The sequence below is a fragment of the Paenibacillus phyllosphaerae genome, assembly GCF_014192105.1.
Classification (GTDB): Bacteria; Bacillota; Bacilli; order Paenibacillales; family Paenibacillaceae; genus Paenibacillus_Z; species Paenibacillus_Z phyllosphaerae.
In genome coordinates, this window is sequence record NZ_JACHXK010000008.1 from 1 (window position 1) to 57,671 (window position 57,671).

The window sequence follows — 57,671 nt, forward strand, 5'->3', positions numbered from 1 at the left end:
TATTAATGGTTACTTCCATTATACAACATTAACGCGGTGTCGTGTTAAATTCATTGAGCATAAGAAAGGCTGTCGAGACTTTCTCGACAGCCTGAAGGGCTGCCGGCTGGCAGCCCTTTCTTGTTGGTAGTCGATAGGTTACGTGCTATACCGCAAGGATAGCGCTGATTAGTGCGTATACGTATAATGCGGCGAATCGTATTGCGGACCGGACTTCTCGTACGTGAACCAGATCTCCATCGATTGGCCTGCGCTCAAGTTGCTGATCGTATGCTCCCACGTTCCATTGTTGTTGACCATGCGCACATTCTGCTGATTCGTGCCGTTGACCAGGTAGTGAATGTCCACATAGAGGGCTGCGGTCGTCGGCTGGAAGGTAATTTTCTCCGATGTCGCGGTCGGTTTCGTCACCGTTGCGGTGAAGTCTGCCGTCACATACTGGTTGCCGGCAGGATTCGTCGTGACGCTATGCGCCGAGCTTGCGGCGGACACGTTGCCTGCTGCGTCTTTGGCTCTGACCGTGTAAGAATAGGCGGTGCCTGCGGTAAGACTATTGTTCGTGAAGCTGGTCGTTGTCGATGAACCGACCAAGGCGCCGTTGCGGTAAATATCATAGCCCGTCACGCCGACATTATCGGTCGACGCGCTCCACGTGAGCGTGACGCTCGTGCTCGTCTTCGTCGAAGCGAGCCCTGCCGGAACGGTCGGCGCCTGCGTATCCGTCGTCCCGCCGCCGCCGCCGCCGCCGTTGCCGGTGTTGAAGCTGTTCGCCGGTACGCTGACGACCGTGCCGTCGGAGAAGTTGACCGTGATCGGCGAGTTCGACATATTGTAGGCAATGTACGTCTTCACGCCGTTCTTGTTGAATACCGCATAGAGCGGCGTATTGGCCGTGATGGTCGGATCGGCATTGCCCATGGCATCCAGGTTATAGATCCAATGGTAGGCGTTCGCCTTGGAATTGCCGGCTTCGGCGCCGAGCGCAGCGCCGCGGGCGGTCCAGAAGTTTTTGGCCTCGCCCGGGTTCGAGATTGCGCGGTACATGTAGATCAGATCTTCCCAGGCGTCGAAATTCGTGCTGCCGTTCTCGCTGACTAGAGCGTTGTAATTCTTGTTCGCATACGTCGGATAGTGGGTCAGATACAAGGAAGCCGCGGTAATCGGCAGCCAGTTGATGCCGTGCACCTCTTCCGGATTACCCGTCCACCAGGTGCCGTCCCCGACCGTCTTGCCGCCCCAGACCATGCTGGCGGTCGAGCGGGTGAAGCTTGCCGGACGGTTCGTGTTTGCCACGTCGAACCAGTATTCGTTGATCGCGTTCATCTCGGTCGTATAGAGCGCGATGCCCGTATCGCGGATGGCGGTGTCGCCGGTTGCCTGGCCCCACAGCACCATGCCTGCCCACGCATTCATGCCTTCGGAGGACGATTCGTTATTGTTGCCGTCGCCGAAGCGGGCATGGCCGGACGCCCACGAATGGCCGGCATACGGGTCGAAGTTCCGCAGGAACGGGAACATCGTATCGCTGCGGTTCGCATTGGCGATGTCGCGGATGAGCAGGTTGACCATCGGTGCCCACGCTTGCGCCCAAGTCTTGTCGACGCGCGCCACTTCAGCAGCGGCTTTGATGAAATAACCGTAATGGAAATGATGATCGTTCAGTTCTTCGCTCGTGCCGTAGCTGGCCGGATAGCCGATTACCGTGCCCCAGTTGCTGTTGTAGTAGAACATGCTCTGGCTCTTCAGGTTACCGCTTGCGTCACTGGCCTTGAACCAGTTCTGGAGAATCGTCTTGATATCGTTACGGAACTTGTTCGCCGCCGTCGTATCGCCGACCTGATCGGCGATCGGAGCCAGTGTCGCGAGCTTGCCCAGCTGCTTGCCGACCCAGTAAGTGTCGGTGGTGCCGATGTAGACTTCCGCTTCCGCCTCGTTGACATATTGCTGCAGCTGCGTTTTGCTGTAGGAGCCTTTATCAGGCAGGGAAGGGAGGACGCCGGTGAACTTCATCGTCGTCTGGAACGATGTGCCTTCCGCCGTCTTCATCGTGCCGCGCACCGAATTGTACGTGTACGAAAGCAGCGAATGGGTCGAATTCTTCCACTGATGCGGATAGAGCGCGAAGATCGTGCCGGTCTGCGTGCCTTGCTTGGCTTGCGTCGCGTAGGTATACGTCGATGTGACGGTGCTGGACGCCGCATTGAATGAATAGCTGACTTGCGTATTCGTCACGTGGGAATACGCATATTGGGCGAATTTGTTCAGCGTTGCCTGGGTATTATCCGGCAGGACGGCGATCGAGAAATACGAGCTGCCGTTATTCGTCAGCGTCTTCGTGCCGATGCCGCTCCAAGTGCTGCCCGTCGCGCCGAACAAGCCGTAATGCGCGCCTTCCATCGTGATGCCGATAACCGGCGTGGATGCGCTGCCGGACCAGACCGTAGGCGGCGTGTAGAAGGACAGCTTCGGGCTGCCGCCGCTATAGGTGAAATAGACATAAGGCGAGCCATGCCCGTAAGTGACGTTCATAGCATTCGCGCCGCTCTGGTACTGCGCCTTGACGAACCAGTCGCTGAAGCCGTCGACTTTCGCGTCCGGGAAGGAGGCAACGGCGGTATGGCCGACCGTGAAATCGTGAATATCGTTGATCCACCCGCAGACGCAGGAAGAATTCGCCGTGATCCGGTTGCCTGGATAATAGATGCGAATGCCGTCGGATTGATTCTTCACGGCTAGCGGATGCGGGTATTGCGCTTCGGAATAGGTGTCCCACGCCAGATTGCTCCACCAGTCGTTGGTCGGCATCGGGCCGGTTACGCTGCCTGTTTTGTAAATGTTGCTTTGCGGATTCGTTGCCCCCGGCGGAAGTACGGTCGAATAAGAGCCTGAACCGAGCTGCACCTCGCCGGTGAATGCCCCGGCTTGAAGCGGCAGTAGGGAGACGGCGAGCAACATGGCGAGCAGCAAGGTACCTAGTTTTCGTTTACGCATTGAACATGAAAGCCTCCTCAATATAATATCGTTGGTAACGCTTACAACATTGTGGAACAGTCCCTCCTCCCTTCGCTTCTGAATGGCCTCCAACAGCCGTCGCATCGTGGCTTAACGGTGCCGTGGTCTTATCTTACCAATCGCCTAAGTTAGGTTGAATAGCCAATAATTTGTGATTGATGCCAATTTATTGTGCTCGTCTGCGGAAAGGATGTCATCCGACAGGCATCGACAAGCGTAATCGTCTGCGGGCAAAAAAGATTATGGAATGTGTTGACAATTCGATCCAGCCCGTGCTAAATTCTGTCTAAGCAAATTCCAAGTTATCTAATTGGAATTATAGGTTAAGGTCAACCATTCGTTTGGAGACCCCGATCGTGAAGGAGCGAGAACCGCTCTTCGCGGATCGGGGTTTTGTATTTCGGGGTTGATCGGATTCGACCGGGACACCGGAGATCCTCTGCAGCCGCACAAGAGCTAGAACGCCTAACGGGCGAGATGCGATCCGTGCCGCCAGAGGATTTTTTGCTACAGAAAAAAGGAGGTTGGATGAGGATGGAGAGACAAAGACAGCGGAACAGGTCACGAAGCAGATTAGGATTCATCTTGGCGGCGGCATTGGTCACGGCGGTGGCGCTGACGGGATGCGGCAGTAATCAACCCGCCCAGGCGCAGAAAGTGAACAGCGGGAAGGCGGACGATAGCACTGCTGCTGGCGACAACGCGCCAGGGGATACGGAACCCGAGATATTGGAGCTGCGCTATCAGGGCGGCGTGGGCAGCGTAACGCTTCCGGAGCTGGCCGAGGACCTGGGATATCTCGCGCCAATCAAGTTGAAGTGGATCGGCAATACGATCAGCGGGCCGCAAGATATCCAATCTGCGGCTACCGGCGACGTAGACTTCGGCGGTGCGTTCAACGGCGCGGTCGTGAAGTTGATCGCCTCGAAGGCGCCGGTCACGCCCGTCGTCGGGTACTATGGCGTGGATGAGAAACGTTGGGGCGGTTTCTTCGTCCTCGAAGACAGCCCGATCAAGACGGCCAAGGATTTCATCGGCAAGACGGTCGGGATGAACACGCTCGGCGCCCATAGCGAGATCGTGCTCAAGACGTGGCTGAAGAAAGAAGGACTGACGGACGACGAGATCGATTCCGTGCAGCTGGTCGTCATTCCGCCGATCAACGCAGAACAGGCGCTGCGGCAAGGCCAGATCGATATTGCGACGATGGGCGATATGGCCCGGGACAAGGCGCTCGAGCGCGGCGGCATTCGTCTCATCTTCAATGACTTCGACCTGCTCGGCCAATTTACGGCTGGCACCTACTTGATGCGCAACGATTTTATCGAGAAGAATCCGAACACGACGCGCAAGTTCGTCGAAGCGGTTGCCCGGGCGATCGAGTGGGCGCGAGAGACGCCGACCGAGGAGGTTATCGCCAGACTCGAGTCGATCGTGGAGAAGCGGGGCCGGGACGAAGATCCGTCGCCTCTGAAATATTTCTCGTCCTACGGCGTAGCGGAGAAGGGCGGCTACATATCGGAGTCGGAGTTTACGATCTGGATCGAATGGCTCGAGAACGCCGGAACGATCAAGAAGGGGCAGATTAAGGCGCCGGATTTCTATACGAATGAGTTCAATCCGTACAAGGACGATCAGCAATAATCCGGTCAAACGATTATAGGAGGTGTGACCATGGCGAAGATTAGTTTCCAGCATGTGAGCAAGACCTTCAAGGTGAGGAGCACGAGCGGCAAGAAGGACGGCGGCGAATTCACCGCGCTGCGCGACATTCATCTGGACGTGCAGCAAGGGGAATTCCTGACCATAGTTGGGCCGAGCGGTTGCGGCAAGTCGACGCTGCTCGATCTGCTCGCAGGCCTGACCAAGCCAAGCACCGGCCAGATTCTCATCGATGGCCGACCGATCGCCGGTCCGGCCCTGGATAGAGGAATCGTATTCCAACAGTACGCGCTGTTCCCGTGGAAGACGGCCCGGGGCAATATCGAATTCGGCCTGGAAGCCAAAGGAATTCGCGGGAAAGAGAAAACGCAGCGGGCGAGAGAGTTCCTGGCTCTCGTCGGCCTGAGCGGATTCGAGGATCGCTACCCGCACGAGCTCTCCGGCGGGATGAAGCAGCGCGTCGCGATCGCTCGCAGCCTTGCGTACGATCCGGACATTCTGCTGATGGATGAACCGTTCGCCGCGCTCGACGCGCAGACCCGGGAGACGCTGCAGAGCGAGCTGCTGCGCATCTGGGAGCAGACCAAGAAGACGATCGTGTTCATCACGCACGGCATCGACGAGGCGGTCTATCTCGGTCAACGCGTGGCGGTCATGACTTCCCGCCCGGGCCGGATCAAGGCGGTCATCGACATCCCGCTGCTCGGCCGGGCACAGGAAGAAGACTTGCGTTCCGACCCGGAATTCGGCCGTATCCGCCATGAGATCTGGACGCTGCTGCGCGACGAAGTGCAGCGCGCGCAAGCGTATGAGATCCAGGATTCCAGCGCATCTTCCGATGCGAATTCCGATACGAAAGAGGTGATGTAGGATGGCAACGGCAGAGAAAAGCGTCGTCTTGCCTGCTGTGACCGCGAAGAATGCTTCGGCAGGTTTGCCTATACAATTGGCCGGCAAGCTGTTCAAGCGTTCGATCGCGATCTTGCTGCTGGCTGCGGTGTGGGAGGTCGTACCCCGTACCGGAGCGGTCGAGGTCGCATTCTTGCCGCCGCTCTCGGAGGTGCTGCAGGCATGGTGGAATCTGCTGGTAAGCGGCGAACTGTGGAACCATTTTGAAGCGAGCATCATCCGTTCGCTATCCGGCTTCGGTATCGCGCTTGTCATTGCGATTCCGCTGGGGCTGCTTATCGGATGGTACCGCGGGTTATCGGAGCTACTGACGCCGGTGCTGGAGCTGTTCCGGAACACGGCCGCGCTCGCGTTATTGCCGGTCTTCACGCTCATTCTGGGCATTGGAGAGACGTCCAAAATCACGTTGATCGTCTTCGCGTGCTCGTGGCCGATTCTGCTCAACACGATCAGCGGGGTGAAGAACGTCGATCCGCTGCTGATCAAATCCGCGAAGTCGATGGGGCTTAATTCCTTTAAGCTGTTCACGAAAGTCATCCTGCCGGCATCGGTGCCGACGATCTTCACCGGCGTGCGTCTGGCGGGAGCGGGATCGATTCTCGTCCTGATCGCCGCCGAGATGGTCGGAGCCAAGGCGGGCCTCGGATATCTCATCAACTATGCGCAGTTTAACTTCCAGACGCCGGAGATGTATGCGGGTATTCTGACGATCTCGCTGATCGGACTGTTGTTCAATCATGGACTTGTCGCGTTGGAACGCAAATTTACGGCTTGGAAGCCGAATCATAACGAATCGTAAGGCATGACACGCAACCTCTAAATTCGGAAGGATTGGTGATGGATAATGACTACGCAACAGAATCGGCAGCTCAAACTCGGCGCCTTCTTCATGATCCCCGGGCATCATGTCGCCGCATGGCGTTATCCGGAGGCGGAAGCCTCCTCCGTGCTTAATTTTAACTTCTACAAGAAGCTGGCGCAGACGGCCGAACGGGGCAAGTTCGACATGGTCTTCCTCGCCGACGGTTATGCGGTATCGAACCGTTTCCCGGCTGCGCTGGAGCAGACCGTATCCGTCCGTCCCGAGCCGCTGACGCTGCTCTCGGCGCTGTCTTCCGTCACCGAGCATATCGGGCTGGCCGCGACGGTATCGACAACCTATAACGAGCCGTTCCACGTTGCGCGCAAGTTCGCTTCGCTGGATCACCTGAGCGGAGGCCGCGCGGCTTGGAATGTCGTCACTTCCGCGCAAGACGAAGAGGCGCTCAACTTCAATCAGCAGTCGCATCTGCTGCATGAGCTTCGTTACGACCGCGCGGAAGAGTTCCTCAATGTCGTTACGGGGCTGTGGAACAGCTGGGAAGACGATGCCTTCCTCTATGACAAAGACAACGCGAAGTTCGCTGACGGCAGCAAAGCCCACACGCTTAATCACGAAGGCAAATGGTTCTCGGTGCGCGGCCCGCTCAACGTGGCCCGTCCGGTTCAAGGCCATCCGGTCATCGTGCAGGCCGGGGCTTCCGAACCGGGCAAAGAGCTGGCGGCGCGGACGGCCGAGGTGATCTTCACCGCGTGGCAGACGTTGGAGGAAGCGCAGGCATTCTATGCCGACGTGAAAGGCAGGCTGGCCAAATACGGCCGTTCGCCGGATTCGCTCAAAATCATGCCGGGCGTGTTCCCGATTATCGGCCGAACGGAAGAGGAAGCCGACGAGAAGAAGGCCAAGCTCGAAGAGTTGATCCCGGTCGAAGCCGGCGTCAGCTTGCTGTCCAACTTGATCAGCTTCGATCTGGCGGGCTTCGATGTTGACGGACCGTTGCCCGACCTGCCGGAGCTTGCTCTGATCAACGGCGGCAAGAGCCGCTTTACGCTGCTCAAGGACCTGGCCGAACGGGAGGGACTGACGATCCGCAAGCTGTACCAGCGCATCGCCGGCGCGCGCGGACACCGCGAGATCAAGGGAACGCCGGTGCAGATCGCCGATCAGCTGGAGGAGTGGTTCGTAAGCGGGGCGGCCGACGGCTTCAACATCATGCCGCCGTACTTGCCGGGCGGGCTGGACGATTTCGTCGAGCTGGTCGTTCCGGAGCTGCAGCGCCGCGGCTTGTTCCGCACGGAGTATGAGCCGGGTACGCTGCGTGACCGCCTCGGTTTGGCGCGTCCGGTTCATCCGGCGCAGCAAGTTCGGGCGGCGGCGACGACGCACGCTTAACATGTTTTCGAGGTACGTTTCTTCGTCACTATTGGTGACGGGAGGAACGTGCCTTTTTTCGTTTTTTCGCCACATTCTTGCGTGCGAATCTCCGATTTTTAAACACGAAACACGGAAAAATGGCTGGCGTCCGCTTCCGAAGATCGGTAAATTCTCATTAGCACCAGAAATTGGTATTCGTACTGCAGCACGAGACGTATCGTTCCCACCGGAATGAACCGACTTCTGATCCCATTTGTCTGGTGCTTCATGTAAGCGCTTCACACAATAGGCGTTCAATTAAGGAGGTGAGTAGAAGGAGCTGCGGTTATTGCGCTCCGCAGCATGCACGTCATCTAAACCTTGAGGAGGGATTTATTAATGTCTACGAAGTTCCAACATCCTTTATTGCGAATCGCCGTGCTCTTATGCGCTTTGACGCTCCTGGTTCCCGCCAATTTCGGCAAGCTGCAGCAAGTGGACGCTGCGACCGCCCGCCAAGCCGAGAATCTCGGCCGTGGTCTTGTTGCGGTCAAAGTGAGCGGCGGCGTGTTCGTCAGCTGGCGGCTGCTCGGTACCGAGGCTTCCTCGGTCGGCTTCAACCTCTATCGCAACGGGACGAAGATCAATTCGTCGGTCATTACGTCGAGTACGAACTATCTCGATACGGCAGGAACGACTTCGTCTTCGTACTACGTGCGGGCGGTTGTGAGCGGCGTAGAACAGACGGCTTCGTCCGCCGTAACGGTCTGGTCGAACAACTATACGGATATTCCGCTTCAGAAGCCGGCCGGCGGCACGACGCCGGATGGCGTCAGCTACACGTATAATGCGAATGACGCCAGCGTCGGCGATCTCGACGGGGACGGGGAGTATGAGATCGTGCTGAAGTGGGACCCGTCCAACTCGAAGGATAATTCCCAATCCGGCTATACCGGCAACACCTATCTCGATGCTTACGAACTGTCGGGTACGCTGCTGTGGCGGATTAATCTGGGCAAAAATATTCGTGCTGGCGCGCACTATTCGCCGTTCCTCGTGTACGACTTCGACGGCGACGGCAAGGCCGAGGTCGTCTGCAAAACGGCGGACGGCACGATCGACGGCACCGGCGCCGTTATCGGCAGTTCAACGGCCGATTACCGGAACTCGAGCGGCTATATCTTAAGCGGTCCGGAGTACTTGACGGTCTTCTCGGGCCAGACCGGCGCCGTTCTGAAGACGATTGATTACGTTCCCGCCCGCGGTACCGTCTCCAGCTGGGGAGACAGCTATGGCAACCGGGTCGACCGCTTCCTCGCAGGCGTGGCTTATCTGGACGGCGTCCGCCCGAGCATCATTATGGCCCGCGGTTATTACACGAGAACGGTCGTCGTAGCCTTCGACTGGCGCAACGGTTCCTTGACGCGCAAGTGGACGTTCGACAGCAATTCATCGACGAACGGCAGCGCGACGGAAGGGCAAGGGAATCACAGCCTTAGCGTGGCCGACGTCGATAACGACGGCAAGGACGAAATCATCTACGGCGCCATGACCATCAACGAGAATGGCTCGCTGCTCTACAACACGGGGCTCGGCCACGGCGACGCGCTGCATGTCGGGGACTTGAACCCGAGCAGTTCCGGCTTGGAAGTCTTCAAGGTAATGGAGGATACGGGAGCTGCTTACGGCGCCGCTGTATGGGCAGCGGAGAGCGGCGCCATCCAGTGGGGCTATCAGACGGGCGCGGACACCGGCCGCGGCATGGCGGCGGATATCGATCCGAACTACGCAGGTGCGGAAGTATGGGCCTCGAACGGCGTCGGACTTCGCAGCATCACCGGCACGCTGATCAGTTCGTCGGCGCCTTCCTCGATTAATTTCGGCATATGGTGGGATGGCGACCTGAGCCGCGAGCTGCTCGACCATACCTGGTCCAGCAGTACATCCACCGGCGTTGGCAAAATCGACAAATGGAACCCTTCGAGCGCTTCCCTTACGCGTCTGTTGACGGCCACGGGCACGAACTCGAACAATTCCACCAAGGGCAATCCGAACCTCCAGGCAGACCTGATCGGCGACTGGCGCGAAGAGGTCATCTGGCGTCTCGCGGACAGCTCGGCGCTCCGTCTCTATACGACAACGGACGTGACCGCGACCAAGCTGTATACGCTGATGCATGATCCGGTCTACCGTCTCGGCGTCGCTTGGCAGAATGCGGGATATAACCAACCGCCGCATACGAGCTATTATCTCGGCAATGGTATGAGTACGCCGGCGCAGCCGAGCATCTATACGCCATAACGAAAGAGAAGAAGGGCCTTCCTTGCAGACTGCTGCAAAGAAGGCCCTTTCCGGTTTTACCCGTCGGCCGCCTATTACTGGCCCAAAACCAAATAAGCGGTCAGCGGCAGAAAGATCCCGGCAAGCAAGTACACGGCCATGGCGGCTTTCTTATTGCCCTTGGATCCGATATTCCTGCCATAGGAGAAGGTGTAATAGGTGAGATAGGCGGCGATTAGGAACAAGGTGATGCTCACAACCAGCTGAACGCATGGAACAATCCGTCGGACAGCAAGCCGATTCCTGTCGTTGATTTGTCGTAAAAATGATGCCAATGAAGCAGCTGATGGAAAATCGCCTCATCGATGAAAGCTACGGCCCCAAGTCCGAATAGCACGCCAGACCATAGATTGCGGCCGTAATGCTGCTGATGGCCTGCGACTTGCTTCCCCTGTTGACTGTCGAATTTGACTCGATCTTGCACGGTCTGATCACCTCGTAAGGATTGGATAACTTTAACAGGAAGCTTACTTACGTTGTCCCGTATGCTGCCTGTTCATTCCTCTTCAAAGGCGCTGTCATCCACTTGCTCTTGGCGTAGTTCATCCTCAAGCAATCCGACTTTCTTTCCATAATTATATAATCGATTTCCGGTCGAGTTAGATGCTAAACTTAAGACCTCAGACCTAATTCTTAACCGTTTCACAATGTAGGGAATTCCCCGCTCTTCATCAATCGCGTAAGGAGAATGAACCTGAATGTCCTTGAAAACCAAAGTCGCGATGATTATTACCATAACGGTATCCGCAGTGCTGATTCTGCACGGCATTCTCTCATACCTCGCAGCCCGAGATTCGAAGATGGAAGAAATGCAGACGCGTCTTAAGCTCGTCTCCAGGCAGATCGCCGTCTCGCTTGAACATGCCCGATACGCTAATTTACATATGGAGGATATGCTCGGGGAGAAAATCCGCTTGGCTGCGATCGTCGCCAAGAAGAGCTTGCCTCCTAAAGCTGCTCAAGTGACGAACGAACAGTTGGCCAAGCTTAGCGAGCAGACCGGCGTTTCGTACATGACCTTGTTCGTCCGGACGAAGGATGACATTGTCGGCGTCCGTTCTTCCGATCCGAAGGAATTGAACTTGAGCACCAAGGACTGGGGCTACTGGTACACCGCTTTCGAGCAGCTGTTCGATCAGCGGATGGTTACGATCCCGGAAGGGCAGAAGCTGCCCAACTTCTGGGCCGGACCGCTCGACGTCTCCAGCTCCGACCCTAGCTTCGTGGACAAGTGGGGCTACTATTACGACGGCACGACCGACTATATTATCAACCCTTATATTCGTGATAACAGTTTACTGGGGTTAAGCAACAACCTGGGACCGGAGCCAAGCATCGCGAAGTTTCTGGAGACTTACGAGTCGCTGCTCGAAATTACCGGATTCAATCCGGACAATATGGGCAAACCCGTGAACTATACGGAACAGAGTGGGCAGACCTTCGTGAAGCTTGCGGATCAGCCGGTTGCGTTCGGTTCTTACCTCTATCAGGACGATGCCGATGCGGAGGCTGTCCAAGCTGCGCTTAAGTTTAACTCGCAAGTGATCAAGTCCGTTACCGTGAACGGCAAGAAGGTCGTTAAGAGCTTCTTCCCGATTCAGGTCGATCGCCCTTATGTCGTCAGTATTGTAGCCGATTACAATGCGGTAGATGAGGTTATGTACGATCAGTTGGTGACCGATCTGTCGCACCTTCTTTTTACCATCATTCTGTTATTCATCCTCTCCTACCTGATCGCTGCCGTCATCATCCGTCCGATTCAGCAAATTCATCATGGCGTGAAGCGTATTGCCGAAGGGCAGATCGGGTACCAGCTAACCGTGAGCCGTAAGGACGAAATCGGTGTCTTGTCCGAACGCATCAATGTGATGTCACTCCGTCTTCGGCGGTACACCGATGAATTGAAGGATAAGAATAGAGAAATTCAATACCAGGCTTACCATGACGCGTTAACCGGCTTGTATAACCGGCATGCCTTCAACGAACATATGCAACAAGTGCTTACCGGACCTGACGTCTTCAAGCAGGCTGCCGTCTTGTTCATCGATATCGATCGTTTCAAGAGCATCAATGACTTGTTCGGCCATCGTGCAGGAGATATGTTCATTGGGCAAACTGCGGCATGGATGCTGGACTTGCTGCCTCACGAAGGAAACTTATACCGCTTCGGCGGGGATGAATTTCTTATCTTGCTAAGCAATACCAGCATGGAGAGCGCGATTGCGCTGGCTGAGCGATTGCTTCATCCGCAGACGGAGCATCCTGCGCATGAAGCCGAAGTACTTGCTGTTCAGTTTAGCATCGGGATTAGCTGCTATCCGAAGGATGGGCTGACGGCAGACGAGCTGATATCCGCGGCCGACAATGCGATGTTCAAGGTGAAGGAGCTCGGGGGAGCCTCCTATTGCGTCTTCTCTTCCGAGATGAACGAAGAGGTGCAGCGCCGTCTGCTTATCGAGAGCGGTCTCCGGAGAGCGCTTGAACGGACGGAGCTCTACTTGGTCTATCAGCCTTATGTGGATCTCCAGACGTCGAACATCGTAGGACACGAAGCGTTGCTGCGCTGGAATCATCCGGATCTTGGTTTCGTCTCCCCGGTAGAATTCATACCCGTAGCGGAGGAAACGGGACTTATCGTCGAGATCGGTCTGTGGACGATTCGGGAGGCATGCCGTCAGACGAAACTGTGGCAGGAAGAAGGTCATCAAGATTTGACCATCTCCGTCAATATGTCCGGCAGGCAGTTCCAGCAGCAGAATCTGGTCGAGACGGTGAGGAACGCGATTGCGTCTTCCGGCCTTGATCCTGCGTTCCTGACATTGGAGATTACCGAGAATATTGCCATCCACAATGAACGCAATGTCATGACGAAGCTGCAGGAACTGAAGGATATCGGCATACGGATCGCGCTGGATGACTTCGGCACCGGCTATTCATCCTTAAGCTATCTTGGCAAATATCCGCTTGATATTCTGAAGATCGACAAGTCATTCGTCCAACACAGTTATACAGATAGCGGCGAGAAAGAAATCGTCAAGACGATAATCGCCATGGCGCACAGCCTGAAGCTTAAGGTCATCGCCGAAGGCGTGGAGACGACGGAGCAGCTGCAATATTTGGAGCAGGAACGTTGTGATGTTGTCCAGGGCTATCTGATCAGCCGGCCATTAACTGCCGAAGACTGCGGCGCATTCCTGCGAAGCAAACGGCATGATGCGAGATAAAGGAGGTGAAGAAGATGTTCTACCGGATTGTCCAGTCCCGTCTGCCCGCAAGTCAATTAGGATCGCGGTTCATCAACCATACGATTACCGCCGGAACGATCATGTTCCTGTTATTCACGCTCATCGTCATCGGCATGCTGACTTGGCTTAATTATCAATATCGATCGCTTCAGGCTATTGAGCTGATGGAAGACAATCTGTCGGGTTTGCAGCTCGCGTTAACGGAGCAGGAAACGGCGGAAAGGGGATTTTTGCTCACGGGCGATGAGGCTTTCCTGGATCATTACCGCGATGGCGCGGAACAGTACGCGAAGTATGATAACAACTTGGTCCGGGATGCCCAATCGCTGGATCAATACACCATGCTGCTCGATAAGCTTATTCAGACCGGCTTCGATTGGCATAATCTGCATGCCGAGGCTTTGATCGCGAGCGAGTTGCGCGGAGAAGCCATAACGGATCAAGCCTTGATCGGGGCCGAGATCAGCATGAACCAATTCCGGGATTACGCCACTGAGATGACGTCCGAGTTGAAGGCGCTGGAGGAAAGCGAACGCGAATCCCTCGTGACGAATGCCCAGCTGATGCTGGTCGTCGTCCTTGTATTGATCGGCGTGACAAGTCTGCTCAAGATTTGCTGGACCATTCGTAACGTTCGCGTGATGACGCGTCCCATCAGCATGATCGAAGAGCAGCTGTCCAGGTATACGAAGGGGGATTTCTCCGCGCCGCTTCCGCAAGCGGATCAGGTCCATCAGGAGCTATCGAATCTGGTGCAGAACTTCGATCGGATGCGCAGCGATCTGCAGCATGAGCTTGCGACGAATGAGGGGCTGCTCAGCCTGATCGGCAAACTTCAGAGTTCGCTCACCCCCTCGGACGTATTCGATCAGGCTGTGTCCGGAATCGCGAAGTTAATCGACTGTCAATCGGCCAGCGTCGTGACGCGGGACCGAGACGGAACGATGCGCGTGCATAAGCGATACGTGAAGGGCGTCTTGACCGAGCATGAATTGGAGCTGAAACGCGAGGATGCGGCATGCTGCGCCGTCTTCTTCACGAGACAGCCGTTGTTCTGGAATAGTTGGATTTCCGATCCGCCTACGGGCAAGGTCGATATTGCCCTTCAGCAGGAATTCGACATTCGTTCCTCGATTCATGTGCCGATTTTCGGCGACAATAACGAGATTGTGATCGTGCTTAATTTCTCTTCGCCGCAGGAGAATTTCTTCGACACGGACAAGATCCGCTTGGTCATGAAGATCGTGCCGCTATTCACCGTCGCGATTCATAATGCGATGCAATTCGAGAAGACGTCGAATCTGGCCAGGATCGACGGGCTTACAGGCGTCTCTAACCGCGGCCACTTCAATATCGAGCTTGAGCGCTGTATGGAGGCTTACGAGAATTCGAACAAAGGATTTACGCTCATTCTGCTCGATATCGACAAGTTCAAGGCGTTCAATGACAATTACGGACATGTCGAAGGGGATCGCCTCTTGTGTCATATTGCCAATATTCTGAAGGAGAATGTCCGTGCAACAGACATTGTGGCCCGTTATGGAGGCGAGGAGTTCGTGATCTTGCTGCCGGATGCCGGACTCGAGAACGGCGTGAGGCGGGCAGAACGCATTCGTCGGAAAATCATGGAGGAGAAGCTGGCGAATTATGAGATTACATCGAGTCTCGGCGTCGCTTCCGTCAGGGCGGGAGATGACTCGATCTCCGTCATAGAGCGGGCTGACCAGGCGCTCTATCTGGCCAAGCAATCGGGCCGCAACAAGGTGAAAGCTAGCGATTAATAGATAGGTTTATAGAGACAGGTTGTCCATTCGGGCAGCCTTTTTTGTGGTTTTGCGGATTTTGTCGAAATAAATACGAACGAATTTTCGTGCTTTCGGAAAAATATTACAGTAAAATAAAGGATATAACAAACTTATAACAAATTAATAAGATAGTGAGGCATTCCCGCCTAATCTATCAATGTTAGGAGAGGTAGCGGTTATAGAATAACGTCAAATGTTGTCCATACTTGTCCCAATTAACGTCATTCATTGATTGTTAACGTTTTCATAAATGGACTTCTTGACTGAGCATGACTTGAACTGTTCCACATATAGGATACCCATTCATTGTGCCCAATTTTTGTCTGATGAGGTGATCAGGTTGGAATTAAGCCGTGTCTATAAGCAAATCAATATTTACTGCGACAGTCAAAGCAATGATCTATATATGGTTCCCAATGGCGAATTAAGCGGACTCGGCATCGTCGAGATCGAGCATGTCGAGAATCTATCGGCCCCATTCGAGGAGCAACAGCTGCTACATACGGTGAAACGGGCTATCGATCTCTGCTATTCCAAGACACCTGCGCTGCCCAGAACGACACCGTCCGCGCTTGGTCTGTTTCTGGGCTTGAAGAATTACGGTACAGCGACGAAGGATAAGAAGCTGATCGTTCTGACATGGGAGAATCATGTTGGCTACATTTTGTATCCAACCATGAAGCACCGCAGCGGCGGTTACGATCATATGACGAAGGAGGCCAGGTTTCTTGGCGAAGAGCTTAGCGACGAGCGTTTGGCGGAAGCGATCGAGTATGCGATTGAGCGTTCCTGTGTGTAGCAGGCTGTAAATCGATCGCTCCTTGCTGGATTCCAATGTCACGTATGGGAATGCAAACCGATGGCTAGCCCCTTGTCGATAGATGGCTGGATGAGCGATTACAGTTTTGTTTACGAGCCGCATGCGTGCGGCTTTTTGTCATGTTATGGAATCACGGAGCGGTTACGCCATCATCTGCGACCATTTTTTGTGAGAAAGGGGAATAGTCCTTTCTGCAGCGCAAAGACTAAGAGGGCCAAGAACTTAGGGAGGAGCAACTTGCATGCTCGGAACGATATTTCTATGGTCGGGACTGGTTATCCCTTGGCTATCGCTGTTCTTTCTCGATGGACACGTCATTCGCCGATACCTGCCTGCAGCGTTTGCCATTACGGTGTTCAATACCGTCATCAGCCAAGTGGCGTATCATTATTAATGGTGGTTGATTATGAAACCGTTGTTCCCTTGGTCGACCTTCATCGACATTCCGCTTGTGTATGGTACGTTCCTGGTAGGCACGATCTGGATCTTGCATTTTACTTATGGTCGATTGCTGCTATATACCTTGGTCAATCTTGCCATAGATGGCATTTTCGCTTTTGGCATGAGCAAATTTATCGAACGCCTTCAGCTAATCGATATCCGTATGAGCACTTGGCAGCTATATTTGCTGATGGTCGGCTCGGCAGGCCTGCTCAATCTGTTCCAGATGTGGTATGCGAATGATGAAGCGGAGCTGGTCATCGGATCTCGACGCCATGCAAGCGCGTAATGGATAGACGATGGTAGAACAAACGCGAGGCCGATGATTACGAAAGTTGCAGGATAGGTAAATTGTTCATATAGTTAGAACAAGCCTAACAAAATCATAAGGAGATTCCGTTCATTATGACCGATCATCCATCTTTAATAGAACCCGGCTGGCAGTTCGACAACAGCTACGCCAAGTTACCTCAAATGTTATACAGCAGCCTGAGCCCAACCGCTGTCCATGCGCCGCAGCTGGTGGCCTTCAACGCGCCGCTTGCCGTTTCCCTCGGCCTGCAGCCATCGGTATTGGATGGTGAAGACGGAGCGGCGGTATTTGCCGGCAATGTCGTTCCGGAAGGGGCGGAGCCGCTCGCTCAAGCTTATGCCGGCCATCAGTTCGGTCACTTCACGATGCTCGGAGACGGAAGAGCGATCCTGCTCGGCGAGCAGATTACGCCAGAAGGCAAGAGATATGATATTCAGCTAAAAGGCGCTGGCCGCACGCCGTTCTCAAGGGGCGGCGATGGGCGTGCCGCGTTAGGACCGATGTTGCGCGAATATATCATCAGCGAAGCGATGCATGCGTTGGGCATACCGACAACGAGAAGTCTCGCCGTCGTATCGACCGGAGAGCCGGTCTATCGCGAGTCCGAACTGCCCGGAGCGGTGCTGACTCGGGTAGCTGCGAGCCATATTCGCGTCGGTACGTTCCAATTCGTCTCCGCAAGCCAAAGATACCCCGAGCTGCAGGCGTTGGCGGACTATACGCTGGAACGCCATTATCCGGAAGCGTTAGCGGCAGACAACCGATACCTTGCCCTGCTTCAAGAGGTCATTAAGCGCCAAGCCAGCTTGATCGCCCACTGGCAGCTTGCCGGTTTCGTCCACGGCGTCATGAATACCGACAATATGGCGATCAGCGGCGAGACCATCGATTATGGACCATGCGCTTTCTTGGATACATTCGATCCGGCAACGGTATTCAGCTCGATCGATTCGCAAGGCCGGTACGCTTATGGCAACCAGCCGCGTATCGCGGCGTGGAATCTGACCCGATTTGCCGAGGCGCTGCTGCCGCTGATCGACGAAGACTCGGAGCAAGCCGTCAAGCTGGCGGAGCAAGAGCTTCCGAGGTTCATCGACCTGTATCATGAGCATTGGCTTAGCGGGATGCGCGCGAAGCTTGGGCTCATCAGCGAAGAGGAACAGGATGAGCAGTTGATCGAAGAGCTGCTCGCGCTCATGCAGAAGCATCGGGCGGATTACACGAATACGTTCCGCGCTTTAACGTTGGGGACGCAAGAAGCTTCTGATCTGTTCGGCGCGGAAGAGTTCGCGCAGTGGCAAGAGCTATGGACGGCAAGGCTGGAGCGTCAGCCGGCCACGAGAGCGGAAGCGCAAGCGCTGATGCGAAGCAGCAATCCGGCCGTGATCCCGCGGAATCATCGCGTGGAGGAAGCGCTAGCCGCGGCGGTGGACGAAGGCGATTTTGGCGTCATGGAACGATTGTTGCAGGCGTTGAAGGAACCTTATGCTTATTCGCCCGGGCAAGAGGCCTACGCGGCGGCGCCGGAACCTTCCAGCTGCCGTTATCGCACCTACTGCGGAACTTAAGGGGAATCCCATTCTCGTTTCGTCATGTTCTGGGGACGAATGGTTACACTACCTTCGAGTATCCACTATCAGATGAAGGAGCCGAATCCCTCATGAGCAAGCGCAACAGCAACATCGATGACCAGACCGCCGTCGATACGGCAGGACTGCCGATCTTCCCGTACCGGGAAGATATCTCGGCCACGGACATGATCGATCCGATCGTCGAAGGCGTAATGACCAATATTCAGATGGCCTTCACCGGCGAGAGCGATTCCGAGCCGGAGAAGGATGGGGAAGACGAGAATCCGTAAGACCATCCACGCTTTAACGGAGCTGCCGATACTGATCGGCAGCTCCATTTCTTTTTGGGCTGGAAAGTCCGCTTCTGACTAATCATGATAAAGTTCTAATGATACAAAGCGGCGCAACACCCCCTAAGACCCGTCCTTCATCCCGAACCTCATAACGAGAGGGGAGAGAATAAGATGGAGAACAAACGTTGTTTATTCTGTGAGCAGTTCGTGCCGATTACCCGGCATGGCGATGAGCTTCGCTTCAGGAACTGCTACTGCGCGCCGGAAGGCTATTATCGTATTCGCCAAGATTACTATGATAACAATCAGGAAGCGGGATACCGGGAGAAAACGGAGCTGTTCCCGCAGCTCTCCGGTTACATTCGCGAACGTTCGGAAGCGAATGAAGAGGTCTCGTTATCCGATGAAACCGTGGAGAAAATCCTGAATTCGCAGCAAATTCCCGTTACGATCGAGGAAAAGGCGAATCGGCTGCTGCGTTACTTATACAGTCAAACGGATGCACCTGGCACGCCTGTACTGATCCATCGGTTGTCGGTGCAATTTAATTTGACTTATTGGCCTAATTTGCAAGAATTCGTCTATATCATCGAGCAGTTGAAGGAGCAGGGCATGATCGAGCGCACAGGCTCGTCGTTCCTGCTGACGGGGCAAGGATGGCAGGAGGCGGCGTCTTCCGGACGCGATACGTCGAGGAAGCGCTGCACGCTGCTGTTACCGCATGACGAACAGCTGCGCGAAGCATGGGAACAAGACCTCGTCCCCGTCATCGATAAACTGGGCTACACGCCGTTCCTGTTGCCTTGGAATAACGAGGAGTCGGATCCGGAGGAGCAAGAGGATGCCGTATCGTTCATCGAGGGCAGCCAGCTGGTCATCGCGGATTTGACCGGACAAGCCCCGGATGTCATGTATGCCGCAGGCTACGCGCTGGGCATTCGAATTCCGGTCATCTGGACCGTTCAGCAGAATAAGGCAGCCGAGCTCGTCATCCCTTCCTACAAAATCAGGCCGATGCTGTGGGATGATACGCCGGAGCTGGCCGCCAAGCTGCAGCAAAAGCTAGCGGCTGCAGCCAGCCGAGCTTAATTTTACGTTTGATTTTGCGCGAGCGGCTGTGATAAGATGGCTGTAATTTAAGGATTGGGGTTGAACGGGAGTATGTAGGATTTCTTGCTGCACGTAACAATAAAACAGGCTAGTGCGGATTATTCCGCATGTTTTATTCGTTGTGGCACGGTGAAACGGTTGTCGCTGTCTTTGATGGCGCAGACGCGTTTCACTGTGAAATACAAGTCGCTTAATAAGCGTGAGACTTATTAAGACTTGTATTTCAAGAAAGTTACGCTCCTATTCGACTCAAACGGATATCTGTAAATTCAGGGCTCTCTTTGCAGAGCCTGGATTTGCTGTATATGAATTTGAGCTGCGGGAAGGTAACTTTCTTGCAGCTCATTTTTTATATCCGGGAGGAAATTCGAATGTCACTCATACAGGTTAGCAATTTGACGTTTGCCTACGACGGCAGCTATGACAATATATTCGAGCAGGTCAGCTTCCAGCTGGATACGGACTGGAAGCTCGGATTCACGGGGCGCAACGGGCGAGGGAAGACGACCTTCCTCAATCTGCTGCTCGGCAAATACGAATACGGCGGTCGGATCTCCGCTTCGGTCAGCTTCGATTATTTCCCATTTCCGATTGCGGACAAAGGGCGGATGACCTATGAGGTGATCGAGGAGATCTATCCGGATTACGTCCATTGGGAATTGATCCGGGAACTGACGCTGCTCAAGGTCGACGAGACGGCGCTGTACCGGACATTCGACTCGTTGTCGCAAGGCGAGCAGACCAAGGTTATGCTGGCGACGCTCTTCCTGAAGGAGAACCGATTCCTGCTGATCGATGAACCGACCAACCATCTGGATCTGCATGCCAGAGCGCTCGTCAGCGACTATCTTAGAGCTAAGCGCGGCTTCATTCTCGTCTCCCACGACCGGGCGTTCATGGACAATTGCGTCGATCATATCCTGTCGATCAACAAGACGAACATCGAGATTCACAAGGGGAATTTCTCCGACTGGTGGTTGAATAAGGAACGGCAGGATCAGCATGAGCTCGCGGAGAACGAGAAGCTGAAGAAAGATATCAAGCGACTGTCGGACGCCGCGAAGCGAACGAGCAACTGGTCGCACGAGGTGGAGAAAACGAAGAACGGCACGCGCAATTCCGGGTCGAAAGTCGACAAGGGCTATATCGGGCACAAAGCCGCGAAAATGATGAAGCGTTCCAAATCGATCGAGCAACGGCAACAGGACGCCATCGACGAGAAGTCGACCCTGTTGAGCAACATCGAGAGCGCGGATAGCTTGAAGATTGCCCAGCTTCCTTATCATAAGCACCAGCTGGCAGAACTTGCGCATGTGTCGATCGTCTATGGCGACCGGACCGTCTGCAGCGATGTCAGCTTCACGATCGAGCAGGGAGACCGGATTGCGCTCTCCGGCCGGAACGGATCCGGCAAGTCGAGTCTGCTGAAGCTGATCTGCGGCGAAGATATCACGCACACAGGCACCTTCCGGAAGGGCAGCCAGCTGAGGATATCGTATGTGTCGCAGGATACCTCGCATCTTCAGGGCAGCCTGACGGCTTATGCGGCGAAGAGCGGGATCGATGAGAGTCTGTTCAAATCGATTCTGCGCAAACTTGATTTTGCCCGCATTCAATTCGAGAAGGATATGTCGGCCTTCAGCGGCGGACAGAAGAAGAAGGTGCTGATCGCCAAGAGCCTCTGCGAACGCGCGCATCTGCACATCTGGGATGAGCCGCTCAACTTCATCGACGTCATCTCGCGGATGCAGATCGAAGCGCTGCTGCTCGAGCACGCGCCGACCATCCTGTTCGTGGAGCATGACAGCGAATTCTGCCGGAACATTGTGACGAAGGTAATTGAGCTCTGAATAAGGCCGAGTACGGATAGATTCCGTGCTCGGTTTTTTGTTCGTTTGGCAACCGCCCGATGTCACATTCAGAAAAGATTCAGTTGTCTTTTTCACCTGAGCGCCTTAAAGTTTCAACTCGTGGACCAGCTTACGGGTGTATGAATCATTCCAGGATGAGGAAAGACTGATGAGCGAAGTCCAAGCTGCATGACATTACACAAAGGGGTAAGGAGCGGGAAGAATGAAGCTTTACAAAATGATAGGCATATCGTTGCTGGCAGGAATGTTGATCCTGAACGGTTGCACGAAGAACGAGGCGGAAGAGAACGCCACCGAGAATTCGACGGGTACCGGCACGGAGACGACGGACAATGCAACGGCGAATACAGGCGATACAACAACAGAACAACCGGGGGAACCGCCTTCGGGGGAAGCGCCTCCGGATGCGCCGGATGGTCAAGGTCCGGGCGGCGGACAGCCGAACGGCGAGCCTGGCTCACCTCCGAGCGGCGATGGCGAGTCGATGACAGGAACGGCAGATAAGACGGCCGTGAACGAGAAGGGCGAGGGACTGACCCAGCAGGTTACGCAAGGTCCGTACTACGTGACGGGGACGAGCGCGCTGACTAGCGGCAAGCTGAATTACGACAACCTGGACGGCGATCCGATCAAGGTGAAAGGTTATGTGTATGCCGGCGAGACGGGCACGACGCCGATTGCCGGGGCGAAGATCGAGATTTGGCAAGCGGACACGACGGGGAACTACCATCCGAATTCCAACGGCGCGGCGAGCAGCTACGGTACGGACGAAATTTCGCTCCGCGGCTATGTGATCACGGATGACAAAGGGTGCTACGAATACACGACCATCTATCCAGGCGAGTATGAAGGACGGACGCGCCACATCCATTCGAATACGACGGCCGACGGCTACACCGGCGTCATTACGCAGCTGATCATTCCGAGCAAGACGGATGACAAAATGACGGCCGACGAAGATACGATCGCGCAAGCGCTGCCGATTTACAACCAAGTGAAGTTCCAGGATGAGAACGGCACGCCGACCACGACGTTCATCTACCGGCTGGCGAAAGCAAGCTAATCCGATGAGAAGATCGACAGCACCGAAATTTGTATTTGTATTGCTCGCTGTACTTGTGGCGGCAGGCGTAATCTACAGCCTGCTGCCCCAAGCGGCAAGCGGTCAATCCGTTATTTTCAGCAGCGGGAAGAATACGCTCGGGCAACTGGCGAATTACTCGACCAGCGGTACGAGCAACGCAATCGAGCTTCCCGAGAAAGTCACGCAAGTCGCGGCCGGATTCGATCATGCGCTCGTCCTGACGGAGGATGGCACGGTGTATGCATGGGGCGACAATACCTACGGTCAAGTGGGCATCGGCAGCGCCAAAGGCATTATAAGCGGTCCGCAAAAGATAGACGGGCTGCCGCGCATCACGCAGATCAGCGCCGGCTTCCGCCATAGTCTGGCATTGGATGCCGACGGCCGAATCTGGGCGTGGGGCAACAATGTCGCCGGCCAGCTCGGCACGGGCGACCGCGAGGATCTACGGCAGCCGACGTTGATCGAGATGCCAGGCGCGGTGACCAGCATCTCCGCCGGGCACCGATTCTCTCTTGCGACCTTGGACAACGAGAAAGTGTACGGGTGGGGCGCCAAGTGCGCCAAGGATACGAAACGAACATTCGCAGAACTGATGCAGCTCATCGGCCAATCCGCTACGGGAATCAGCTATTATGTCGATGCTAACGCCGACCCGAGCAGCAGCGACACGCAGGAGTTATGCGAATTCCAAGGTTTCGTGGCCGTAAGCAGCCTAACGCCGATCGAGATTCTGGAGCTGGCGGGCAGCACGCAGATTGTCGCCGGTTTCGGCCATGTGCTCGCGCTGCAGCCCGACGGAACGGTGAAGTCGAAAGGCTGTAACGCCTACGGCCAGTTAGGTTATCCGACGGCGGATATCGTGCCGGCCGAGACGGTACCCGGATTAAACGGAATCGTGCAACTGGCGGCGAGCACCCGGCACTCCCTGGCGCTGGACAGCAAGGGGCAGGTGTGGGCATGGGGCGCGGACAATACCGGGCAGCTAGGCAAAAATCTCGGCAATCTCGAAGGCGTCTTCGACCCTGAGGTCGTCAAAGGATTGCCAGTGATTGCCAGCATCGCTGCCGGGCACGATTTCTCGATCGCGCTAGACCGGGAAGGCAAGGTATGGGCATGGGGGATCAATACTTCCGAGCAAGCGCCGGGTATAGAAGCCGCGGACTACAACTCAACGCCGACTCGGACGTCCACCGCCGAGGTCGGCCACATTATCGCAGGAGGGGCCTTCGTGCTGGCCTATTAATGAACATGGATACGACGATGAAACGTAAAACCTACAGTTTTTTGTCCCGCAACGTAATTGTTCTATCTATCGTCAGCTTCTTCACCGATATTGCGACCGAGATGCTGTATCCGATCATGCCGCTGTACTTGAGCGATATCGGCTATGGCGTCATTCTGATCGGGCTGATCGAAGGGATGTCCCAGCTCGCGGCCGGCGTGATCAAGCTGATCAGCGGCATCTATTCGGACCGGCTTAACCGCCGCAAAGGACTTGTGAATGCGGGTTATGCCATCTCCGCGTTGGCGAAGCCTCTCATGGGCTTCTTCACCACCTATTGGGCGATATTCGGCTTCCGGCTGCTCGACCGGTTCGGCAAAGGGGTCCGCAACGCGCCGCGCGATGCGATGCTAGCCGACCTGTCCACGCCGGTCACGCGCGGGCGCGTCTTCGGTTTCCACCGGGCGGCGGATACGCTGGGAGCTACGCTAGGCCCGCTCATTACGCTGCTGATCATGTATTTCTACAGCGAGAACATCCCTTTGCTGATCGGATTGACGGTGATTCCCGGCATTGGGGCGATAATCGCCGGCTTTTTCCTCAAGGAGTCGAGGGAGAAGATCGATCTGCCGACAGCGGAAAAAGGCGGCATCGCAGGGTTGTACAATCGAATGGCGACGTATTACCAGAGAGCGACTCCCAACTACAAGCGGGTACTGTATCTCATCACGCTCGTGACGTTGCTGAAGAGCACGGACATCTTCCTGCTCCTGCGTGCGAGGGAGCTCGGATTAAGCGATCTGCTCATTATTAGCGCCTATGTGGCGTACAACTTGGCCGGTACGGTGCTCATCTACTATCTCGGCTCGCTAAGCGACCGGATCGGGTTCGGCAAGACGTTCGCCATCGGCGCGTTGGCGCTGGGCGCGACCTATATGCTGCTCAGCCAGAACGAGCTGCCGCTCTTGCTGGTCTTCGCCGCCTTCGTCATCTACGCGGTGTTCCAAAGCTTGTACGAAGGATTGACCAGCGCCTGGATGTCGCTACATATCGCCCAGGAGGACCGGGCAACCGGCCTTGGCGTCATGATGGGCTTCCAAGCGGTTGCGACGTTGATCGGCACGCTTGTAATCGGCTTTGCTTGGGACGGCTTCGGGGCGAAAATCGTTTTTGCGATTACCGGTCTCGCGGCAGTCGGCTTGGCGATCTATCTGTTCTTCATGCAGCAGCGGGAGTATGACAGCAAGACGGACTTCGGGCGCAAACCGTACGTCGAAGATATTAAGAAGCTGACCGTGGACAATGAAACGTTCCGTACGGCGATCTGGACAGGCGCTCAGCTGCAGGTGACGGTGATGTCGATCCCGGTCGGCGGCGAGGTCGGTCTGGAGGTCCATAAGCACATCGACCAATTCCTGCGGATCGAGGATGGCGAAGGATTCGTCCAAATGGGGCCGCGCGATGATGAGCTTACGTTCGAAGCTCAGGCATCGGCCGATTATGCGATCATGGTCCCGGCTGGCATGTTCCACAATGTGACGAACACGGGGGATAAGCCGCTCAAAATCTACAGCATCTACGCGCCGGCCGAGCATCCGTACGGAACTGTCCATCGCACATCCGACCAAGCCGATCGGGAAGAACTGGCGGAGCTGCTGGACGAGGACTAGGCGGGCGCATGCCTTTATGTATCGTAACATCCCATTCAAGGTGATAGGGTAGGATAGCTAATAGACGCATGCGGCAGCGGCCGTGGAGGACATTGACCTTCACGGCCGTTTTTCTTCTCCCGCAGATATCTTTAATCCATCCTGCATCGGGCAATAATAACAACCTGAAGCATCAACGCGAATCAAGATGGAGGATATCGATGAGTATACCTTGGCTTCAAATCGGGCAATCGCTGATCTATGGACTGGCGGTGTATGTGATTTACTTCATTCTCATGCTGCTGGGAGCCGCCGTTGGTCGAGCCGTGCCGGCGGTCGGCAAGACGATGGATACGTTCAATCCGAAGGTGGAGTCGCTGATCGTCAATCTCTTGTTTGTCGCGGTTTTCCTTGTTAGCGCTTACTACTTGGTCCTCCCCGAGATGGAGTGAAACGGATGAACCATCGAGTCGCGAACGTACGAGCGGATGCAGTAGATTGCGCTGCTTTAACGCGATATTGTGATAGCAATCAGTTGCGCGAAGCGGCGCAAAGAGAGATACTTTGAGCATCAATACATAGGAAATGTTTTACGAGGAGGAACCGCATATGAGCGAAATGATGGATAGCGTATATAAAGGCGACTGCAAAGTGCTGCACCATTTTGAGGCGTTGTCGAGCATTCCGAGAGGATCGGGCAATGAGAAAGCGGTCAGCGATTTCGTGGCGGAGTTTGCCCGGCAGCGCGGTTGTTCGGTTGTGCAAGACGCACGGCACAACTTGATCATCCGCAAACCGGCCTCTCCGGGTTATGAATCGGCGCCCGCTGTTATTTTCCAAGGCCATCTGGACATGGTGTGCGAGAAGAATAAAGGGACCGAGCATGACTTCACGACCGATCCGATTCGGTTCCGCATCGAAGACGATATGATCTACGCGCAAGGAACGACGCTCGGCGGAGATAACGGTATCGCGGTGGCGACGGCCATGGCGATCATCGATACGCCGGATATGGCGCACCCGGAGCTGGAGATTCTGATGACGACCGAGGAAGAGACAAGCATGGGCGGCGCCTTCAACCTTGACGCTTCACCGCTGAAGGGACGGATGATGATCAACTTCGACTCCGATCGGGAAGGGACGCTGTTCGTAAGCAGCGCGGGCGGAATAAATGTATATCACACCGTGCCTGCCGTTTGGAAGGAGTCGGAACTTGCAGGCGGCGAGCCCTTCACGATCAGCGTAACGGGATTGATGGGCGGCCATTCCGGCGATGACATTATTCATGAGCGCGGCAATGCGAATAAGCTGCTCGGCCGAGTATTGGACGATCTGCGCCGCCATATCCGTTATGAGCTCGCAGGCGTGAGCGGGGGAATGAAGGTCAACGCGATCCCGCGCGAAGCGGAAGCGGCCATCTATCTGGACGCGCCAGGAAGAGCGTCGGCAGCCGAGCGCATTGCCGAATTGAACCGCATTCTGCAAGATGAGTTCCAAGCGAGCGACAAAGGCGTTACCGTCTCGTTGGAGCAAGCTTTCGCTGCCTACAGCGGTACCGAGACGCCGGAACCCGGCCAGGTGTTCGCGGAAGAGACGAAGCTCGCGGTCATCCGGCTCCTGTCGCTTATCCCGAGCGGCGTGCTCAGCATGGATAAGTCGATTGCGAATTTGGTCCGCACGTCGTCCAACCTTGGCGTCGTGACGACTAGTCACACCGAGATCGTGCTGAAAAGCATGGCGCGCAGCTCCCATCGCTCACAGGTCGACGACGTCGTAAGAACGATGGAGACGCTGGCCGAGACGGCGGGCGTGGACTTCCGGCAAGACAGCTACTTCCCGGGATGGCCTTACCGGTCGGACTCCAAGCTGCGTCCGGTCTTCGAGTCGGCGTATGCGGAGCGATTCGGCAAACCGCTTGAAATCAAGGCGATTCATGCAGGCCTGGAATGCGGCGTGCTGATCGAGAAAATGCCGGGCCTCGACGCGGTATCGTACGGGCCGAATCTGTACGATATCCATACGCCGCAGGAGCATCTGTCGATTTCGTCCGTGGAGCGTACCTGGTCTTATTTGCAGGATGTGCTGCGGGAGTTGAAGGGGTAGCGTTTGCTCGGGAAGGAAGGGTTGCGATTTGCGTCGCAGCCCTTTTGCTTTTGACATACACTTGTGCCGCGATTCCTACTATAATAATCTAGCATGATAACTTTCGACAGAAATGATAGGTGAATGGCATGGTGTTATGGGGAGCGCTCGTGAATGGACTGGCGATCGTGGCCGGATCATTGGCGGGGCGACTATTGAAGCGAATTCCGGAAGGCATGAAGAATACGGTCATGAACGGAATCGGATTAACGCTGATCGTGCTCGGCGTCCAGATGGGACTGAAAAGCGACAGCTTCGTTATTGTGTTGTTAAGTCTCGTGATCGGTGCGGTCATCGGAGAATGGATCCGGTTGGAAGACCGGTTCACTGCAGCGGGACTATGGCTCGAGCGGCGGATCGGTTCAGGAACGCCGGGGGCCATCTCGCAAGGCTTCATTACGGCTAGCCTGGTATTCGCCGTCGGCGCAATGGCCATCCTCGGTTCGCTCGACAGCGGGATGAAGCATAATCACGACATTCTATACGCCAAGTCGATCATGGACGGATTTATCGCAATCGTCCTGACGACGACGCTCGGGATCGGCGTGCTCTTCTCGGCGGTTCCGGTCCTGTTGTATCAAGGCTTGATCGCGCTGTTCGCCACGCAGATCACACGCCTTGTATCCGATGAGCTGATGAACGTCATTATCGCGGACCTTACTTCGGCCGGGGGCATGATGATTCTGGGCATCGGCCTCAATCTGCTGGGGGTGACCAAGATCAAGGTGGCGAATCTGCTGCCGGGGATCATCGTGGTCGTTGCTTTGGTGGCGATTACGGAGAAATGGTTGTAAGCGGAGAGCCGGATATAGATAGGAATAGAGAGGGAGACCTGCTACTTGCGGGTCTCCCTCGTTTTATGTCGCGCCGGTCTTGAGCTGGTATAGCCATGCGAAGCGACGCAAGCTTCACCGCGCGAACGGCTATGTCTATGCGTGTCCGTGCTAGCGTTGGTAGTGATGGTTCCAACGCTATACCTGCGAGCGATCCGACCATAATGTCCGCATTGGCTTGGCTAATTAGAGGCTATTCCACCGTCGTAACCAGTTGACGGAAGGGATAGCCTCTTTGCGCTGCGCGTTTTTAACGCGATTTTTATACTTTTTTTACGCCCCGCGCTGACATCTTAACCCTATATTTAGGCCGAACCATATTATCATTGCTTATGTCAAGAGGAGCTGATGCAAAGAATGGACTCATTTACTTTAGTCACGGTAACGAACAAGAAGGGGAAGGATTTTCTAAGCGTACTGCATGCGAGGGGGCTGCCTTGCGCGGTTCTGACGAACAGCAAGCAAGAGAAACTCGAGCTTGAGGCAATGGGGGAAACGAATATTGTGCTGGTCGATACCGGGGACCGGTCATCCTGGGGGCCGCCGGAGATCCCGATCGGCAAAGTATTCATTTTCGAAGAATCGCTGCCGCTGACATGCCGTTATCTTCAAGCGGTCAAGTCTTGGACGCATGAACCGGTCTACGTGGTTACCGGCTGCGGCATGATCCGGAACATGTACAAGGAGTTAGGCGCGGCTTATATCATTCACAGCAGGAATGCCGATGTGACGTTCCTGATCGAAGAAAGCTCAAAGTAGGAGGTTGGATGAAAGCATGTTGGATATCGTCATGATCGTATCGTTTATCTTGCTCACGCTGCTCATGGCGGGGCTGACGAAGTGGGCGGGCAAGGTTGCCGATGAAGGGGGCAACCGCTCATGATGTGGGCACTTGGTCTCGTTGTCGCCGCCGTGTTTATTTACTTGACGTACGTGCTGTTGAATCCCGAAAAATTTTGAGGACGGGCAGGAAGGGGTCACTTATATGTTCGCAACACTATCGATTGGGGTAACGCTGCTGCTTGTCTTGCTGCTGGCGCGGCCGACCGGTCTCTATATAGCAAAGGCATTCCAATATGAAACGACCAGGCTAGACCGCTGGTTCGGCTGGATCGAGACACCTGTCTTGCGACTCGGCGGGATTCGCCGCGACGACCAAACCTGGAAGCAATATGCGTTAGCGGTTATCGTTAGCAGCCTTGTCATGATTCTGCTTGTCTATCTGGTCTTCCGAACGCAAGCGTATCTGCCGCTCAACCCGTCCCATATCGCGAATATGGAGCCAACGCTGGCATTCAACACGGCCATCAGCTTCATGACGAATACGAATCTGCAGCATTACAGCGGAGAGAGCGGGCTTTCCTACCTGTCGCAGATGATCGCCATCGTCTTCTTGATGTTCACGGGTCCCGCTGTGGGGTTGTCGGCTGCCATTGCCTTGATCCGTGGGCTGGCCGGCAAGCCGATCGGCAACTTCTTCATTGACCTGACGCGTTCGATTACGCGAATCTTTCTCCCGGTATCCTTTGTCATGGCCATCGTGTTCGTCGCCTTGGGGGTGCCGCAGACGCTGGAGCCCACCGTCATCGCCCATACGCTTAGCGGCGAGGTGCAGGAGATTGCGAGGGGGCCGGTCGGTTCATTGCTCTCGATCAAACAATTCGGCAACAACGGCGGCGGATTCTTCGGCGTCAATTCGGCCCATCCTTTCGAGAATCCCGGAGCGGTCAGTAATCTGCTTCAGATCGTGCTGATGATGCTGCTCGGGACGGCGATTCCGTTCACTTATGGCAAGATGGTCGGGAATCCCAAGCAGGGCAGGGTCCTATTCTTGTCCATGACTATGCTTTTCATTGTCCTGCTTGGCGTCTCGTTGTCCGCGGAGAATGCCGGCAATCCGGTGTTGAACGCCATGGGCATTCAACATGAACAGGGCAGCATGGAAGGCAAGGAAGTCCGATTCGGCATGGTGCAATCTTCGTTCTTTTCCGTCGTGACGACCGCTTTCGAGACTGGTGCCGTCAATACGATGCACGATACGCTTACCCCGCTCGGCGGGCTCGTGACGATCTCGAACATGATGCTCAACACGGTGTTCGGCAGCGTCGGAGCCGGCATGATGAACGTGCTGATGTACGTGATGATCGGCGTATTCCTATCCGGGCTGATGGTCGGACGAACGCCGGAATTCCTCGGCAAGAAAATCGAAGGACGCGAGATGAAGCTGATCGCCGTCACGCTGCTGATCCAACCGATGCTGATCCTGGCGCCGACCGCGATCGCGCTGTTCGCTTATCCGGAGACGATCTCCAATCCCGGGTTCCACGGGTTAACGCAGGCTTTGTACGAGTTCACCTCGTCTGCGGCGAATAACGGTTCCGGCTTCGAAGGACTTGGCGACAACACGCCGTTCTGGAATATTGCGACCGGAATCGTGATGTATCTGGGTCGCTACTTCTCGGTCGTGACGCTGCTCGCGGTAGCGGGCTCATTGGCGGCGAAGAAGCCGGTATCTGAGACATCGGGTACATTCCGCACGGACAACGGGTTGTTCGCGGGGGTTTTCCTTGGGACGGTACTGATTGTCGGCGCGCTTACCTTCTTCCCGGCGCTCGTGCTCGGACCGGTCGCGGAATATTTGACACTGAAGCCTTAAGAGGTTTTGAACCCACATGTAATGATAGATAGCGAGCGGAGGAGCTTAGCGATGAAAGAGAAAAAAACGATGATGAGCACTGCCATCATCCGCGGCGCGATCAAGGAATCTTTCTTGAAACTGGACCCGCGCGTGATGGTCCGCAATCCGATCATGTTCGTCGTGGAGATCGGTTTTATCATAACCCTGGCGTTGATCTTCGTGCCGGACCTGTTCGGCGGCAGCGTATCAAGCGGCTACAATCTGACCGTTGCGTTCATCCTGCTCTTCACGGTGCTGTTCGCGAATTTCGCCGAAGCGCTTGCGGAAGGGAGAGGCCGGGCGCAGGCCGATACGCTGAAGAAAACGAAGCAGGACATGAAAGCGAACAAACTGAACAGTCTCAATCAAGTGAAGCAAGTGTTGTCCTCGGAACTTCGCAAAGGTGATATCGTCATCGTGGCACAGGGGGAAACGATCCCGGGCGACGGCGAGGTGATCGAAGGACTCGCCTCTGTCGACGAATCGGCGATCACCGGCGAATCCGCGCCCGTCATCAAGGAAGCGGGCGGCGACTTCAGCTCGGTCACCGGCGGTACGCGCGTCGTCAGCGACCGGATCACGGTCCGGATTACGAGCGATCCCGGCGAATCGTTTCTGGACCGCATGATCGCCCTCGTCGAAGGCGCCAAGCGCCAGAAGACGCCTAACGAGATCGCGCTTAGCACGGTGCTGACTAGCTTGACGCTGATCTTCCTGATCGTTGTCGTCACCTTGCCTTTCTTCGCCGATTATCTCGAGATCCAACTCGAAATTCCGATGCTGATCGCGCTGCTCGTCTGCTTGATCCCGACGACGATCGGCGGCCTCCTGTCGGCGATCGGAATCGCCGGCATGGACCGCGTAACCCAATTCAATGTATTGGCGATGTCCGGCAAGGCCGTCGAGGCCGCCGGCGATATCACTACGATCATTCTCGATAAGACCGGCACGATCACGTTCGGCAACCGGATGGCGAGCGAATTCACCCCGGTTGGCGGCCATGAGGAGCAAGAAACCGCGCTCTGGGCAGCGATAAGTTCGCTCAAGGATGAGACGCCGGAAGGACGTTCGGTGCTGGAGCTGATGAGGAAGCAAGGATTGGCCTACGATCCGGCCATTGGCGAAGATGCCGAGTTCCACGAGTTCAAGGCCGAGACGCGGATGAGCGGCATGGATCTTCGGGATGGCCGCAAAGTGCGCAAAGGCGCCGTCGATGCGGTCAAAAAATGGGTCGTCTCGCAAGGAGGCCGAGTGCCGAAGGAGCTGGACCCGAACAGCGAACGGATTGCCAAAGCAGGCGGTACGCCGCTGGCCATCGCCGTCGATCAGGAAATTTACGGCCTGATTTATTTGAAGGATACCGTGAAGCCGGGCATGAAGGAACGCTTTGAACAGATGCGCCAGATGGGCATCAAGACCATCATGTGTACGGGCGATAATCCGCTGACGGCCGCGACGATCGCGATTGAAGCGGGCGTGGACGATTTTATTGCCGAGAGCACGCCGGAGGATAAAATCGCCGTCATCCGCCGCGAGCAGGCGGAGGGTAAATTGGTGGCGATGACGGGCGACGGTACGAATGACGCGCCGGCGCTGGCCCAGGCCGATGTCGGCATCGCGATGAACAGTGGCACGGTCGCGGCCAAAGAGGCGGCGAACATGGTGGATCTGGATTCCGATCCGTCGAAGATCATCGAGGTCGTATCTATTGGCAAGCAGCTGCTCATGACGCGCGGCGCGCTGACGACATTCAGTATCGCCAACGATATCGCCAAATATTTTGCCATCATACCAGCCATGTTCATGCTGGCGATTCCGCAGATGGAGGCGCTGAATATTATGCGTCTCGGTTCGCCCGAATCGGCGATCCTGTCCGCGCTGATCTTCAACGCCGTCATTATTCCGCTGCTCATTCCGCTTGCGATGAAAGGCGTAGCTTACAAGCCGATGTCATCCGCAGCGCTGCTGCAGCGCAATTTGATCATCTACGGACTTGGCGGAGTGGTCGCGCCGTTCCTCGGCATCAAGGTCATTGATCTGGCCGTTCATCTATGGATATAACGAAGGAAGGGAAGGAATCGCCCATGAACCTAATCGGGAGCAGTATTCGTTTAAGTCTAGTATTTATGCTGGTATGCGGACTCCTCTATAATCTGGTCGTAACCGGAATCGCCCAAGCCGTGATGCCCAAGCAAGCGGATGGGTCGCTGCTGCTCGACGAGAAGCAGAATGTAATAGGATCGGCCTTGATCGGCCAGACCTTTACCGATCTGCGCTATTTTCAAAGCCGCGTCTCTTCGATCGGTTATCATGCGGCAGGTTCGGGCAGCGGCAACTATGCGCCATCTAATCCGGATATGCTGGCTCGGACGCAGGCGTCTATCGAGGCATGGCAGAAGGACAATCCGGATGTGCCGCTAAGCAGGCTGCCGCTTGATCTGATTACGAACTCGGGATCCGGTCTGGATCCTCATATCAGCCCTGGGGCGGCGGAAGCGCAAATTCCGAGAATCAGCAAGCTGACGGGCATTCCGGCTGAGCAGCTGATGGCGATCGTGGCAGAACATACATCCGGCCGGGAGCTAGGCTTCCTCGGGGAGCCGGTCGTTAATGTGCTGGAACTTAATCTTGATCTAACGAAGCTGATGCAATAAGATTCGCCCCGCTTAAGCGCTGCCGCTTGAGCGGGGCCATTGGTTTCTTCAGGAATAATCCCATTACGTCTTGCAGGAGGTTCTAGTGGAAGGGTTCAGAAGGAGAAGTCCAGAGGAGATCCTAAGGTCGATCTCGGAGCTTAAGCGCGGCCGGCTCAAAGTATACGTAGGCCCATTCAGCGGATCCGGCAAAACCTATCATATGCTGCATGAAGGCAACGCATTGCGAAAACAGGGAATCGATGTCGTCATCTGCGCGGTCTCGACCATGCAGCGCAAAGAAACCGTGGATCAGATCGGTTGCCTGGAGCGCGTTCCAAGCCTCCATTGGCACGCGGATGGAGTCGAGAAGAAAGATCTGAACATCGAGACGCTGTTGGCGCGTAATCCGGAGGTCGTGCTCGTAGACGGTCTGGCACACCGAAACCGCCCGGAGGCGAGGTTCAAAACGCGCCTGGAGGACATTCTCCATCTGCTGAAGCATGGCATCAGCGTCATCACGACCATGAACGTGTATGAACTGGAAGGGTATAGCGAGCTTGCTCAGCGGCTGACGGGCATCGAGGCGGAAGAGACCGTGCCGGCGGGGACGCTTGAGCTGGCCGATGAGATAAGGCTCATCGACGTGACGCCGGAATCGATTTTGTCCCGCCTGTCCGAAGGTGTGTTGGAAACGCGGAACGCGTCGCTGTTCAAGCGGGATAAACTAGACAAGCTGCGCGAGCTCGCCCTGCGGCTCGTAGCCGAAGGCGTGAACGAATCGCTCGAGAAGCATCGGGAAGCGCTTGGCCTTCTGGGACCATCGGGAGCGTCGGAGCGTATCTTGGTCTCCACGCAATACCATTGGAACGGATCGATCTATATCCGGCGCGGCCAGCAGATCGCCAAGAGACTGGGCGGCGACATGCTGATCGTCACGTTCGTGCATCCGAAGAAACCGATGAACAAGGACCAAGCCGCCTTCAAACGCTCCATCGTTAAGCTCGCCGAGAAATTGGACGCCGGCTTCGCCGAGCTTCCTTTTGCGCATCGTAGAGCTATTCCGAAGCAACTGATGGACTACGCGCTAGCTAATAAAGTCACTCGGATCGTGCTGGGGCATTCGAAGCAGACGGTCTGGCAGGAATGGTGGAGAGGCTCGGTCGTTCATCGCCTCATGAAGCTGACGCGCCATGTGGATTTATTCTTTATGGCGGACTCGGCCGGGCAGAAGGGCGAACGCATCTTGCCTGCTTCGATCGCCAGTAAGACGGATACGAATCTATATAAACGTTTAAGCGGAACCGAAGTCGAGGAGCAGATCAACCGCATCAAACGGGGCACCTTCAAGATCTATATCGGCGCCGCGCCTGGCGTCGGCAAAACCTATACGATGCTGCGCGAAGGGAATATTTTGCTCAAGAAAGGCATTCAGGTCGTCATCGGCCTGCTCGAAACGCATGGCCGCAAGGAGACGCAAGATCAAATCGGCGAAGTGTCCACCCTTCCGCGCAAGGTCGTCCATTATCAAGGCGCCAGGCTGGAGGAGATGGATACCGAAGCGATCATTCGCCTGAATCCCGAGGTAGCGCTCATTGACGAATTGGCGCACACCAATGTGCCCGGAAGCAAGAATAAGAAGCGATACGAAGATATCCTCGAAATTCTCGAAGCCGGCATTTCCGTTATCTCTACGATGAACGTGCAGCATGTCGAGAGCCTGAATGATGCCGTCGAGCAGCTGACCGGCGTTCGGGTTAGGGAAACGGTGCCGGATCATATTCTCCGTCTGGCCGATGAGGTGCAGCTGATCGATGTCGCCCCGAACGCCTTGCGGCAGCGGCTGCGCGAGGGGAAGATTTATGCGCGGAATAAAGTGGATCAGGCGCTGAACCATTTCTTCAAGACAGGCAATCTGATTGCGCTGCGGGAGCTGGCGCTTCGCGAGATCGCCGACGACGTCGATGAACGTCTGGAGGCGCGGGAACATCGCGGATCGCTTCGGGGCCCATGGCGGCGCCAGGAGTTCATCTTCGTCTGCGTTACCTTGAGCCCGAGGGCCGAGAGCCTTATCCGGCGAGGCTTCCGCATCGCGCACCGGCTGAAAGCCGAATGGGTCGTCCATTATGCAGTCGTCCAAGCCGAGCTGAGCGAAGAGCAGCAGAAGCGGGTGGAGATGTTGAAGGAGCTCACCCTGCGCTTCGGAGGAAGATTCGAACTGCGGCATGTCGACCATCCGAGACAGGTGGCGCACAAGCTGCTCGAGGAGGCGAACCGGTACAAGAGCACGCAGCTCATTATCGGCCGATCGCACCGGAAGCTATGGCAGCGGCTGCGTTATGGCAGCACGGTGAAAACGATTCTGACCATCGGGCGGCATATGGATGTGCTGGTCGTCTCGGAACGGAATGCCTGAGAGCGAGGGTGACGCACGGATAATGCGCAAATTGGATCGGCATCGGCAAGGAGATCGACCGTCCTTTGTGCCTTGCCATATGCCTGAAGGTTGTTCATACTGAATGCTATGCACGGAAAAAATAGGATGTGAAATCATGAAGCAACAGCGCGCTTATCTGTGGGTGACGTTATCGATTATCTTACTGACGATCGCGCTCAAGCTGTTCGGGCCCTCGATCGACCTGGTGAATATCGCACTTGTTTATTTGTTGCCGGTCTTGTTAAGCGCCGTGTACGGGGGGAAGGGCCCGTCCCTTTTTGCTGCGGGCTTGGGCGTTCTCATCTTCGACTTCTTCTTTGTTCCGCCGCATCTCAGCTTCTCGGTCACCGACCTGCGGTACCTTGTATCCTTCGCCATCTTCCTGTTCGTGGCGGCGCTCACGGGTAGCCTGGCTTCCAAGCTTAAGCTGCAGCTGGAATATTCCAAGCAACGGGAAGCTCATACGGCATCGTTGTATGCGCTGAGCAAGGAAATGAACGCTTTCGCGGATCTGGAGCCGCTGCTTCGGCATACTTGTTTTCAAGTGTCATCGTCGGTGCAATCCGAGGCTGTCATATATCTCCCGAGCGGCCAAGGCGAGCTGGCGCTTGCGGCTTCCTCGTCGATACCGCCCATATGGGGAATGAACGAATCGGAGACGGTGATCGCCAGATGGGTTTACAGCCAAGGCGAGCGGGCGGGCAAAGGCGCGAACACGTTGCGGGAAGCCTCTGGCTTGTATATTCCGCTGCGGATCGAAGAGAAGACTTACGGGGTGCTCGGCGTCCATCTCGGAGCTGCGGCGCCTAACCCGGAGACGCTCCGTCTGCTGAATGCGCTGGGTGAAATCGCGGCGAGCGCGATCGGCCGCCTCAAGCTTGGCGAAGAAGCGAAGCTTGTGCATCTGACCGCCGAATCGGAGCGGCTGAGGACGGCTATTCTGGATTCCGTCTCCCATGAACTGCGGACCCCGCTTGCGACGGTAATCGGTTCCGCGACGGCGCTCATCGAGAACGACGACTTATTCGGCCGGGAGGATCGAACGGAATTGCTGTCGACGATCAGGGACGGAGCTCTGCGCATGAACCGGCTCGTATCGAATTTGCTCGGCATGGTTCAGCTGGAGAGCGGGATGCTTACGCTGCGCAAAAAATGGTGCGATGTCGAGGACATGATCGGCGTCGTGCTGAAGCAAGTCGAGGATTTTCGCCAGCAACGCGTAATCCGGGTGCGGCTCCCTGAGCATGTCCCGCTCATCCTTGGCGATGAAGTGCTGCTCGAGCAGGTGCTGGTGAACGTGGTCAGCAACGCGATCAAGTATTCGCCGGACCGCAGCGAAATCACGATGCTGGTGGATGAAGAGGAGGAAGCGATTCTCATCTCGATCCATGACCAAGGCATCGGTATCGGCCCGGCAGACAGGGAACGCATTTTCGATAAGTTTTACCGCGCGGAATCGTCCAAGCATGTGCCCGGAACAGGGTTAGGACTTGCGATCTGCCGAGGGATCATCGAGCTCCACGGCGGAACGATCGCGGCCGGATCGAACAACGATAAAGGCACCGTCATTACGATCAGCCTTCCGCTCCATGATGATCATAGGAGTAGGGCTGTTCATGCAGAAGGGGGAATGGAGCTGCCATGACGTCAGAACAGAAGGGGGCTCGCATTCTCGTTATCGACGATGAGCCCCAAATACGCAAACTGCTCAAGGTGACGCTGCAGGCGCACCAATATGAGATCGAGGAGGCGGCAACCGGAGAGGAGGGTATCGTGCAATGCTCTATCGCGCATCCCGACCTGGTCGTCTTGGACTTGGGACTGCCCGATATGTCCGGTATGGACGTGCTCGTCCGGGTGCGGGAATGGTCTAGCGTGCCGATTATCGTACTGACCGCCAAGGACCGCGAGGCGGACAAAATCAAAGCGCTCGACGGCGGGGCGGACGACTATGTCACCAAGCCGTTCGGGATGGGAGAGCTCGTGGCCCGAATCCGGGTTGCGCTGCGGCATGTGGCGAAGTCGGTCCAAGAGCCGATTCTGAAATTCAACGAACTTATCATCGATTTGGCCCAGCGCAGCGTCATGCGCAGCGGGGAGCGCGTCAAGCTGACGCCGACGGAATATGACCTGCTCAAGCTGCTGGCGGCGAACGCCGATAAGGTCATCACGCAGCGCCAACTGCTGCAGCAGGTATGGGGCGGGCATCATAGCGAAACCGAAAGCCATTATTTGCGGGTCTATATCAGCCATCTAAGAAAGAAGCTGGAGGAGGATCCGACGATGCCGAAGTTGATCGTGACGGAGCCCGGCATTGGATACCGGTTCGTCACGCCCGATCCGGAAATTTAGCTAATATGGAATAGGAGGCCGATCATGTATGAGCACTACTCTTGACGAAAGCCGCAAGATAGCGGTCGTAACCGGGGCGAGCGGCGGAATGGGGCGCGCAACGGCCGCGCTGCTTGCGGCCAAGCACGGGATGAAAGTGTATCTGATTGCACGTCATTCAAGCAAAGGCATGGACGCCGTTCACGAAGTGAACCGTCAATCCGGACGGAATGACGCCGAGCTGATCCTGTGCGATTTGGCTTCGATCAGCAGCATTCGTCAAGCGGCCGCTCAACTGACTGCGGCTTGTTCGCATATCGATGTGCTCGTTAATAATGCCGGCGTGGTAACGACGAGAAGGGAAGTGACCGAGGATGGTTTCGAGCGGCAGCTTGGGGTGAACCATCTCGGACATTTTGTGCTGACCGGGTTGCTGCTGCCGCTGCTTAAGCGAAGCAGATCCGGAAGGATCGTGGTTGTCTCGTCAGGCGCGCACAAGATCGGCCGGATGAATTATGAGGATCCCGGCATGGAGAAGCGGTTCACGATCTGGGGTGCTTACGGCAGATCGAAGCTTGCGAATATTTGGTTCGTGAAGGAACTGGCAAGACGGCTTGCCGGCTCGAACGTGACCGTGAACGCGCTTCATCCCGGCGCGGTGTCGACCGACATCGGCGTGGACCGCAGAACCGGCTTCGGCAAGCTGGTTCATCGTCTGCTGCGGCCCTTCTTCCTGACGCCGGAACAAGGATCGGCCACGGCTGTCTATTTGGCCGCTTCTCCGGCCGTAGAGGGGAAAAGCGGCGCCTACTATTACCGGAGTAAACCGGCGCCAACCTCGAAGCTGGCGCAAGAGGCCGAGGCAGCGCAGCGATTCTGGGCATGGAGCGAGGAAGTAACCGGGTTTGAGTGGGTGGAACAGGATCCCTCGTGACGAAACGTAAACCTCTTTAGCCATTCGCCTAAGCCATTAGCCCCCGCCTGAATAGGATATGGCATGACGTTCATTTAGAAGGCGGGGGCTTAGGATGAAGATGCCGTTTATTCCGAGGCACGGCAAGCTGGAAGAAGGACCTTCTTTCCTGAAACGGATCGGCAATGCCGATTTCAAGGGAGGCTGGAATCTGTCCATCTCGCTCCGCGGCGGTTGCCTAGTCTATCAAGCGTTCAGGGATGGCGCCTACGTGACGCTGCTCTACAATAACGGCACCGAGCGCAAGCTGACCTTCAACAAAGGCGGCAAGGTGTTCATCACATTCGGAGGCAAGGTCAGTTATACGAAGCCGGTGAAGAAAGAGGACTTGTAGGCGGACTATCTTGACGAAAAACGAACAACCGAGCAGGCATGTTAGCCCTGCTCGGTTGTTTTTTGTCTTTCATTTCGCTGTACGCGTTTTGTACATCAGGAAGATCAGATACGGAGCGCCGATCAGCGCAACGACGATGCCTGACGGAATCTCTCGCGGCGATAGCATGATTCGCCCGATCCAATCTGCCGATACGAGCAGGATGGCGCCGAATAAGGACGATACGATGAATAGCCGTCTATGATTCGAACCCGTTAGCATGCGCGCGGCATGCGGGGCAAGCAGCCCGATGAAGCCGACGGAACCGACGGCCGCCATCGCCGAAGAGGCGAGCACGACAGCGAGCAGCGTAACGAGCAGCCTGGTTCGGCGAACGGGAAGGCCGAGACCGATCGAGCTCTCGTCCTGGAAGGACAATAGATCTACCTTGCGGCCGAGCCACCATGCCAGAGGCAGCAGCACGATGGCGACGGGAAGGGTCTGCATAAATTCCGGCCATCCGCGGGCATAGGTGCTGCCGGCCAACCAGGTCAAGGCAGGCGCTAAGGTCAGCTGGGCATAGACGACGAGTATATTGATCAGCGCCGTACCGGAAGCGGCAACCGCGATGCCGACGAGCGTTAGCACGGTCGGATTGAGGCCTCTACGCCATGCAGCGGTATAGACGATGGCTGCAGCCGCGATGCCGCCGACGAAAGCGCCGACCGGCACCCAACCCGCGGACAGCTGCGGGAAAGCGATCAAGAGCAGCATGGCGCCGACGCCGGAACCGCTTGCCACGCCGACGATCTGCGGGTCGGCCAGCGGATTGCGGACCGCGCTTTGCATCAGCGTCCCGCTCGCCGCCAGTATCATGCCGACGACGGCTGCCGTTAGCAATCTCGGCAAGCGGAGATCGAGCAGGATTTTCTCGTGCAGTTGCGACCCGTTGCCGATTAAGGTTGCGATCACTTCGCTGGCGGACAGATGCAGCGTTCCGCTCATTAACGCGGTGATGCTGATCGTCACGAGCATCAAGGTGCTGACAATAACGACCGGTACGAAAGGCAGCCTGCTGCCCGTTGCGCCGACATTCATTGACGTTCGGCCTTCGAGCGGAGAAGAGGATGCCGAATGGCGGGAAGCGCGGAGCGCAAGCCAGATGATCCATGGCGCTCCGATGAATGCCGTCACGGCGCCTGCGGGCAGCTCGCCGATCGCGCTCGCCGAGAAACCGCGCGCGACCGTATCGGCGCCGACCAGAAGGGCCGATCCCCATACCGCGCTAATCGGCAGCAGCATCGCGTGACGCTTCATACCGGATAGCTTGACGATATGCGGCGCTAACAATCCGATGAAGCCGATCGGTCCGACGACGCTTACGCTTACGCATGCTAGGATGATGCTGATTGCCATAGCGAACATGCGCGTACGACCTACATGCTGGCCGAGCGACTGGGCGCTCTCCTCTCCGAAGGCCAGCAGATCAAGGTGGCGCACGGTGAACATGACAGCGGCGATCCCGCCCAACACCCAAGGCCAGACGAACTGGACGCCGCTCCAATCGTTCTGATTCAGGCTGCCGGAGCCCCAGACGAACAGACCTTGCGTGTCTTGCTCGAACAGCATCATAAGCGCGCTCGTCACAGAGGACAGGACAAGCGTCACGATCATGCCCGACAGCGCGATCCGTATCGGGGTGCCTTTGCGGCCGCCGCCCATGGCGAATACGGCAATCGCCGCAGCTGCCCCTCCGGCAACGGCGAACAGGAACGTGAATTGATTCAGCATGCCCGGCCAGAAGATCGTTCCGACGACTACGACCAGGAATGCGCCCGCGTTAACGCCTAGCGTCGTCTCGGACGCGAGCGGATTGCGCGTGACCGATTGCATCAGCGCGCCGGCTACGGCAAGAGCGGCGCCGGATAGCAGCCCCATGACGGTTCGAGGGAGCCGAACGCCGTTAATGGCGCGATGCTCCGGCAGATCCTTGGGCGAGAATAAAGCATCGATCACCGTTGCGGGCGATAATGCGGATAAACCTTGCGTCAAGCTGAAGAAGGCCAGGACGATCAGCAGCAAGCTCCCACCGGCGAACATCATAAACGGCATCCAGCCCCTCGCACGGGTAGCGCGACGGGCTGGATCGTTCGATGGAGAGGGAGCGGTTACCCGTTCCTCAGCCAGTTTCATTGTGCGCCAGTGAGCACGTTAACCGCGCGCTCTGCCAGCAATTTGGCGGAGTTAGGGCCGCCATATGGCCATGTGTCTCCGCCGAGCGGGTACAGCCGGTTTTCTTTGACGAAGTTGAGGCCGGTCCAGACACTGTTCTTCGACAATACTTCGATTACGTTGTCTTCTTGCGTGATATTCAGGTAATTCGCGTCAGGTACTTGCTGCAGCAGTTCAACGCCGCCTTCGGAGTAGCCGTATACTTCAAACTGTTTCGGTTGGAAGGCATTCTTCAGACCGAGCTGACCCAATACGCTAATCGCAAGCGCGTTATCGGTAGAGACGCGGAACGTTACGGCATTCTGATCCACCCATGGCATGGTCAGGATGATCGAAGCGCCTTCCTTGCCGGCTGCGGCAAGTTTCGCTTTCCCGTCGTCATACGTTTTCTGAAGATCGGCGAGCACCGCTTCGGCTTCGGCCGTTTTGCCGGTAACGTCAGCGATCGTCTTGAATGTTGCGATCATCTCTTGATATTGGTCGCCTTGACCCTCAGCAGGGTACGGATCGAACAGAACCGTCGGCGCGATCGCGTTCAGCTGATCGTAAGTCGCTTCATGACGGAATTTCACCCCGATGATCAGATCCGGCTCAAGCGCCGCGATCGTTTCAAGGTTTGGCTCCTGGCGCGTGCCTACGTCCGTAACGTCCGCGGATAATTCAGCAGGCAGCGACACCCATTTCTTCATATTCTCGATATCGGCAACGCCGGATGGTTGAACGCCAAGCGATAGCAGATCCTCCGCATAGGTCCATTCAAGCACGACGATTTTCTGAGGCGTTCCGGTAATCGGCAATTCGCCGAGGGCATGTTTGATCGTGCGCGATTCGTCTGCAGCAGCTTCGCTGTCCGCAGCATTATTCGCGGTTTCGGTAGTAGCGGAGTTGGTCTCGGCGGCGTTATTCGCGGAGTTGGAAGAAGTATTCCCGTTGTTACCGCAAGCGGCTACCAAGACAAGCAATACGGCACAGACGATGAAGAGCGATGACTTTCTTAAGCGTGACATAGTTTTGTTCCCCCTAATCTCGTTATCATAGTCGGTTACGTCTAATAAAAAGATGATAATCATTCTCACTGCAACCGAAGCTTATGATAATCGTTCTCAATGATATTGTCAATGATTAGTAAAGAAAAAACTGGATGATATCGCTTTTGCAATAAATCCATTATGCGGCCTGTCTGACATCCGTTATGATAAGTGAAAAGAGGACGAAAGGCGGCCTGACATCATGAATGGAACTGGGAATAATGAAGGATTGAAGCTGGAAGGGGAATCGATCGAACTGGAACTGCTGGAGCCGGGTCATAAATCCCAGCTGGCAAGCCTTCTAAATAATGAAGCGATTTGGGAGTTTACTTGGCGGAAGGTTACGGAACTCGCCCAAGCTGAGGCGCTTGTCGACGAGGCGCTGCAAGCGAGAGCGAATGGCACCCAGCTGCCGTTTGCGGTGATTGACAAGAAGAGCGGCCGAATTGTCGGAACGACGAGGATTGCGGAGATGAATCGGACGCACCGCATTGCGGAAGTCGGCTATTCCTGGCTGTCGCCCGCCGTCTGGCGGACGAAAGTGAATACCGAATGCAAGCGGCTGCTGCTAGCCTACTGCTTCGAGCAGCTGAATGTGCAGCGCGTACAATTCTCGGTGAGCCACTTCAATATCCGCTCCCAGCGTGCGGTGGAACGGATCGGGGCGGTGAAGGAAGGCGTCCTTCGCCGGGCGAGAGTGAAACCCGATGGCAGCATTCACGACGTCGTGATTTATGCTATTCTTGACAACGAGTGGCCGGCTGTGCAGGATAGCCTCGATGGATTGCTGCGCAAGACGTACCGATAAGCTTACTGTTGTCGCTCCCGGATACAGAATCAGACCTATTTACGAGACGCTCTCAAGCCGGCGGCCGCTTTGGCCGCTGGTTTTTTTTGCGTTTGCGCGCGGCCAACAACTCCCAATGATATAGGGCATCGCGAATGATATCATTACAGGTAGCATGGAAAACTGGCTTGATTCGAATAATGAAAGGTGATAATGCATGAAGCTCTCCATGAAGAGTAGTTTAATCGTTACGGGGTTAATGGCAATCGCGTTAGGTTCGGTTTCTTTCTTGGGCTATGACAAGGCCAAAGATTCGTTGGAGCGCAACTTTCAGCAGCAAGCGGACCAGCAGCTTACGAACGTCAAAAATTATATCGATATATGGATCGACGGCAATCGTTCCGTTTACAAGGCTTTGGCGGAAGCGGATGAAATGAAGGCCGGCGATATCGAGAAGATCATGGCCTACAGCACGCGGTTGAGCGAGATGAACCAGAATCCGGATGAATTCGCTTTCATTGATGCCAAAGGTACGCTATACCTGCCGGGCGCAACGGTCGATGTGTCGTCGTACGCCCATTTTCAACAAGCCGTTAAGGGGGAGACCGTGACGGTAGATCCTGTCGGTTCCAGCTCGCCTGGCGTAGAAGGAACGCCGATTGTGCTGACCGCAACGCCAGTCAAGGATGCGGAGGGGCATATTATTGGCGTAAGCAACGGCGGCCAGCCGATCAACGAGTTAATCGATCTCATCTCCAAAGTGAAATTAGGCGAGACTGGACATGCGACCGTATTTACGAAGGAGGGTACGATAGTCGCCGGGCAAAATCCGGAGGATACCTTACATTCGAAAATCGCAGATTTACAAAACGATACCTTAAATCAAGTGGTACAAGACAGCACCAGCGGAAAAACCGGAATTACGGAGGCCGTAATCAACGGCGTAAACAATATCGTCGTTTACGGGAAGGCTAGCTCAATGGATTGGGGCATTATGATAACGGTACCGAAAAGCGAAGCCTATGCCGATGCAAACGCCCTGTTGAAATTCTTAATCGCGATTACCGTCATTTCGTTAATTATTGCCGCAATCATCAATTATGCATTGATTCGCCGCCTATTAAAGCCGCTTACCGCGGTGACTGATCGGTTGAGAAGCCTATCGTCGAACGAAGGCGATCTGACGACCCGCTTGCCGATCGAGACGAATGATGAAGTCGGGGCCTTATCGGCTAATTTCAACTCGATGCTGTCGAATCTGCAGGAGCTGATTAAGACGGTATTGGAAAAAGGGAATTCCGTGACGCAATCGACTTTGACCCTGCAAACGAATGTCGGGCAAATGTCCGCTTCGGCCGAAGTGGTAACGGCTTCGATCCAAGATTCCGTTCAAGGGTTGCAGAATCAACTGGAAGGTTATGACCACAACTTGAACTCCGTCGGCGGCATTAGTACTAGCATTGCCCAAATTGCGGCTACAACCGCATCGACCTCCCGAATTTCCGATCGTACTTCGGAAGAAGCGACCAAAGGCAATGAGATTGTATGCCAATTGTCCGAACAGATGACATTGATTCAGGATACCGTCAACGATTCGGCGGCGATAATCAAGAAACTCGGCGATCGCTCGGAGGAAATCGGGAACATTACGTCGCTGATCACGTCGATTGCGTCGCAAACGAACCTCCTTGCCTTGAATGCATCGATCGAAGCGGCCCGTGCCGGAGAGCATGGAAGAGGTTTTGCCGTCGTGGCGGACGAGGTGCGCAAACTTGCTGAACAATCCACGGATTCGGCCGGGCAGATAACGCGACTCATCAACGAAATTCAAGCGGACACGTTATCCGCGGTCCAAAGCATGGCAAAGGGGACGGGCGAAGTGGTGACCGGCATGAACCGCGCGAGGGAAGTCGGAGACCTCTTCGGGCATATCGTCGAGTCCGTGCGGGATGTGGCAGTCTCGATCGAGAGCATTTCTTCTTCATCCGAAGTGTTGAATGAACATGCCAAGCAAGTAAAAGGTACGATTGAAACCAATTACAAGGTCGCCCATGAGTCTTCGGAAAATTTCGAAACGATCGGAACCGTATCCGAAGAGCAGCTTGCGTCGATCTCGGAAATAAACGGCTCCGTCAATCAACTGGCCGAAACGGCAGGCGAATTGCTTGAGCTGCTCAGCAAGTTTAAGGTTCGATAAGTCGCTGTCGCGGAGAGAGCTTTAGATGATTACCAGATATTTGCAAGCAAGATCGGTATAGCTTTTCTTGTAAACACGCGCTTACAATAAGGGACACAGGCAGAAATGCGCTGTGTCTTTTGTTTATCTGCCATGACGGTTAACGCCGAATAGTTACATCAGCACCCAATAGCCTTCGCATCTGCAGCACCGACAAAGGAGTGTCTTCCATGCTGTATTCGCTCAAAAGCCGTCTCATCACCGCATTCGTTCTCTTATTCGTCCTGTCGTTCGGCGTGATGACGCTGCTGCTGTTCCAAGAATCCCGCTCGATTATTCGCTCCTATGTCGAGTCGTCGGCCTTGGAGAAAATGGACGAGTACGGCTCGTTCATCGACATGGCGCAGTCGCAAATGTACGATTTCTCATCGCTCGTCTTCAACAGCGATCTGACGCATCGTTGGGAGCTCGCAATGGCGGATCCGAGCCTGTCGGCCGGGGAGAAAAGCCTCGCGAACATTACATTCAGCCGATTCCTGACCCAGACGACGAACAATTATTCGATCGTGTCCTCCGTCTTCATCTACCGGGAAGACGGCCTGCGGATCGGGATGAACAACGAGGTCGCATTCGATCCCTCCTTCAAGGAAGAGGCGTGGTACCAGGACTTCAAGGAGCGAAGCGTACGGTGGGTACCGGCCCACCTTGACCCGTATTCGCAGCAATATTACAACAAGCCGGTCATCAGCCTGCTCATGCCGATCGGCCAATTCGAGCCGGGGCTGTCCAAGACGGTAATGAAGGTCAACATTAGCTCGGCGTATCTGCTCGATCCGCTGAACCGGATTCATCTGGGGGAGAGCGGCACGATTTTCCTCCTGAATGAACTGCTCGGCCCCATTTTGTCCCAGACGGAGTACGCCCAGCATGCGGACAAATCCGACCTCGTCACGAAGCTAAGCGCCGCAAGGCAGAAGCAAGGGGTGGAATATACTGCGGGCCAAGAGAAGGGCAGCGACATCGTGGTGTACAAAAAATTCGGTCGTACCGACTGGATCCTAGTCGGGTTCGTCAGCGAAGCGGACCTGTACGGCAAACTGTACAAGCTGCGCAACAGCATCGTCACGTTCGCCATCCTATTATTTCTTGTATCCGTTTTCATTGCGATCTGGCTGTCGCACGGCATTACGCGGCCGCTCACTCGCTTGGTGTCGGCGATGCGTCATGTGCAACGAGGCGATTTTGCGGGCGCGGAGGAGCGGATTCCGGTTGTGCGCAACGTACGCAGCGAGGTCAGCTTCGTTACGATGACGTTCCGCAACATGGTCGGCCAGCTGCGCAGCCATATCCAGACCGAATTCGAGCTGAAGCTGTTGCGGCAACAGGCGGAATATAAGGCGCTGCTGATGCAGATCAACCCGCATTTTCTGTTCAATACGCTGGAGCTGATGAGTTCCCTTGCGATGCAAAAGCGAACGGACGACACGGTCGACGTGATCGAATCCCTGGGCAAAATGCTTCGTTTCTCGCTGCGGATCAGCGACGACGTAATTCGTCTCAAGGAAGAGCTTGCTTATGTGAAGGATTATCTGTCGATCCTGGAAGTTCGCTTCGGCGACAAACTGCAGGTTGCGTTGGAGACCGACGAAGGGCTGGAGCGGGTGATGATTATCAAGTTCATTCTTCAACCGTTAATCGAGAATGCGGTCAAATACAGCTTCCGGCAATCGCCGGAGGCCAGCGTGCAGATCCGCATTAAGCGCGATAACGACCGGCTCCGGCTGTCGGTCGCCGATTATGGTCCGGGTATCCCGGACGAAATGCTGCGCAAGCTGAAGGACCAGTCCGCCTATGCGCAGCTCGATCAGATGCTGACGAGCCGCAGCCGCGAAATCGGCCTTGGGAACGTGCTTGCCCGTTGCAAGCTGTACTATGGCGAGCTGTTCGATCTGCGAATCGTATCTGCGCTCGGCGAAGGCACCGTTATAGAACTGATATTGCCGATTAGGGAGGAGCATGCGAATGTACCGAGTATTGATCGTGGATGACGAGCCGGAAATCCGGCAAGGACTGCAGCTCAAAGTCAATTGGGAGAGCCTTGGCCTTACGATAGCGGGGGAAGCGGGCAACGGCGCGGAAGCGATGGCGATGCTCGCGGACGAGCCGTTCGATATCGTCATTACGGACATGAATATGCCGCTCATGAACGGCGTCTCCTTATTGGAGTCTTGCCAAGAGCGGTACCCGGAGCTTCGGCTGCTCGTCATAACCGGCTATGAAGATATCCGATACGCGAAGGCTGCGGTTCGCCATCAGGCCCGGGATTTCCTGTTGAAGCCGGTTGCCAGAGACGAGCTTTCGGAGGCGCTGACCCGGCTGCGCAAAGAGCTCGACGACGAAAGGGCGCAGCAGAACGAAGCTGCCGCCATCCAGTGGCGGCTGTCGCAATATTACAAGGAGATGAAGGAGCAGTTCATCCTTCAACTGGTGAAAGAGAATCTCGTCCATGCACGGGAACGACTCGAGCGGGCGAAACTGTTCCAGCTCGGCGATTGGGACGCGCGCGCCGTTCGGTTCTTAACGACGGGGCTGCGCGACCGTATACTCGCGCAAGGAACGTCTGCGATGGAGCGGACGCCGGATCAGCTGCGCCTTCCGTTCGAGCTGATCTGCGGCGAGAGCTTGAGCGCTTGCGAAGATTCGGCCTGCATGTTCCGCGATCCGAGCTACCCGGGACTGGTGCACATCGCATCGACGCTAAACGATAAGCAGCTCGCGTCATTAACCGATTCGCTGAAAACGAATGTATCGGCCTATCTCGGCATGGAGCCGTTCATCGGCATCGGCCATTCGGTTATTGGCTTGCAGCAATGGGGCGAAGGCTATATGTCGTCGCTGCTGACGTGGAATCTGGCGGACCGCGGGATGCATGAAGCCGCCCGGGGAGCGGCGGAAGGACAAGCCGCGCTGTCCGAGGATGCGGTGAAGGTGCTTCGCAATTATGCGCAGCGCGGGGATATTCCTTCTTTTGAAACCTTATTAAGCCGTGAACTGGAAGAAGCGCTGAAGATCTCGAGGTCCCGGTTCGTCAAAGTCATTTTCCAGCTGTATCTGATGCTTGAAGCGCTTGCACACGCAGCTCATGTGCCGCTAAGCGGTGGCGAACAGCTATGGCTTCGACCCGAGAAGGTGCTAGGGCTGGATTCGGTCGCCAAAGCCCGCGGGTTCCTCGTGCAGATCACGATTCGCCTGACGGAGCGCCAACAAGCGACGGAGGAGCGCGGCGAGTCGTCGCTCATTGAAGCCGTGCAGCAGTATATCGACGACAACTACATGTTCGACCTCAATTTGACGATGATCGCCGAACGGTTTAACTATCATCCTTCCTACTTCTCCGAGCTGTTCAAGGCGAAGGCCGGAAAGACGTTCATCCAATACGTAACCGATATTCGGATGCGGCAAGCGACACGTCTGCTGGAGGAGACGCAGCTAAGTCTCTGGGATATCGCCGAATTGACCGGTTTCTCCAATGCGAGCTATTTCAGCTCCAAATTCAAGAAGGTGTACGGGATGAGCCCTTCGGAGTACCGGCAGCAGCGACCTGAAAAAATCGATAGCGAAGAGCCGAAGAAATAGCATTCAGGTCAGGCGCCTCCGGCGGTATGCTACACATATACCACTACCGCACACGAGAAAAGGAGGCGTGATGCCCCATGCGCAAGCTGCCGGGAGCTTCGGACAACCTGACCGCCTATACGTTCTTATTGCCTTGGCTGATCGGCTTTTTTGCCTTGACGCTCGGTCCGATGCTCGGTTCCTTGTACCTGTCGCTGACCAAATTCAACCTGCTTAGTCCACCCAGCTGGATCGGGTTCGACAACTACGTCACCATTTTCACCGAGGACAGCACGTTCACGAGGTCGCTCGCCGTTACGTTCACCTACGTGTTCCTGTCGGTGCCGCTGCGGCTGATCTTCGCGCTTGGCGTCGCGATGGCGCTGAACAAGGGCATTCGGGCGCTCGGCATCTACCGTACCGTATACTACTTGCCGTCTCTCTTGGGAGGCAGCGTCGCGATTGCGATCGTCTGGCGGCAGCTGTTCGAGGGGACGGGGGTAGTCAACCAACTGCTCGCCCGCATCGGCATAGAAGGACCGTCGTGGATTTCCCATCCCGATTATGTCGTCTACACGATCGTGACGTTGTCGGTGTGGCAGTTCGGCTCGGCGATGGTCATCTTCCTGGCGGGCCTGAAGCAAATTCCCGCCGATCTGTATGAAGCATCCGAAGTAGACGGCGCAGGCAAGGTTCGGCAATTCTTCCGCATCACGCTGCCGCTCTTATCGCCGGTTATCTTCTTCAATCTGATCATGAGCATCATCAATTCGTTCCAGGCGTTCACGCCGGCATTCATGATCGGGGACGGACGGGGCGGACCGCTCGACGCAACGATGTTCTACACGCTGTACCTGTATTTGAAGGGCTTCTCGTATTTCGATATGGGCTACGCCTCCGCGCTCGCTTGGATCATGCTCATCATCATCGCCATCTTCACCGCCATCGTGTTCGTCACCTCGAAATATTGGGTGTTCTACGGCGACGGCAAGGAAGGGAGGTAGAGGGTCATGGCGATGAAACGCAACCTGTCCCGATTCGGCAGACATCTCTTCATCATCACGATCGGCATCGGCATGCTCTATCCGGTGCTCTGGCTGATCGCCAGCTCCTTCAAGCCGAATACGATGATCTTCACCGATACGAGTCTGTGGCCGGCGAAGTTCACGCTCGACAACTACATCAACGGTTGGCGGGGGCTTAATGGCGTATCGTTCGGCAAGTTCTTCATGAACTCGGCGCTGATCTCGGTCATGAGCGTGCTCGGCAATGTCATCACCTGTTCATTGGCGGCTTTTGCCTTCGGACGGCTTGAATTCCGGTTCAAGAAACTGTGGTTCGCGCTCATGCTGGTGACGATCATGCTGCCTTATCACGTAACGCTCGTACCGCAGTACATGATCTACAACGAGTTCCAGTGGATTAACACGTATTTCCCGCTCATCCTGCCTAAGTGGCTGGCGCATGATTCCTTCTTCATCCTGCTCATGGTGCAGTTCATCCGCGGCATTCCGCGGGAGCTGGATGAGAGCGCAACGATCGACGGGTGCAACTCGCGGCAAATTTATTGGCGCATCATGCTGCCGTTGCTCGTGCCGGCGCTCATTACGACAGCCATCTTCACGTTCATCTGGTCATGGGACGATTTCTTCAGCCAAATGATCTACTTAAGCGATATCCGGTTGTTCACCGTTCAGCTGGGCATCCGTTCTTTGTTTGACCCTTCGGGACAATCCGATTGGGGCGCGCTGCTGGCGATGTCGGCTTTGTCGCTCCTGCCGATCACGGCGATCTTCCTTATCTTCCAACGGTATTTCCTCGAGGGGATCGCGACGACAGGCTTGAAGTAAGAAACGATGTAAGCGGTTAACACTACTACGTCCATACAAGGGGAGAGCAGCGATATGAAAAAATCGATGTTGGCTTTGACGCTTACGGCTCTAATGGCAGTGACGACAGCTTGTTCGGGAGGCACGGGCGGCGGGCCGGCTGGCGGAGAAGCAACGAATGGCGGATCGACGAATACCGGTGCGACGAACAGCGGCACGACGAACACCGAACCGGTTGCCGGTGGAAATGATTCTTCGGGCGAACAAGTCGAGCTGCGCGTCATGTGGTGGGGCGATCAAGCCCGCGCCGACCGGACGAACGAAGCGCTGAAAATCTTCATGCAGAAGAACCCCGACATTAAGGTGATCGGCGAGTTCGCGCCGAGCTCGGGTTATTTTGACAAGCTTAATACGCAGCTGGCCTCCGGGACGGCGCCGGACGTGTTCTTCCTCGGCGGCAACGTGGTCGATTATGCGAAGAAAAGCGTCCTGCTCGATCTCAGCCCTTATGTCGATAAGGAGCTCGACCTGAAGGATATGGACAAGGCGATGATCGAATACGGCACCCTCGACGGCAAGCTGCAGCATATCTCGGCTGGCGCCAACGCCAGAGGCATTCTGATCAATACGACGATGTTCGAGAAAGCGGGCATCCCGGTTCCGCAGGATGGTTGGACATGGGACGATTATGCGGCGATCAGCAAGCAGATTGCCGATAAACTGGGCAAAGGTTTCTACGGCACGTATAACTTCACCGTCGACGGTTTCGATATCTATCTGAAGCAGAAAGGCAAGCAACTATACGACATGGCCAATAATCAGCTGGGCTTCGCGGAAGCGGACATCCGCCCATGGTTCGACTACTGGCAGCAGACCTCGGAAGCAGGCGGCGTCGTTACGCCGGAGCTCCAAGTGTCGAATCCGCCGACCGATACGGGCAAATCGCTGCTCATCACGGGCAAAGTCGCGATGACGCTGGCCGCTTCCAACCAGCTGACGGCCATGCAAGGACTGACGCAAGATAAGCTGACGATGGTGCAGGTGCCGCGCGGCCCGAAAGGAACCGGCGTCGTGTTCGAATCCAGCCAAGGCATGTCCGGCTATGCGAAGACCGAGCATCCGGCCGAAGTCGCGCGTCTCATGAGCTTCTGGATCAACGATCCGGATGCGGCCAAAATCCTCGGCAACGATCGCGGCGTGCCGGTCACGGCGGCCAACCGAACGCTGCTCGAAGGCGAAGCGAACGAAGTCGACAGCCTGATCTACGACTACACGAGCCGAGTCTCCAAACAAGCGGAAGCCGAACCGTTCGCCGTCAGCTACAATCTGCCAGGCTTCTCCGAATTCTCGAAGCTTGCAGAAACAACGGTCCAAGAAATCGGCTTCGGCCGCAAAAAAGTCGAGCAAGCGGTAACCGATTTCTACAGCGGAACGGTCAAAATTTTCGACAGCAACAAATAATCGCACTTACGCTATTTGGCCAACGGCCAGTTAGCGGGCTAGGGGCAGGCCGAAGGCCTGCCTTTGGTGTTGTAGGGATGTAGCTGGGATGTAGCTGTTTTGTGTTGGAAAGTAAATGCGGGTCCGCGCAAGCGGACGCAAGCGAGGATTGGCACGCTGATGGGCATTTCGCATGAACCAGCAGGTCTCCTCCCCAAGGCAAAACGTTGCGAACGAAGTTCGAACCAAGAGCTTTGTTCTTACAGCAAATTGGTCTATTAGCGACCGATTTGCTGGAACAAATGCGGGCCACCGTCGAAAGGACACATCGAAGCCGGCCGCGTCACGAGTCACGCCGTTTACGGGTGTGCAGAGGGCCGTGGCCCTTGCATCCCCTCCGATGGAGGGGTGGGGGAGGCGAAATAGAAGGAGGCTACTCTTTGATGAGAGATCATTTACTCGATAAGCTCCGAAAAGCGGACACGGCCAACAAGATCGGCCCACTGAAGAAGGAATCTGATACTGCTGTCCTCTCCGAATTTGAACAATCCGGCGTAAAGTTCGCGTCCACGGGCCGGCTGGAGGCCGTCTACTATAACGCGCTGGGCAAATTACTCGACTGCATTGTACCGACAGGCGGCCCGGAGCCGATCCTGCATGAGGGCGGCGTCTACCTCGGCTACTGGATGGAGAGCACCGGGACGATTAACGCCGAACTGCTATCGCGCTTCATCCCGTCCGTGTCGGCGTCGACTTATCGCGCTTTCGCGAAGCATCAGCGCGAGGACGGGCTGATGCCGTACAAGGTAACCCCGAACGGTCCCGTGTTCCGCCAGATTCAGATGGTTACGCCGCTAGCCCGCTGCGTATGGAACCACGCTTCGCTTCATGGGCATGATGGAGATTTCTTACCAGCCATGTATGCGGCGATGAGCCGTCACGATCAGTGGCTTGCCGATTATCGGGACACGCGAGGGACGGGAGGCGTCGAAGCGTTCTGTACGTTCGATACCGGGCATGATCTATCGCCGCGTTTCTGGCATGTGCCGGACACGCCTCATCTGGGGGATCCGGCGCAAGTATATCCGGATTCGCCGATCCTGCCATTCGTCGCGCCGGATTTGACCGCGAACGTCTACTGCCAACGCCTCTACTTAGCCAAGATAGCCGAAGCGCTGGGCGTAAACGGCGAGGAGTGGCAGGCAAAGGCAGAGCGAAGCCTGCAAAGCTTGTATGCGCAATGCTTTGACGACGAAGACCATTTCTTCTATGACCGAGACCGCCAGGACCGATTCGTCCGCGTCCAGTCGGACGTGCTGCTCCGCGTTATGGCTTGCGAGGTCGGCGACCGGGCATTCTTCGATACGATGCTCGAGAAGTATTTGCTGAACACGCGCAAGTTTTTTGCCAAGTATCCGTTCACTTCGATGGCCATGGACGATCCGCGGTTCGATCCGTTCTCCAGCTATAACACCTGGGGCGGCGCGACCAACTTCCTGAGCCTGATCCGCACGCCGCACGCCTTCGAGCATCACGGCAGACATGTGGAGCTTACGTGGATCATGTTCCCGATCTTGGCCGCGATGGCCAACATGGAACGTTTCGGGCAAGTCTTAAGTCCTTGGACGGGCGAAGAGGGATATACGGAATCATACTCGCCGGCGATCCTGTGCGTGCTCGATTATGTCGAGCGGCTGTGCGGCATTATGCCGACGCCGGAAGGCGAGCTGTGGTTCGGCGGACTGACGCCGTACGATTTTGACCATGGCGAGGAGATCGCCAGCCATACCGCATATGCCAGAACCGTTGACGGTGCGACGTATGAGCTGGTCAACTTGCCGGAAGGCAGCGAGATTGTGCGCGAGGGCGAGAGCTGGATGCGATTCCCGTCCGGGGTTAGGATCATCACCGATCGCAAAGGTGAGCTGAAAGGAGTTCTCGGGCTGAGCACGCGTACGGTGCAAGGCACGCTACACTATCGGGGGACGGAGCTGGCGTTCAACGTCAAGGCGAACGAGCTGCTTGCTTATGAGGATGGGAACTTGCGCACCAAGCGCGATATTGGGCTCGTCTATCCGACGTATTGATCATCATTCTGCCAAAAAAAAGGAGTTGGGCATATGCCAAGCACCGCCGATATTCAAATTCGCGACCCGTTCGTACTACCGCTGGAACGCAGCGGAGAAAAGCTTTATTATCTGTTCGGCAGCACGGACGCGAATATATGGGGCAAAGGAACCGGATTCGATGCTTATGTAAGCCGGGATCTGCACGCATGGGAGGGACCGCATCCGGTCTTTCGCCCGCCCGGGGACTTCTTCGCCGAGCAGAATTTCTGGGCGCCGGAAGTCTATGAGGATGGGGGACGCTATTATATGTTCGCGACATTCCGCCGCAAAGATAACGGGCTGTTAGGCACGGCGGTGCTCGCCGCCGACGATCCGCTGGGACCTTATGCCCCGCATAGCGACGGTCCCGTCACGCCAAAGGAATGGAGTTCGCTTGACGGAACGCTTCATATCGACCAGACCGGGCAGCCGTGGATGGTGTTCTGCCATGAGTGGCAGCAGGTGGGGGACGGGGAAATATGCGCAGTACGCCTAAGCCTCGATCTGAAATACGCCGATGGGGAGCCGCAGCTGCTGTTCCGCGCTTCCGAGGCTGCATGGGCTACGCCTTACGTTTCCCCGCGCTATCCGGATCAGGCGAACTACGTGACCGACGGACCTTACTTGTTCCGCGGCGCTTCCGGCAAGCTGTATATGCTGTGGGCCAGCTTCATCGACAACAAGTACGCGCTTGGCATTGCATCTTCCGCATCGGGTTCGGTCCAAGGTCCGTGGCAGCAAGAAGAGAAGCCGTTGTTCCGGCGTGACGGCGGACACGGGATGATTTTCCGAACCTATGAAGGCGGTCTTATGCTCACCATTCACACGCCGAACCGGACGCCGGACGAACGGCCGATCTTCCTTCCTATCGAAGAACGCGACGGACGTATTGTTGTACTGACAGAAGCTGAATGACCCGGTAGCCGAACGGCTCTACGGAGATCGGGCCGCGATCCAATCGTGCACCTGTCAGCAGATCATTGCCAGTTGTGGGGAGCGTGACGGTACCGCCTCGGCCGTTCATATTCACGATCACCCACAGCAAGTCATTGCCGTATCGGCGAGGGGCGACGATCGTCCCTTCCGATACATCGGTCCGCATCGTGACGCCGGCAGCCTCAGCGTAATGGTCTACTACGTGCCTCAGCAGCAGTTCGCCTTCGTCGCCAGCTGGCATTGCCCCGAGCATGACAATGGCTCCCTTGCCATACGACCGTTCGGTTAAGAATGCCAGACCTGGCGTTAATCCCCCGCGTACATGACCGATCCCCTTGGCTTCCACCGCTTCGAACAAATTCCCCCACATGGCTAGCGGCGCTTCCATGCCGAAGGCTTCTCCGACAGCCCCGGTTCCATCCATCGGATACGAGTGGACGGTACGGACGCCGGCCAGACGTTCCAGCTCCCCGAGCGCTGCAGATGTATGAACCGTGTGATGCTCGGTTCTTCCGCCCGTAAGCGGCCCGGCAACCCAGATTCCGCCTTGATGGGCGAACGCAGCAGCACGTTCCAGAAAGTCGTCCGATACATAAGGAAGATACGGAGTGAGCAGCAGCTTAAGCCCGTCACGTCAAGCGTACCGCCTTCAGGAATTAGATCCCGGTGTATCCCCATATGGAGCAGCCGGCTATAGAACGACGTCGTCAGTCCGCGATAGTTCAGTTTGCGCAGCGGCTCGGTCTGCAGGAAAGCTTTGGCCCGGTCGGAGTAGGTGATGGGCGCATTCTCCATGGAGGCGTACGTGTCATAGGAGGCAAAATCCAGATTGCGGAACAGCCGTTCATTATCAACGCCGAATGCGACGCTGCTGTTGTGCGTGATCGGCGCATCCGTATACTTCCGGATGATCGCCGCCTGCTGATCCGCGAACTCCGCAATCCGCTCCATCGCGAACATCCGGTACATTGTCTGCAGCGAAGCGTTATGCAGGAACGGGGTGGCCGCAGGCTGAGGGACTTGCTCGAAAGTCCGATAGGCTTGGCTCCATATATGCGTCCCCCATGCCTCATTCAACTGCTGAATATTTCCGTATCGCTGCTCGAGCCAAGCGTGCCACTGTTCCTTGCAGACGGCGCACAGGCAGGCCCCCACATGTGCCTTGAATTCGTTATCCAACTGCCAATGCGTCACGCCAGGCAGTCGACCGAGCGTCATCGCCAGCTGCTCCGTTATTTTGGCGGCTCGTAGCCGAAACTCCGGATGGTTCGTGCAGGCATGCTGCCTGGCGCCATGGCTCATGACCGTTCCGCGTTCATCGACGTGCATGCGCTCCGGATGGCCATGCGAATACCAGATCGGGGGAGTGGGCGTCGGGGTGCACATCACCGTCTCGATGCCTTGCTCATGCAGCCACCCGATCACCTGAACGAACAATCCCAGCTCATAGCGTTCCGGCTCCGGCTCCATGACGGACCAGGCGAATTCCCCCATCCGTACGACGTTAATCCCCGCTTCCTTCATTGCCCGAATATCTTCCCTAACGACGGCCTCCTCCCACAGCTCGGGGTAGAATGCCGCTCCATGGTATAGCTTTTGCACTGGCGAACCTCCTCCTTGAATGTCTCGTCTTTCCCACTGTAAGGGGCTTACATATG

General features: G+C 56.0%; 43 protein-coding genes and 2 pseudogenes. 39 read left to right on the plus strand and 6 right to left on the minus strand.

Features of this window, described 5'->3' with window-relative positions:
• Positions 1–168 precede the first annotated feature (168 nt).
• Positions 169–2,991, minus strand: a complete 2,823-nt coding sequence (locus FHS18_RS17795; RefSeq protein ID WP_183601450.1) for a glycosyl hydrolase — start codon at positions 2,989–2,991, stop codon at positions 169–171.
• 555 nt (positions 2,992–3,546) lie between these two features.
• Between FHS18_RS17795 and FHS18_RS17800 the strand changes: the two genes are divergently transcribed.
• The 5 genes from FHS18_RS17800 to FHS18_RS17820 all read left to right on the plus strand — a co-directional run bounded on the left by FHS18_RS17800 (position 3,547) and on the right by FHS18_RS17820 (position 10,057).
• Positions 3,547–4,656, plus strand: coding sequence for an ABC transporter substrate-binding protein (locus tag FHS18_RS17800; protein WP_183601451.1), 1,110 nt, complete (start codon positions 3,547–3,549; stop codon positions 4,654–4,656).
• 30 nt (positions 4,657–4,686) lie between these two features.
• Positions 4,687–5,544, plus strand: a complete 858-nt coding sequence (locus FHS18_RS17805) for an ABC transporter ATP-binding protein (protein ID WP_183601452.1) — start codon at positions 4,687–4,689, stop codon at positions 5,542–5,544.
• Position 5,545: 1 nt separating this feature from the next.
• Positions 5,546–6,382 carry an ABC transporter permease gene (locus FHS18_RS17810; protein ID WP_183601453.1) on the plus strand — a complete coding sequence of 279 codons (837 nt, stop codon included), beginning with the start codon at positions 5,546–5,548 and terminating at the stop codon, positions 6,380–6,382.
• Between the two features lie 45 nt (positions 6,383–6,427).
• Positions 6,428–7,795 carry an LLM class flavin-dependent oxidoreductase gene (locus FHS18_RS17815; RefSeq protein ID WP_183601454.1) on the plus strand — a complete coding sequence of 456 codons (1,368 nt, stop codon included), beginning with the start codon at positions 6,428–6,430 and terminating at the stop codon, positions 7,793–7,795.
• Positions 7,796–8,155: 360 nt separating this feature from the next.
• A complete protein-coding gene (locus tag FHS18_RS17820) occupies positions 8,156–10,057 on the plus strand; it encodes a rhamnogalacturonan lyase (RefSeq protein WP_183601455.1) in 1,902 nt (633 codons plus the stop codon).
• A gap of 74 nt (positions 10,058–10,131) precedes the next feature.
• Here FHS18_RS17820 and FHS18_RS17825 read toward each other — a convergent pair whose 3' ends face one another.
• Entirely contained in the window at positions 10,132–10,293 is a 162-nt protein-coding gene (locus tag FHS18_RS17825; protein WP_183601456.1) for a hypothetical protein, read from the minus strand.
• 2 nt (positions 10,294–10,295) lie between these two features.
• Positions 10,296–10,433 (minus strand): annotated as a pseudogene (locus FHS18_RS17830) (DUF2243 domain-containing protein); the annotation flags it as partial.
• A gap of 361 nt (positions 10,434–10,794) precedes the next feature.
• On the opposite strand from FHS18_RS17830, the gene FHS18_RS17835 reads away from it, so the two are divergent.
• The 25 genes from FHS18_RS17835 (at position 10,795) to FHS18_RS17955 (ending at position 39,883) form a co-directional block, all read left to right on the plus strand.
• Positions 10,795–13,320, plus strand: a complete 2,526-nt coding sequence (locus FHS18_RS17835) for a GGDEF domain-containing phosphodiesterase (RefSeq protein ID WP_183601457.1) — start codon at positions 10,795–10,797, stop codon at positions 13,318–13,320.
• 14 nt (positions 13,321–13,334) lie between these two features.
• Entirely contained in the window at positions 13,335–15,122 is a 1,788-nt protein-coding gene (locus FHS18_RS17840) for a GGDEF domain-containing protein (protein WP_183601458.1), read from the plus strand.
• A gap of 364 nt (positions 15,123–15,486) precedes the next feature.
• Complete coding sequence (locus FHS18_RS17845) at positions 15,487–15,945, plus strand: hypothetical protein (RefSeq protein ID WP_183601459.1); 459 nt, start codon at positions 15,487–15,489, stop codon at positions 15,943–15,945.
• Positions 15,946–16,207: 262 nt separating this feature from the next.
• Positions 16,208–16,360: a hypothetical protein gene (locus tag FHS18_RS17850; protein ID WP_183601460.1), complete on the plus strand. Its 153-nt coding sequence runs from the start codon at positions 16,208–16,210 to the stop codon at positions 16,358–16,360.
• A 12-nt stretch (positions 16,361–16,372) separates the two neighbouring features.
• Positions 16,373–16,696, plus strand: a complete 324-nt coding sequence (locus FHS18_RS17855; RefSeq protein WP_183601461.1) for a hypothetical protein — start codon at positions 16,373–16,375, stop codon at positions 16,694–16,696.
• 116 nt (positions 16,697–16,812) lie between these two features.
• Positions 16,813–18,288: a protein adenylyltransferase SelO gene (locus FHS18_RS17860; RefSeq protein ID WP_183601462.1), complete on the plus strand. Its 1,476-nt coding sequence runs from the start codon at positions 16,813–16,815 to the stop codon at positions 18,286–18,288.
• A gap of 92 nt (positions 18,289–18,380) precedes the next feature.
• Positions 18,381–18,581 (plus strand): hypothetical protein, encoded by a 201-nt coding sequence (locus tag FHS18_RS17865; RefSeq protein ID WP_183601463.1) that lies wholly within the window; start codon positions 18,381–18,383, stop codon positions 18,579–18,581.
• A gap of 174 nt (positions 18,582–18,755) precedes the next feature.
• Positions 18,756–19,673, plus strand: coding sequence for a TIR domain-containing protein (locus FHS18_RS17870; RefSeq protein ID WP_183601464.1), 918 nt, complete (start codon positions 18,756–18,758; stop codon positions 19,671–19,673).
• Between the two features lie 392 nt (positions 19,674–20,065).
• Entirely contained in the window at positions 20,066–21,544 is a 1,479-nt protein-coding gene (locus FHS18_RS17875) for an Lsa family ABC-F type ribosomal protection protein (RefSeq protein ID WP_183601465.1), read from the plus strand.
• A 223-nt stretch (positions 21,545–21,767) separates the two neighbouring features.
• Complete coding sequence (locus tag FHS18_RS17880) at positions 21,768–22,628, plus strand: dioxygenase family protein (protein WP_183601466.1); 861 nt, start codon at positions 21,768–21,770, stop codon at positions 22,626–22,628.
• 4 nt (positions 22,629–22,632) lie between these two features.
• Positions 22,633–23,895: an RCC1 domain-containing protein gene (locus tag FHS18_RS17885; RefSeq protein ID WP_183601467.1), complete on the plus strand. Its 1,263-nt coding sequence runs from the start codon at positions 22,633–22,635 to the stop codon at positions 23,893–23,895.
• Between the two features lie 17 nt (positions 23,896–23,912).
• Positions 23,913–25,544, plus strand: coding sequence for an MFS transporter (locus tag FHS18_RS17890; RefSeq protein ID WP_183601468.1), 1,632 nt, complete (start codon positions 23,913–23,915; stop codon positions 25,542–25,544).
• 200 nt (positions 25,545–25,744) lie between these two features.
• Entirely contained in the window at positions 25,745–25,975 is a 231-nt protein-coding gene (locus FHS18_RS17895; RefSeq protein ID WP_183601469.1) for a hypothetical protein, read from the plus strand.
• Between the two features lie 157 nt (positions 25,976–26,132).
• Positions 26,133–27,626, plus strand: a complete 1,494-nt coding sequence (locus tag FHS18_RS17900) for an aminoacyl-histidine dipeptidase (protein WP_246427742.1) — start codon at positions 26,133–26,135, stop codon at positions 27,624–27,626.
• 128 nt (positions 27,627–27,754) lie between these two features.
• On the plus strand, positions 27,755–28,459 hold the full coding sequence (locus FHS18_RS17905; protein ID WP_183601470.1) for a DUF554 domain-containing protein: 705 nt from the start codon (positions 27,755–27,757) through the stop codon (positions 28,457–28,459).
• 396 nt (positions 28,460–28,855) lie between these two features.
• Positions 28,856–29,257 (plus strand): hypothetical protein, encoded by a 402-nt coding sequence (locus FHS18_RS17910; protein ID WP_246427743.1) that lies wholly within the window; start codon positions 28,856–28,858, stop codon positions 29,255–29,257.
• Positions 29,258–29,380: 123 nt separating this feature from the next.
• The gene (kdpF, locus tag FHS18_RS35410; protein WP_425497311.1) at positions 29,381–29,458 is read left to right on the plus strand and encodes a K(+)-transporting ATPase subunit F; all 78 of its coding nucleotides are present in this window, start codon (positions 29,381–29,383) and stop codon (positions 29,456–29,458) included.
• Between the two features lie 25 nt (positions 29,459–29,483).
• Entirely contained in the window at positions 29,484–31,154 is a 1,671-nt protein-coding gene (kdpA, locus tag FHS18_RS17920; RefSeq protein WP_183601471.1) for a potassium-transporting ATPase subunit KdpA, read from the plus strand.
• A gap of 51 nt (positions 31,155–31,205) precedes the next feature.
• The gene (kdpB, locus tag FHS18_RS17925) at positions 31,206–33,236 is read left to right on the plus strand and encodes a potassium-transporting ATPase subunit KdpB (protein WP_183601472.1); all 2,031 of its coding nucleotides are present in this window, start codon (positions 31,206–31,208) and stop codon (positions 33,234–33,236) included.
• A gap of 23 nt (positions 33,237–33,259) precedes the next feature.
• Positions 33,260–33,829, plus strand: a complete 570-nt coding sequence (kdpC, locus tag FHS18_RS17930) for a potassium-transporting ATPase subunit KdpC (RefSeq protein ID WP_183601473.1) — start codon at positions 33,260–33,262, stop codon at positions 33,827–33,829.
• A gap of 85 nt (positions 33,830–33,914) precedes the next feature.
• Positions 33,915–36,224, plus strand: coding sequence for a histidine kinase (locus tag FHS18_RS17935; RefSeq protein WP_183601474.1), 2,310 nt, complete (start codon positions 33,915–33,917; stop codon positions 36,222–36,224).
• Positions 36,225–36,360: 136 nt separating this feature from the next.
• Positions 36,361–37,890: an ATP-binding protein gene (locus FHS18_RS17940; protein ID WP_183601475.1), complete on the plus strand. Its 1,530-nt coding sequence runs from the start codon at positions 36,361–36,363 to the stop codon at positions 37,888–37,890.
• Entirely contained in the window at positions 37,887–38,597 is a 711-nt protein-coding gene (locus FHS18_RS17945) for a response regulator (RefSeq protein WP_183601476.1), read from the plus strand. Before FHS18_RS17940 ends, FHS18_RS17945 begins: the two co-directional genes overlap by 4 nt.
• Before the next feature lie 28 nt (positions 38,598–38,625).
• Complete coding sequence (locus FHS18_RS17950; protein WP_183601477.1) at positions 38,626–39,510, plus strand: SDR family oxidoreductase; 885 nt, start codon at positions 38,626–38,628, stop codon at positions 39,508–39,510.
• Between the two features lie 94 nt (positions 39,511–39,604).
• Positions 39,605–39,883: a hypothetical protein gene (locus tag FHS18_RS17955; protein WP_183601478.1), complete on the plus strand. Its 279-nt coding sequence runs from the start codon at positions 39,605–39,607 to the stop codon at positions 39,881–39,883.
• A 69-nt stretch (positions 39,884–39,952) separates the two neighbouring features.
• On the opposite strand, the gene fhuB is transcribed toward FHS18_RS17955, so the two are convergent.
• The gene (fhuB, locus tag FHS18_RS17960) at positions 39,953–42,055 is read right to left on the minus strand and encodes a Fe(3+)-hydroxamate ABC transporter permease FhuB (RefSeq protein ID WP_183601479.1); all 2,103 of its coding nucleotides are present in this window, start codon (positions 42,053–42,055) and stop codon (positions 39,953–39,955) included.
• Entirely contained in the window at positions 42,052–43,101 is a 1,050-nt protein-coding gene (locus FHS18_RS17965) for an ABC transporter substrate-binding protein (RefSeq protein ID WP_183601480.1), read from the minus strand. Before FHS18_RS17965 ends, fhuB begins: the two co-directional genes overlap by 4 nt.
• Before the next feature lie 223 nt (positions 43,102–43,324).
• Between FHS18_RS17965 and FHS18_RS17970 the strand changes: the two genes are divergently transcribed.
• The 9 genes from FHS18_RS17970 (at position 43,325) to FHS18_RS18010 (ending at position 55,992) form a co-directional block, all read left to right on the plus strand.
• Positions 43,325–43,930, plus strand: a complete 606-nt coding sequence (locus FHS18_RS17970; RefSeq protein ID WP_183601481.1) for a GNAT family N-acetyltransferase — start codon at positions 43,325–43,327, stop codon at positions 43,928–43,930.
• 208 nt (positions 43,931–44,138) lie between these two features.
• On the plus strand, positions 44,139–46,106 hold the full coding sequence (locus FHS18_RS17975) for a methyl-accepting chemotaxis protein (protein WP_221401375.1): 1,968 nt from the start codon (positions 44,139–44,141) through the stop codon (positions 46,104–46,106).
• 209 nt (positions 46,107–46,315) lie between these two features.
• Entirely contained in the window at positions 46,316–48,133 is a 1,818-nt protein-coding gene (locus FHS18_RS17980) for a sensor histidine kinase (protein ID WP_183601483.1), read from the plus strand.
• On the plus strand, positions 48,108–49,721 hold the full coding sequence (locus FHS18_RS17985) for a response regulator (RefSeq protein WP_183601484.1): 1,614 nt from the start codon (positions 48,108–48,110) through the stop codon (positions 49,719–49,721). Before FHS18_RS17980 ends, FHS18_RS17985 begins: the two co-directional genes overlap by 26 nt.
• Positions 49,722–49,798: 77 nt before the next feature.
• Complete coding sequence (locus FHS18_RS17990) at positions 49,799–50,704, plus strand: carbohydrate ABC transporter permease (protein ID WP_183601485.1); 906 nt, start codon at positions 49,799–49,801, stop codon at positions 50,702–50,704.
• Between the two features lie 6 nt (positions 50,705–50,710).
• Positions 50,711–51,550 (plus strand): carbohydrate ABC transporter permease, encoded by an 840-nt coding sequence (locus FHS18_RS17995; RefSeq protein WP_183601486.1) that lies wholly within the window; start codon positions 50,711–50,713, stop codon positions 51,548–51,550.
• A 54-nt stretch (positions 51,551–51,604) separates the two neighbouring features.
• Entirely contained in the window at positions 51,605–52,990 is a 1,386-nt protein-coding gene (locus FHS18_RS18000) for an ABC transporter substrate-binding protein (RefSeq protein ID WP_183601487.1), read from the plus strand.
• A 422-nt stretch (positions 52,991–53,412) separates the two neighbouring features.
• Positions 53,413–55,056 carry an MGH1-like glycoside hydrolase domain-containing protein gene (locus tag FHS18_RS18005; protein WP_183601488.1) on the plus strand — a complete coding sequence of 548 codons (1,644 nt, stop codon included), beginning with the start codon at positions 53,413–53,415 and terminating at the stop codon, positions 55,054–55,056.
• 33 nt (positions 55,057–55,089) lie between these two features.
• Positions 55,090–55,992, plus strand: a complete 903-nt coding sequence (locus tag FHS18_RS18010; RefSeq protein WP_183601489.1) for a glycoside hydrolase family 43 protein — start codon at positions 55,090–55,092, stop codon at positions 55,990–55,992.
• On the opposite strand, the pseudogene FHS18_RS18015 reads toward FHS18_RS18010, so the two are convergent.
• Positions 55,943–57,615 (minus strand): annotated as a pseudogene (locus FHS18_RS18015) (beta-galactosidase). The gene FHS18_RS18010 and the pseudogene FHS18_RS18015 sit on opposite strands and share 50 nt — an antisense overlap.
• Positions 57,616–57,671: the final 56 nt, after the last annotated feature.

Bases quoted from the DNA above. Each gene is read 5' to 3' on its own strand.
- FHS18_RS17980 (WP_183601483.1), top strand. From the start codon at position 46,316: ATGCTGTATTCGCTCAAAAGCCGTCTCATCACCGCATTCGTTCTCTTA.
- FHS18_RS17885 (WP_183601467.1), top strand. From the start codon at position 22,633: ATGAGAAGATCGACAGCACCGAAATTTGTATTTGTATTGCTCGCTGTA.
- FHS18_RS17820 (WP_183601455.1), top strand. From the start codon at position 8,156: ATGTCTACGAAGTTCCAACATCCTTTATTGCGAATCGCCGTGCTCTTA.
- FHS18_RS18010 (WP_183601489.1), top strand. From the start codon at position 55,090: ATGCCAAGCACCGCCGATATTCAAATTCGCGACCCGTTCGTACTACCG.
- FHS18_RS18000 (WP_183601487.1), top strand. From the start codon at position 51,605: ATGAAAAAATCGATGTTGGCTTTGACGCTTACGGCTCTAATGGCAGTG.
- FHS18_RS17945 (WP_183601476.1), top strand. From the start codon at position 37,887: ATGACGTCAGAACAGAAGGGGGCTCGCATTCTCGTTATCGACGATGAG.
- kdpA (WP_183601471.1), top strand. From the start codon at position 29,484: ATGTTCGCAACACTATCGATTGGGGTAACGCTGCTGCTTGTCTTGCTG.
- kdpF (WP_425497311.1), top strand. From the start codon at position 29,381: ATGTGGGCACTTGGTCTCGTTGTCGCCGCCGTGTTTATTTACTTGACG.
- FHS18_RS17810 (WP_183601453.1), top strand. From the start codon at position 5,546: ATGGCAACGGCAGAGAAAAGCGTCGTCTTGCCTGCTGTGACCGCGAAG.
- FHS18_RS17800 (WP_183601451.1), top strand. From the start codon at position 3,547: ATGGAGAGACAAAGACAGCGGAACAGGTCACGAAGCAGATTAGGATTC.
- FHS18_RS17955 (WP_183601478.1), top strand. From the start codon at position 39,605: ATGAAGATGCCGTTTATTCCGAGGCACGGCAAGCTGGAAGAAGGACCT.
- FHS18_RS17870 (WP_183601464.1), top strand. From the start codon at position 18,756: ATGGAGAACAAACGTTGTTTATTCTGTGAGCAGTTCGTGCCGATTACC.
- FHS18_RS17815 (WP_183601454.1), top strand. From the start codon at position 6,428: ATGACTACGCAACAGAATCGGCAGCTCAAACTCGGCGCCTTCTTCATG.
- FHS18_RS17855 (WP_183601461.1), top strand. From the start codon at position 16,373: ATGAAACCGTTGTTCCCTTGGTCGACCTTCATCGACATTCCGCTTGTG.
- FHS18_RS17965 (WP_183601480.1), bottom strand. From the start codon at position 43,101: ATGTCACGCTTAAGAAAGTCATCGCTCTTCATCGTCTGTGCCGTATTG.
- kdpB (WP_183601472.1), top strand. From the start codon at position 31,206: ATGAAAGAGAAAAAAACGATGATGAGCACTGCCATCATCCGCGGCGCG.
- FHS18_RS18005 (WP_183601488.1), top strand. From the start codon at position 53,413: ATGAGAGATCATTTACTCGATAAGCTCCGAAAAGCGGACACGGCCAAC.
- FHS18_RS17840 (WP_183601458.1), top strand. From the start codon at position 13,335: ATGTTCTACCGGATTGTCCAGTCCCGTCTGCCCGCAAGTCAATTAGGA.
- FHS18_RS17950 (WP_183601477.1), top strand. From the start codon at position 38,626: ATGAGCACTACTCTTGACGAAAGCCGCAAGATAGCGGTCGTAACCGGG.
- FHS18_RS17940 (WP_183601475.1), top strand. From the start codon at position 36,361: ATGAAGCAACAGCGCGCTTATCTGTGGGTGACGTTATCGATTATCTTA.
- kdpC (WP_183601473.1), top strand. From the start codon at position 33,260: ATGAACCTAATCGGGAGCAGTATTCGTTTAAGTCTAGTATTTATGCTG.
- FHS18_RS17880 (WP_183601466.1), top strand. From the start codon at position 21,768: ATGAAGCTTTACAAAATGATAGGCATATCGTTGCTGGCAGGAATGTTG.
- FHS18_RS17895 (WP_183601469.1), top strand. From the start codon at position 25,745: ATGAGTATACCTTGGCTTCAAATCGGGCAATCGCTGATCTATGGACTG.
- FHS18_RS17970 (WP_183601481.1), top strand. From the start codon at position 43,325: ATGAATGGAACTGGGAATAATGAAGGATTGAAGCTGGAAGGGGAATCG.
- FHS18_RS17875 (WP_183601465.1), top strand. From the start codon at position 20,066: ATGTCACTCATACAGGTTAGCAATTTGACGTTTGCCTACGACGGCAGC.
- FHS18_RS17890 (WP_183601468.1), top strand. From the start codon at position 23,913: ATGAAACGTAAAACCTACAGTTTTTTGTCCCGCAACGTAATTGTTCTA.
- FHS18_RS17910 (WP_246427743.1), top strand. From the start codon at position 28,856: ATGGACTCATTTACTTTAGTCACGGTAACGAACAAGAAGGGGAAGGAT.
- fhuB (WP_183601479.1), bottom strand. From the start codon at position 42,055: ATGAAACTGGCTGAGGAACGGGTAACCGCTCCCTCTCCATCGAACGAT.
- FHS18_RS17990 (WP_183601485.1), top strand. From the start codon at position 49,799: ATGCGCAAGCTGCCGGGAGCTTCGGACAACCTGACCGCCTATACGTTC.
- FHS18_RS17835 (WP_183601457.1), top strand. From the start codon at position 10,795: ATGTCCTTGAAAACCAAAGTCGCGATGATTATTACCATAACGGTATCC.
- FHS18_RS17995 (WP_183601486.1), top strand. From the start codon at position 50,711: ATGGCGATGAAACGCAACCTGTCCCGATTCGGCAGACATCTCTTCATC.
- FHS18_RS17905 (WP_183601470.1), top strand. From the start codon at position 27,755: ATGGTGTTATGGGGAGCGCTCGTGAATGGACTGGCGATCGTGGCCGGA.
- FHS18_RS17860 (WP_183601462.1), top strand. From the start codon at position 16,813: ATGACCGATCATCCATCTTTAATAGAACCCGGCTGGCAGTTCGACAAC.
- FHS18_RS17865 (WP_183601463.1), top strand. From the start codon at position 18,381: ATGAGCAAGCGCAACAGCAACATCGATGACCAGACCGCCGTCGATACG.
- FHS18_RS17850 (WP_183601460.1), top strand. From the start codon at position 16,208: ATGCTCGGAACGATATTTCTATGGTCGGGACTGGTTATCCCTTGGCTA.
- FHS18_RS17795 (WP_183601450.1), bottom strand. From the start codon at position 2,991: ATGCGTAAACGAAAACTAGGTACCTTGCTGCTCGCCATGTTGCTCGCC.
- FHS18_RS17805 (WP_183601452.1), top strand. From the start codon at position 4,687: ATGGCGAAGATTAGTTTCCAGCATGTGAGCAAGACCTTCAAGGTGAGG.
- FHS18_RS17975 (WP_221401375.1), top strand. From the start codon at position 44,139: ATGAAGAGTAGTTTAATCGTTACGGGGTTAATGGCAATCGCGTTAGGT.
- FHS18_RS17985 (WP_183601484.1), top strand. From the start codon at position 48,108: ATGTACCGAGTATTGATCGTGGATGACGAGCCGGAAATCCGGCAAGGA.
- FHS18_RS17900 (WP_246427742.1), top strand. From the start codon at position 26,133: ATGAGCGAAATGATGGATAGCGTATATAAAGGCGACTGCAAAGTGCTG.